The following is a 56,699-nucleotide window of genomic DNA, read 5'->3' as shown; positions in this document are numbered from 1 at the left end:
TCGTCGGCGAGAATCCGTCCCGTGCGCTGCACAAGTTCAGCGAGATCTACGACCGGATCGGCTTCGCGGCCGCCGGCAAGTACAACGAGTACGAGAATCTGCGGATCGGCGGTGTGCGGTACGCCGACCTTCGTGGATATACCTATGACCGCGATGACGTGACGGCCCGTGGGCTCGCCAACGTCTACGCGCAGACGCTCGGCACGATCTTCTCCAGCAACGCGGAGAAGCCGTACGAGGTGGAGCTGGTCGTCGCCGAGGTGGGTGCCACGCCGGACGGTGACCAGATCTACCGGCTGCCGCATGACGGTTCGATCGTGGACGAGCACGGTTCGGTCGCGGTCGGTGGCAATGCCGAACAGATCAGCACGTATCTCGATCAGCGTCACCAGGACGGGATGACGCTGGCCGAGGCGCTCAAGCTCGCGGTGCAGGCGCTGTCCCGCGACACCAACGGCAGCGAGCGGGAGATCCCCGCGGAGCGGCTCGAGGTGGCGATCCTCGACCGGACGCGGCCGCAGCAGCGCAAGTTCAAGCGGATCGTGGGCCGTCAGCTGTCGCGTCTGCTCGACGAGGGCGGCGCGACGGACGCGGCCACCGACACGGACGAGGACACCGAGGACGCCGGGGACGCCGGGCCCGCGCCGCGGTCCGGCGGCGACGTCGAGTAGTTCGTTTCCGTTTCCTGTTCCGGGTGCGCCCCGTGTTCCGGCCCTGCGGCCGGGAGGCGGGGCGCTTCTGTGTGTGCGTCAGTGGGCGGGGCCGGTGGAGCCGCGGACGACCAGTTCGACGGGGAGCGGGGTGGCATCGGGTCTCCGGCCCTCCAGTACGGCGACCAGGGACTCCATGCCCCGCTCCCCGAACCGCTCGGCGGGCAGCCGGACCGTCGTCAGCTCCGGTTCGACGGCGGTCGCCAGGGTCAGGTCGTCGAAGCCGGTGACGGAGACGTCCTCGGGGACGCGCAGGCCGAGCCGCCGTGCCGCTTTGCAGGCGCCGGCGGAGAGGAAGTCGTCGTCGCAGACGACCGCGGTGGGCCGGGGTCCTGGGGCGGACAGGGCCGCTTCCGCGACGACACGGGCGCCCTCGACGTTCAGGGGGGCGGCGACCCGGCGCACGGCGGTGTCGGTGCCCCGCAGTGTCCGGGCGAGGGCCTCCGCGCGTACGTCGAAGGTCCAGGAGTCGACGTCCGCTCCGAGGTGGAGGAAGTCGCGGTGGCCGAGGGCGAGCAGATGCTCCGTCACCTGGCGCATGCCGTCGGCGAGGTCGAGGTTGACGGTGGTGGCGCCCAGGCTGCCGGCGGGGTCGCTGTCGAGCATGACCAGGGGCAGGTCGTCGCCGCGGATGGTGGCCAGGACGTCGGAGGCCATGGAGGAGGCCAGGACGCCGTCCAGGGAGGCGCGTGCCGAGGCGAAGGGGTCGCGGGCCGGGCCGATGCCGTCGGGGGAGGGGTAGAGGAGCACGCCGAAGCCGTGCCGGGCGGCGATGCGGGCGACGCCGGTGTAGACGTGCGCGAAGAATTCGTTGGTGAGCTCGGGGACGACGAGCAGCGCTGTCCTTGTGCGGCCGAGGCGGAGGTTGCGAGCCGCCAGGTTGGGGCGGTAGCCCAGTTCGCGTGCGGCGGACCGGACCCGTTCCGCGGTGGGTTCTGCGACGCGGCCGCGCCATTTGTCGCCGAGCACCAGGGAGACGGTGGCCTGGGAGACCCCGGCCGCGCGTGCGACGTCGCGGCTCGTGGGGCGGGAACCCCCGGCTTCCTGTAGCGGCCCGGCCACTGACACCTCCCAGCTCGTGCCCGCGCCACGGAGAGGTCCGTGCCGTGGGGAGTCGCGGTGGACCCGCGGACAGCGCTCATGGTACGTATGACGCCGGTCGTTATACGTAACACCCCGGCTCGACGTGCGGGGGAAGGGCGGGAGAGCATGGCTGCGGGATACGCGGAGATCCTCAGAAGGCGCTACGCGACCCGGCTGCTCGCCGGGACGCTCGTCGGCAGGCTGCCGAACGCCACTGCGCCGATCGCCATCGTGCTGTTCATCCGGGCCGAGGGCGGCACCTACAGCCTGGCCGGCGCGCTCGCCGCGGTGTACGGCGTGGCCAACGCGGTGGGCCAGCCGCTGCTCGGGCGCCTCGTCGACCTGTACGGCCAGCCGCGGGTCCAGTTGCCCGCCGCGCTGCTCTCCGGGCTCGGCATGGCGGCCTTCGCCTTCACGGGGCCCGACCGGCTGGTCCTCGCGTATGTCGCGGTCGGGGCCGCCGGACTGTTCACTCCGCCCTTGGAGGGCGGCCTGCGCGCCCTGTGGCCGAGCGTCCTCGGCAAGGAGGAGCAGGTCCACACCGCGTACGCCATGGACGCCATCGCCCAGGAAGTCATGTTCACCGTCGGGCCGTTGCTCATTACCGGCTGTGTGGCCCTGTGGTCGGAGCAGGTGGCACTGCTGGTCGTCAACGTGGTCGGGGTGCTGGGCGCCCTCTCCGTAGTGGTGTCCCGGCCCTCGCGCGCGTGGCGCTCGGCGCCGCGGGAGGCGCACTGGCTCGGGGCCCTGCGCTCGCCCGGACTCCTCGCGCTCCTCGGCGCGTTCCTCTTCATCGGCATGGCGCTCGGCTCCATCACCGTCGCCGGTGTCTCGTACGCGGACGCGCACGGCGGCGACGCGGTGTACGGCTGGATGATGGCGGCGATCGGGCTCGGCGCGCTCTTCGGCGGGTCCGTGTACGGGGCGCGGCAGTGGAGTGGTGCGCCGGAGCGCAGGCTGAGCGTTCTGGTGGCGCTGCTGGCCCTTTGCTACTGGCCGTTGGTGTTCACGCCCGGCGCGGTCGCCATGACGGCGCTCATGGTGCTCGCCGGTGTGTTCCTCGCGCCGGCGCTCGCGTGTGCCTTCGTCATCGTGGACCGGCACGCTCCGCGCGGGACGGTCACCGAGGCGTTCTCCTGGCTCGTGACGACGTTCGGGGTCGGCGCGTCGCTGGGAACCGCCGTGGCGGGGCCCGTCGTCGAGCGGGGTGGTTCCGCGTGGGGGTTCGCCGTGCCGGGGTTCGCCGGGGTGGCCGCGCTGATGGTTCTGCTGGCCACGGCGCGGGTACTGGTACCGGTCACGGAATCCGGGGTCGTTGCGGGTTCATCGGAAAATGATCGAAACGGTACCGTCGAACCCGGTTTCAGTGCCGGGCATCAGGCGTAATGTTCAGTCATGGACCGCCGCATTTTCGGGCTGGAGAACGAGTACGGCGTCACATGCACGTTCAGGGGACAGCGCCGTCTGTCGCCTGACGAGGTGGCGCGCTACCTCTTCCGCCGTGTCGTGTCATGGGGCCGCAGCAGCAACGTCTTTCTGCGGAACGGCGCCCGCCTGTATCTCGACGTGGGATCACATCCGGAATACGCGACACCCGAATGTGACAATGTGACCGAGCTGGTCACCCACGACAAAGCAGGCGAGCGCATTCTGGAAGGCCTGCTCGTCGACGCCGAACGCCGCCTGCACGAGGAGGGAATCGCGGGCGACGTCTATCTATTCAAGAACAACACCGATTCGGCGGGAAACTCCTACGGCTGCCACGAGAACTATCTGGTGGCCCGTCACGGGGAGTTCTCCCGGCTCGCGGACATCCTCATTCCGTTCCTCGTCACCCGGCAGCTGCTCTGCGGCGCGGGCAAGGTGCTGCAGACTCCGCGCGGCGCCGTGTACTGCGTCAGCCAGCGCGCCGAGCACATCTGGGAAGGGGTGTCCTCCGCGACCACCCGTTCCCGGCCGATCATCAACACCCGCGACGAACCGCACGCGGACGCCGAGCGCTACCGCAGGCTCCACGTCATCGTCGGCGACTCGAACATGTCCGAGACGACCATGCTCCTCAAGGTGGGCGCCACCGACCTCGTGCTGCGCATGATCGAGGCGGGCACCGTGATGCGGGACCTCACTCTGGAGAACCCGATCAGGGCCATCCGTGAGGTCAGCCACGACATCACCGGCCGCCGCAAGGTGCGTCTGGCCAGCGGACGTGAGGCCTCGGCCCTCGAAGTGCAGCGCGAGTACTACGAGAAGGCGGTGGACTTCGTCGACCGCCGCGGCATCCGCACCGGCACCGTCGAGCAGGTCCTGGAGCTGTGGGGCCGCACGCTGGACGCGATCGAGAGCGAGGACCTCGACCGCATCGGCACCGAGATCGACTGGGTCATGAAGTACAAGCTCATCGAGCGGTACCGCGCCAAGAACAACATGACCATGTCGCACCCGCGAGTCGCGCAGATAGACCTCGCGTACCACGACATCCACCGCCGTCGAGGGCTCTACTACCTCCTGGAGAAGAAGGGGCAAGCCGCCCGGATCTGCAACGACTTGAAGATCTTCGAGGGCAAGTCGGTGCCGCCGCAGACCACCCGCGCGCGGCTGCGCGGCGACTTCATCCGGCGGGCCCAGGAGCAGCGCCGTGACTTCACGGTCGACTGGGTCCACCTCAAGCTCAACGACCAGGCACAGCGCACCGTGTTGTGCAAGGACCCCTTCCGGTCCGTGGACGACCGGGTGGAGAAACTCATCGCCGGCATGTGAACCCCGGATTCCGGGGGACGCGTGGGAATCGAGTGATGTTGCGGGAACGCAACACGGGCGCCGTACGTTCCTCGTACGGCGCCCTTCTCACGCCGTAGAGTTGCGCGCACGCCAACCCACAAGATCGACCGATACGAGGCCCCCACCGTGCGCCGACGCTCACTCCTCCTTGCCGTTCCGGCCGGCCTGCTGACGCTGGCAGGCTGTGGTGACGACAAGGCCGACAAGGCCAAGACGAAGCCCAGCGACAGCCCGACGAACGCCACGTCGGCCCCGCCGACCGCGAAGATCGTCGACGGACCGCTGCCCGAGATCACGAAGGGTGACAAGTTCGGTCAGAAGCCGACCGTCGCCAAGGGATCGGGCAAGCCGTCCTCCGACCTCGCGGTCAAGACCCTGATCGAGGGCAAGGGCAAGGAGGTCGTCAAGGGCGACTATCTGCAGGCCAACTACCTCGGCCAGATCTGGGCGACGGCCAAGGTCTTCGACAACTCCTACGACCGCGGCAACCCCACGGTCTTCCCGATCGGTGTCGGCCAGGTCATCCCGGGCTGGGACCAGGCCCTGGTCGGCAAGAAGCTCGACAGCCGTGTGGAGATCGCCATCCCCCCGAAGATGGGTTATGGCGAAGAGGGCAACAAGCAGGCGGGCATCAAGGGCTCGGACACGCTCGTGTTCGTCGTCGACCTCGTGGACACCTTCAACGCCAAGAGCTCGGCGAAGGGCAAGGAGGTGGCGCAGTCCAACAAGGACCTGCCCAAGGTCGGCACGGCCACGGACGGCAAGGCTCCCTCCATCGACATCCCGAAGACCGAGGCCCCCAAGAAGCTCGTCGCCTCGTACATCCTCGAGGGCGACGGCGACGAGGTGAAGGAGACGGACAGCCTCCTGTGCCAGTACAAGGGGGTGCTCTGGGCCGACGGCAAGGAGTTCGACTCCTCGTACAAGCGCAAGCAGCTCGCCTCGTTCCAGCTCGCGCAGGTCGTCAAGGGCTGGGCGCAGGGTCTGACGGGCAAGAAGGTCGGCAGCCGCGTCCTCATCGTCATCCCGCCGGAGCTGGGGTACGGCGACAAGCCCCCGCAGGGCAGCACCATCAAGAAGGACTCCACGCTGGTCTTCGCCGTGGACATCCTCGCGAAGATGTGACCGCTCGGAGATGCAAGACTGTCCGAGCTGACCTTTCGTATCAAGCAGGAGCATTTTCGTGAGCATTGACAAGCCCGAGGTCGACTTCCCTGTCGGCGAGCCGCCGGCCGATCTTCAGATCAAGGACATCTGGGAGGGTGACGGGGCGGTCGCCAAGGCGGGCGACTTCGTCAAGGTCCACTACGTGGGCGTCGCCTTCAGCACGGGCGAGGAGTTCGACGCGAGCTGGAACCGCGGCAACCCGCTGGAGTTCCAGCTGGGCGCCGGCCAGGTCATCTCCGGCTGGGACCAGGGTGTGCAGGGCATGAAGGTCGGTGGCCGGCGCGAGCTGACCATCCCGGCCCACCTGGCGTACGGCGACCGCGGCGCCGGCGGCGGCCGCATCGCCCCGGGCGAGACGCTGATCTTCGTCTGCGATCTGGTCTCCGTCTGAGGACGTCTGTGACCTGATCCTTTCGCCGAGGGTCCATGCCTGTCCGGCATGGACCCTCGGCTTTTGCGCAGACACCCCCGGGCGGTACGGTCATCGGTCGGAAGCACAATCTGAACAGCCGAGAAAGGGCGTCGATGGCCATTGCCAAGGCCGAGCGGCTGATGAACCTTGCGCTGTGCCTGCTCGGGACCCGGCGGCCGCTCAGCAAGCGCGAGCTCCGGGACTCCATCGAGGCCTACGTCGAGGCCTTCGGGCCGGGGGGCCGGTCGGCCGGATCCGACGACTCCTTCAACCGGATGTTCGAGCGCGACAAGGACGATCTGCGCGAGCTGGGCCTGGTCATCGAGACCGTCGAGAACCTCGACGGGGAGGTCGGCTACCTCGCCCGCCGCGACAGCAACCGGCTGCCGCCCATCACCCTCGACGCCGAGGAGGCCGCCGCCCTCGGCCTGGCCGCGAAGGTCTGGCAGCAGGCCCGTCTCGCCGGTGCCGCCAGCGGCGCCCTGCAGAAGCTGCGCGCCGCCGGCCTGCCCGAGGACGTGGACCCGTACGGCGGGCACAGCGCCCTGGAGCCGCGGATTCCGGCGCACGAGGCGTCCTTCGAGCCGCTGATGCTCGCCTGCCGTGACCGCCGCCCCGTCGTCTTCGACTACCGCAAGGCCACCGCCGCCCGCCCCGAGCAGCGCCACGTCGAGCCCTGGGCGCTGGAGTGCTGGCGCGGCCACTGGTACCTCGCGGGCTGGGACCGCGACCGCGGCGCCGAGCGCGTCTTCCGGCTCTCCCGGATCACCGGCAAGGTGCGCGCCCGGGCGGGGAAGTACACCGCCGACGTCCCGGACGTCGTCACGGTCCGTGAGACCGTCGCGAGCTGGGCGGGGGAGACCGCCGACCGCACCGCCCTGATCCGGCTGCGCACGGACGCCGGCTACCCGTTGCGGGCCAAGGCCGTCGCCGTGCGGGAACTGGGCGACGGATGGGAAGAGTTGGAGATTCCGTACGGGCACGGGCTCGATGCCTGGCTGGTGGAGTTCGGACCCGATGTGGTGGTCCTGGAACCCGCCGAGCTGCGGGCCGACGTCGTGGACCGGCTGCGCGCCGTGGCCAAGGGCTGAGGGGAAGGGAAGACCAATGGCCTCGAACGCCATCGACCAGACGCGGCGGATGCTGTCCCTGGTGACCTATCTGCGTGAGCGCCCCGGCGCCCACGTCGGCGACGTCGCCCGCGCCTTCGGCATCACCACGGACGAGCTGATCTCCGACCTCGACGTGCTGCCGATGTGCGGGACCAGCTTCCGCGGCGGCGACCTCCTGGACATCGACACCGACGGCGACCGCATCTGGTGGCACAACCCGGACGACGTGGCGGCCCCGCTGCGGCTCGCCGCCGACGAGGCGACCGCCCTCCTCGTCGCCGCCCGCGCCGTGTCCACACTGCCCGGCCTGCGCGAGAGCGACCGTCTCGCCCTGCTGCGCGCCACCGCGAAGCTGGAGACCGCGGCAGGCGAGGCGGCGGGCGCCAGCTCCCGCCTCTCGGTGACCTTCGAGTCCGAGGGCGGCGTCTTCGCCGACGTCGACCGGGCCATCTCCGAGCGGCGCAGGCTCTGGATCCGCTACTACTCACCCGCACGCGACGAGGTCACCGAGCGCGAGATCGACCCGATCCGCCTGGTGAGCGTCGGCCACACCTATGTGGAGGCGTGGTGCCGCCGCTCCGAGGCGCGGCGCACCTTCCGCCTGGACCGCGTCGCCGAGATCAAGATCCTGGACGAGCCGTCCGCGCCGCCCGAGGTGGAGCTGCGTGACCTCTCCGAAGGGCTCGTGCAGCCCGCCGCCGAGGACCCCGAGGTCGTCGTCGAGGTCGGCCCCGGCGGCCGGTGGGTCGCCGAGTACTACCCCCACGACAGCGCCGAGGAGCTGCCCGACGGCGGCCTGCGGATCACGCTGCGCACCCCCGAGCCCGCCTCGCTGCGCCGGCTCGCGCTGCGGCTCGGCGGGGACGGCCGGATCGTCTCCCCGGCACAGCTCGCCGACAGCGCGCGGCACGCGGCACGCGAGGCCCTGGCGGCGTACGAAAAGGACATAGAGGCGTACGGCACGGGTGCCGGGGCGTACGAGAGGGACTACGACAGTCAGGAGCAGGGGCGTTGAGCACACCGACCATGTCCGGGCTTCCAGGAGTCCCGTCGCAGCTGAGGCCCGCCTCCGTCCTCTTCACGGCCGCCTGCCCCGACTGCCGCGCCCGCTTCGAGCTGTCCGCGGGAGCCATCCGGCTCGCGATCGGCGCCAGCCGCCGCACCACCTTCTACTCCTTCACCTGCCCCGAGTGCGGGGCCGCGGTGCGCAAGCCCGCGGGCGAGCGCATCGTCGAACTCCTCACCGGCGGCGGGGTGCGGACGCTGCGACTGCACTCGACCGTCTAGGCTCGGCGCATGTTCTGGGCGATGTTCGCGATCGCGGCGGGCTTCTTGGGCCTCGCCGTCCTCGGCGTACTGGCGATCAAGGTTTTCGTGGAGGCGCAGCGTCTCGCGCGTCAAGTGACCGAGACCACACGGCAGATCAACCGGGCGGCGGAGGACCTGGAGAAGGCAGCGGCCGCTGTGGCCGGTGCGGGAAGAGGTGCTCTTTAGCGTCCGCGACCTGTCAACTCCCCAAGGGGGGCGGGTACGCTGCGGGCACGGCCCGGGATCGAGGCGGGGGCCGCACTCGGAGTATGCGCGGGGATTGCCGAGCGTTTACCCCGGGGGGTTACGATCGCTGTCAGCGCGGGAGATCGGATGTATGTCCGGTCTGCCGGGCAACCAGACTCCTGTCGCCTCGGTGAAGAAGGTAAACAGCTATGGGTAGGCTCGGCCCCACCGAGATCATTCTCATCCTCGTCATCGTCGTCCTGCTGTTCGGAGCGAAGAAGCTGCCCGACATGGCGCGCTCCCTCGGCAAGTCGGCCCGCATCCTCAAGAGCGAGGCCAAGGCCATGAAGTCGGAGGGCAAGGACGACGCCGCCGCCCCGGCCGACCCGCCGAGCGACCCGGCCCTCCAGAAGCGCACGATCCAGGCTGCCCCCGGCGACGTGACCAGCTCGCGCCCGGTCACCGAGCCGACCGACCGTACGACGCAGCGCTGATCCAAGGCCGGCGACGGCCGGCCTGCCGCACGAGATGAGGACGTGGGTTGCTCAAGTCTGCCCGCAAGAAGGAGAAGGACCCCGAGGGGCGGATGTCCCTCGCGGAGCACCTTCGCGAGCTCCGCAACCGGCTCGCGAAGGGGCTCCTCGCCATCACGGTCGTGTCGATCGTGGCGGCTTTCTACAGCCAGCAGCTGATGGAGTTCCTGGCTGATCCGGTGCCGCGCTGCGAGCCGGGGATGGACCCTACGGGCGGCCACTGCGCGAAGGTGACGTTCAACGACCTGCTGTCGCCCTTCACCACCACGGTGAAGGTCAGCCTCATGGTCGGCATAATCGTGTCCAGCCCGGTGTGGCTGTACCAGCTCTGGGCGTTCGTCGCGCCGGGCCTGCACAAGCACGAGCGGAAGTACACCTACTGGTTCGTCGCCGCCGCCGTGCCGCTCTTCTTCGGGGGCGCCTGGCTGGCGTACACGATCATGCCGGTCAGCATGCGGGTCCTGATCAGCATCACGCCCGACCAGGCCGAGAACCTCCTCGCGATGGACAAGATCCTCGACTTCACCGTCAGGATGGTCCTCGTCTTCGGCATCTCCTTCGAGCTGCCCCTGCTCCTGGTGATGCTCAACATGACGGGGATGGTGACCGGACGCCGCATGCTCACGTGGTGGCGCGGCGTGGTCATGGGAGTCTTCATCTTCGGCGCCGTGGCGACCCCGACCACCGACCCCGTCGGCATGATCGCGCTCGCCGGACCGATCGTCGTCCTCTACTTCATGGCCGTCGGCATCTCCTTCCTGAACGACAAGCGCCGCCGCCGCAACGACCCGGACGCCGAGCTCGACGACGACGAGGCCTCCGACCTCGATCTGACGCCCGAGGCCGTCGGTGAGGTCGAATCGGTGCGGTCGCCGCAGGCGCTGCCGGAGCAGGCGGGCACCGGTCGGGCCGATCACCGTGTGAACGGTTTCGACGACGTGACCTGATCTGGTTCCGACGACCTGACCCGACCTTGTAGGGTCCGGCCGTGACCAGCGAGATCACCCTCTTCGTCAATCCCACCGCGGGCCGCGGCCGGGGCGCTCACGCAGCGCAACCGGCCGCTTCCGCGTTGCGGGCCCGTGGCTTCTCCGTCCGCACCGTCATAGGCGAGGACGCCCCTGACGCGCTGCGGCGGGCCCGCGAGGCCGTCGACGGCGGCACGGGAGCGCTGATAGCCGTCGGCGGTGACGGCATGGTGAGCCTCGCGCTGCAGGCCGTCGCGGGGACCCGCACTCCGCTCGGCGTGATCGCCGTGGGGACCGGCAACGACTTCGCGCGGGCGCTCGGCCTCCCGGTGCGCGGGCCCGCCGCCGCGGGGGAGATCGTGGCCGAGGCCCTCAAGGGGACGCGCACCCGCGACGTCGATCTGGGCAGGGCCGGCGGGACCTGGTTCGGGACGGTGCTCGCCTCGGGCTTCGACTCGCGGGTCAACGACCGGGGCAACCGGATGCGGTGGCCCACGGGACGCTTCAAGTACGACATCGCGATGGCCGTGGAACTGGCGGCGTTCAGACCGGTCCCGTACCGCATCACGCTGGACGGCGGCGACGTCCACGAGGTCGAGGCCACGCTCGTCGCGGTCGGGAACGGCACCTCGTACGGCGGCGGCATGAGGATCTGCGCCGGGGCCGACATGAGCGACGGCCTGTTCGACGTCACCGTGGTGGGGGACTGCAGCCGTACGACGCTGCTCAAGGTCTTCCCACGGGTCTACAAGGGCACCCACCTCGACCATCCGAAGATCACCGTGCACCGCGCGGCACGGGTCGAGCTCGCCGCGCCCGGCATCACCGGGTACGCGGACGGGGAGCCGCTGGGCGCGCTGCCGCTGACCGCGGAGTGCGTGCCGGGTGCGGTGCGGGTGCTCGTGCCGTGAGCCGGAACGCGCTGCCGCGGGCCGGGTCACGATATTGATCGTCCGTTGTCAGTGGTGGCCGGTAGTCTCGAAAGCACGATGACAGAGGACCTCTCACCGGCCGAGCGGTACGCGGCGGCGCGCAAGCGCGCTGTCGAGCAGGCCACCGCACTCGCGTCCTTCCGCGAGATGTACGAATTCGGCCTCGACCCCTTCCAGATCGAGGCCTGCCAGGCGCTGGAGGCCGGCAAGGGCGTGCTCGTGGCCGCCCCCACGGGCTCGGGCAAGACGATCGTCGGCGAGTTCGCCGTGCACCTCGCGCTCCTCCAGGGCAAGAAGTGCTTCTACACCACGCCCATCAAGGCGCTCTCCAACCAGAAGTACGCCGACCTCTCCAGGAGGTACGGCGCGGACAAGGTCGGCCTCCTCACCGGGGACAACAGCGTCAACAGCGACGCCCCGGTGGTCGTGATGACCACCGAAGTCCTGCGCAACATGCTGTATTCGGGCTCGCAGTCGCTGCTGAACCTCGGCTATGTGGTCATGGACGAGGTGCACTACCTCTCCGACCGCTTCCGCGGCGCCGTCTGGGAGGAAGTGATCATCCACCTCCAGGAGTCGGTCACGCTGGTCTCCCTGTCGGCCACGGTGTCGAACGCCGAGGAGTTCGGCGACTGGCTCGACACCGTCCGCGGCGACACCGAGGTGATCGTCTCCGAGCACCGGCCCGTGCCGCTCTTCCAGCACGTGCTCGCCGGGCGCCGGATGTACGACCTCTTCGAGGAGGGCGAGGGCCACAAGAAGGCGGTCAACCCGGACCTCACGCGCATGGCCCGCATGGAGGCCAGCCGCTCGTACAACCCGCGCGACCGCCGCAAGGGCAAGATGATCCGCGAGGCCGACCGCGAGCGGGAGCGCAGGCAGCGGTCGCGGATCTGGACGCCGGGCCGCCCCGAGGTCATCGAGCGGCTCGACGCCGAGGGCCTGCTGCCCGCGATCACGTTCATCTTCAGCCGCGCGGCCTGCGAGGCCGCGGTGCAGCAGTGTCTGTACGCGGGTCTGCGGCTGAACGACGACGAGGCGCGGATGACGGTCCGCCAGATCGTCGAGGAGCGCACGTCCTCCATTCCGAACGAGGACCTCCATGTCCTTGGCTACTACGAATGGTTGGAGGGTCTGGAGCGCGGCATCGCGGCGCACCACGCGGGCATGCTGCCCACCTTCAAGGAGGTCGTCGAGGAGCTCTTCGTGCGCGGCCTCGTCAAGGCCGTCTTCGCCACCGAGACCCTCGCGCTCGGCATCAACATGCCCGCGCGCAGCGTGGTGTTGGAGAAGCTCGTCAAGTGGAACGGCGAGCAGCACGCCGACATCACCCCGGGCGAGTACACGCAGTTGACCGGTCGTGCCGGGCGCCGCGGCATCGACGTGGAGGGCCACGCGGTGGTCCTCTGGCAGCGCGCCATGAGCCCCGAGCATCTGGCCGGCCTCGCGGGCACCCGTACGTATCCGCTGCGCTCCAGCTTCAAGCCGTCGTACAACATGGCGGTGAACCTGGTCGAGCAGTTCGGGCGGCACCGTTCGCGCGAGCTCCTGGAGACGTCCTTCGCGCAGTTCCAGGCCGACAAGTCGGTCGTCGGCATCTCCCGTCAGGTGCAGAAGAACGAAGAGGGCCTGGAGGGCTACAAGGCCTCCATGACCTGCCACCTGGGCGACTTCGAGGAGTACGCGCGGCTGCGCCGCGATCTCAAGGACCGCGAGACCGAGCTGGCCAAACAGGGCGCCGCCCAGCGCAGGGTCGCTGCCGCCGCCGCCCTGGAGAAGCTGAAGCCGGGGGACGTCATCCACGTCCCGACGGGGAAGTACGCGGGCCTCGCGCTCGTTCTGGACCCGGGCCTGCCCGCCGGACGGGCCAACGGCCACCGCGGGTTCGACCACGTGGACGGTCCGCGGCCGCTGGTGCTCACCGCCGAGCGGCAGGTGAAGCGGCTCGCGTCCATGGACTTCCCGGTGCCCGTCGAGGCCCTGGAGCGGATGCGCATCCCGAAGTCGTTCAACGCCCGCTCGCCGCAGTCCCGCCGCGACCTGGCGTCCGCGCTGCGCACCAAGGCCGGGCACATCGTCCCCGACCGGCACCGCAGGGGGCGCGCGGCGGCCGCCGACGACCAGGAGATCGCACGGCTGCGCACGGAGCTGCGCGCGCACCCCTGCCACGGCTGCGACGAGCGCGAGGACCACGCGCGCTGGGCCGAGCGCTACCACCGCCTCAAGCGCGACACCTCGCAGCTGGAGCGCCGCATCGAGGGGCGTACGAACACCATCGCCCGCACCTTCGACCGCATCGTCGCGCTCCTCACCGAGCTCGACTACCTCCGCGGTGACGAGGTCACCGAGCACGGCAAGCGGCTCGCCCGGTTGTACGGGGAGCTGGACCTGCTGGCCAGTGAGTGCCTGCGCGCCCGCGTGTGGGAAGGGCTGAGCCCGGCCGAACTGGCCGCGTGTGTCTCCGCGTTGGTCTACGAGTCGCGGGTCGGCGACGACGCGATGGCTCCCAAGCTGCCGTCCGGAGCGGTGAAGGCGTCGCTCGGCGAGATGGTGCGCATCTGGGGCCGCCTGGACGCTCTGGAGGAAGAGTTCAAGATCAGTCAGGCGGAGGGCGTCGGCCAGCGCGAGCCGGACCTGGGCTTCGCCTGGGCGGCGTACATGTGGGCCAACGACAAGGGCCTGGACGAGGTGCTGCGCGAGGCGGAGATGCCGGCGGGTGACTTCGTGCGCTGGTGCAAGCAGGTCATCGACGTCCTCGGTCAGATCTCCGCGGCGGCCCCGCGCGAGGGCAGCACGGTCGCGAAGAACGCCCGCAAGGCCGTCGACCAACTGCTCCGGGGCGTCGTGGCGTACAGCTCGGTGGGCTGAGCACGGGCCGCAGCCCGAACACGGGCCGCACTCCGAACACAGGCCGCACTCCGAACACAGGCCGCACTCCGAACACGGGCGCGTTCCTCGACCGACCGGTCGTCGAACGCGCCCGTTTCGCATGCCCATCAGAGGTCACTCCATGTGTTCGAACGATCGCCAGGTGTGCAAAAGGGGAGAGTGTATGCCTCTCGGTAAGCCCTTTGCAGGGGGTTGCCGAATGTGACTCGGCGATGATTCCGGCGGACTAAGCTCGCCCGGAGCGCGGCGAGTTGAAACGAGTTGCGACGGATTCGCGCGCTTGTTCCCGAAACTCCCGATCGTTCGTTTCGTCATTCCCAAAAATATGTTCCGTCATCCCCCAAAGACGTCATATCCCCCAAGACGAGTGTTCAGAGGGCATACATGGTGAGTGTTCAATCGCCTCCCGGTGGCCGAGAAGTCCCTTACGCGCGCGTGCTGTTGCTGCCCGCCATGCTGATGGCGGCGGCGACCGGAGCCGCCGTCGCCTCGGTGGCGGCGCCGGCCCGGCCCGCCGTCGGCTGGTGCGGCGCCGTCGCGACCCTCATGGTCATCGCGGTCGGCGCCGAGGCGGTGCGCCGCGGCCGGACCATCCGGGGGCAGCGCACGCAGTACGCACAGCGGATCGCCCACCTCGAACGGCGCATCGCATCCCATGACGACGAGACCGTCCGCCTGGGCCGGGAGATCCTGCCCGACGCGCTCTGGCGGCTGCGGCAGGGCGAAGCGCCCGCGGAAGTGATCCGCAACGTCGTCGACAAGGACGAGGTCTACCGCGAACTCCCCGCATCGCAGCGCGACTTGCTTCTCTCCGTCCTCGACACCCTTGACCACGAGGAAGCGATGCGCGAGTCCGCGCAGCGCGCCTTCGTCAACATCGCACGGCGCGTCCAGTCGATCGTCCACCAGCAGTCCGCGGAACTGCGCGACATGGAGGAGTTCCACGGCCGCAACCCGGAGGTCTTCGACGACCTTCTGCGCATCGACCACGGCACCGCCCTGATCGGCCGGCTCGCCGACTCCATCGCGGTGCTCGGCGGCGCCCGTCCCGGCCGCCAGTGGCCCAAGCCCGTACCGCTGTTCAGCGTGTTGCGCGGCGCGATGTCCCGGATCCTCGACTACCCCCGCGTCGAACTGCACTCCATCGCCGACGTCGCGATCCTCGGCACGTCCGTCGAGCCGCTCATCCACGCCTGCGCCGAACTCCTCGACAACGCCACCCGCTACTCGCCCCCGCAGACGAAGGTGCACGTCACCGCCGTCGAGGTGCAGACCGGCATCGCCGTCGAGATCGAGGACGGCGGCGTCAGCCTCAGCGAGGAGGCGCGGGCGCGCGCCGAGCGCATGCTGGCCCAGGCGCAGGCCGGCATCGACCTCAACGACCTCGGTGAGACCCCCCGCCTCGGCATGGCAGTCGTCGGCCGCCTCTCGCAGATGTACAACCTCCAGGTTTCGCTGCGGCAGTCCGCGTACGGCGGGGTCCGCGCGGTGCTCATCGTGCCGCGCGAGATGATGACCACCGGGCCCGCGCCCGGCCTCGCCCACGGCATCGGCGCCTCCGCCGTGCCGCGCGTGGACAACGCGGGACGGACCATCGAGGAGCCCGCCCGCAACATCCGCCGCAAGAAGCCGCGCGTCGTCACCGCGGGCCCGCCACTGCGCTCCCCGCTCACCGCGACCGCGACCATGGCGGACGACGTCCCCGAGGTCACCGAGTGGACGTCGGGCGGCCTGCCGCAGCGCCGCAGCCGCGTCAAGATCTCTCTCAAGGAGCGGTACGCCCAGGAGGCCGAGGCCCAGCGGATCGCCGAGGCCCACGCCGCCGCCACCGCGCCGCCCCCGCCCGCCCCCAAGCGGGAAGAGCCCGAACCGGGCCTGTGGATCGAGGCGTTCATGAAGGGCGTCAAGGGCGAGGACCACCCGGACGGCTCCGATCCGGTGCCCCCGCAGAACAACCACGGCAGCGCCGACGAGAGGGACTGGCAGTGATCCAGCAACGCGCCAACTTCGACTGGATGCTGAAGGAACTCGCCGACGGCGTGCCACAGACCCGGCAGATCGTGGTGCTCTCCGCCGACGGCCTGCGCATCGCGCGCTACGGCGGCGACCCCGACGCGGCCGACCGCATCGCCGCCGCCTGCGCGGGACTCCAGAGCCTCGCCGCGGCCGTGGCCACCGAGATCCCGCACAGCGACGGCGCCATGAAGATGGTCATCATCGAGATCAACGGCGGCTACTTCTACCTGATGGCCGCGGGCGCGGGCGCCTACCTCGCCGTACTCGCCGACGAGACCGTCGACGCGGGCCTCATCGGCACCCGCATGCGCGACCTCGTCGTACGCATCGGGGCGCACCTGACGAGTCCGCCCAGGCGCGACGGGCAGGCCGTATGACTCCTCCGCAAGACTCCTCCCGCGGCTCATCAGGGCAGGGCGGCCACGACGGGCACGCTGATGGTCCGCCGCAGGACGGCACGCCCCCGCAGCGGGAGCGCCGCAGCCCCGAGAACCCGGAGCGGCTGTACATCCTCACCGGCGAGGACTCCGAGCGGGCACCGCTCGACCTCGTCACCCTGATCGTCGCTCAGGGCGAGGCGTCGCCCACGGCCCAGCCGGAACACTCCGCGGTCCTGCGGCTGTGCACGACGCCGCTGTCCGTCGCCGAACTCTCGGCCTACATGGCGCTGCCGTTCAGCGTCGTGACCGTCGTCCTGACGGAGTTACTGGCGACCGAGCTCATCCAGGCGCGCGCTCCCATCGTCCGCTCCGCGCTCCCCGACCGATCCCTCCTCGAAGCGGTGATGCATGGACTTCAGAAGCTCTGAGAACACCGACACCATCTCCGGCCCGCGCAGCGAGGACGTCCTGCCGCACACGGCGGCCGCCGCCGTGAAGGTCGTGATCGTGGGCGGGTTCGGGGTCGGCAAGACGACGATGGTCGGCTCGGTGAGCGAGATCCGCCCGCTGACGACCGAAGAGACCATGACCCAGGCGGGCATCGGGGTCGACGACAACTACGGCTCCGAGTCCAAGACGGCCACCACCGTGGCCATGGACTTCGGGCGCATCAGCATCTCCGAGGAGCTCGTCCTCTACCTCTTCGGCACCCCCGGCCAGGAACGCTTCTGGTTCCTGTGGAACGGCCTCTTCGAAGGCGCGCTCGGCGCGGTCGTGCTCATCGACACCCGCCGTCTGGAGGTCAGCTTCGACGTGATCGGTCGCCTGGAGGAGCGCGGCGTGCCGTTCGTCGTGGCCGTCAACGACTTCCCGGACGCGCCCGCGCATCCGTTCGAGACCCTGCGCAGGGCGCTCGACCTGGAGCCCGCGGTGCCGATCATGGCGTGCGACGCCCGCCGCAGGGAGTCCAGCCGGGACGTCCTGATGACCCTGATGCGCTACCTCCACTCCCTGACGGTGACCCGCGTCTGACCGCACCCGCCGTCTCCCGTATCCAGCAACCCGGACACCCTTCAGCGAAACCCGGAGCGACGACCGTGACGACTCCCTCCCCCTCCTGGCCCGGCACCGACGAGCCGGCCGCCGCGCCCCCGGGCTGCCCCGCCCACGGCCTCGGCCCCGGTGGCCTGCGCCGCCTCTACGGCCCCGAGGCGGACGCCGACCTCGCGGGCCTGTACGAGAAACTGCGCGCCGAGCACGGCGCGGTGGCGCCCGTGCTGATCCACAACGACGTGCCGATCTGGGCGGTGCTCGGCCACAGCGAGAACCTCCACATGGTCCGCACCCCCTCGCAGTTCACCCGCGACTCGCGCCGCTGGCGGGCCGTGCAGGACGGCACGGCGGGTCTCGACCATCCGCTCGCGCCCGTCTTCACCTGGCAGCCGATGTGCAGCTTCGTCGAGGGCGACGAGCACCAGCGGCTGCGCGGCGCGGTCACCGGCGCCATGTCGGGCATCGACCACCGCGGCATCCGCCGCTACATCAACCGCTACACGAACCACCTCCTCAACGACATCTGCCAGGACGGCCGCGCCGACCTCGTCAGCCGGTTCGCCGAGCATCTGCCGATGATGGTGATGTGCCACGTCCTCGGCATGCCCGAGGAGTACAACGAGCGCATGGTGCAGTCCGCCCGCGACATGATCAGGGGCACCGAGACCGCCATCGCCAGCAACGCGTACGTGATGGAGGTCCTCATGGGCCTGGTGGCGCGGCGCCGCGCCAACCCCGAGGAGGACTTCACCAGCAGCCTCATCGCGCATCCCGCGCAGCTCACCGACGACGAGGTCGGCGCGCACCTGCGCCTGGTCCTCATCGCCGCGTACGAGGCGACCGCCAACCTCATCGCGAACGTCCTGCGGATGGTCCTCACCGACCCGCGCTTCCGCGCCCAGCTCAGCGGCGGCCAGATGACGGTCCCCGAGGCGGTCGAGCAGTCCCTCTGGGACGAACCGCCGTTCAGCGCGATGATCGGCTACTTCGCCAAACAGGACACCCAGCTCGGCGGCCGGCGCATCCGGGCGGGCGACGGCCTGATCATGGGCATCGCGCCGGGCAACGTCGACCCGGTCGTACGCCCCGATCTCGCCGCCAACATGCAGGGCAACCGCTCGCACCTCGCGTTCGGCGGCGGGCCGCACGAGTGTCCCGGCCAGGACATCGGCCGCGCCATCGCGGACACCGGCGTCGACGCGCTCCTGATGCGGCTTCCTGATGTCGAACTGGACGTCGACGAGCGCGAGCTGCGGTGGACGTCGACGATCATGTCCCGGCATCTGGTGGCGCTGCCGGTCAAGTTCGCGCCGCGCCCCCCGCAGGACGTGATGGCCCGGCCCTCGGCGCAGATGCCGGCGCCGCGCAGGGACTGGCAGGTGTCGTCACCGCCGCCGCGCCGGCCGGAGACCGCCGTGCCGCCCGCGCAGCCGGCGGCCCCCGCCGCTCCGGCCGCGGCGCCCGGTGCCGCCCGGCCCAAGGGGGCCTGGCAGCGCTTCCTCGTCTGGTGGCGCGGGTACTGACGGCTACCGCGCCCAGGTGTCGTACGCCGCCCAGGCGCCCAGCGTCCGGCGGCTGACGAAGCGGTGCGCGACGCCCGTGACCGGGTCCGTGAACTCCAGGACGCGCGCCAGGAGTTGCAGCGGCCGCCGGAAGTCGTCCGGCGCCACGGGCCCGGTCACCACCGGGTAGACCGGGTCGCCGAGGATCGGCAGGCCCAACGCGTTCATGTGGACGCGGAGTTGGTGGGTGCGGCCGGTGTGCGGGGTGAGGCGGTAGCGGCCGAGGCCGTCGCGGGTCCCGACGAGTTCGATCAGGCTCTCGCTGTTCGGCTCGGCGCCCGCCACCTCGTACGCCGCGATGATTCCGCGCTCCTTCACGATGTGACTGCGTACCGTCCGCGGGAGCGGTACGTCGGGGTCGTACGGCGCCACCGCCTCGTACTCCTTCTGTACGCGGCGATCGCTGAACAGCGTCTGGTACGCGCCGCGTTCCTTTGGCCGCACGGTGAACAGCAGAAGCCCGGCGGTCAGCCGGTCCAGGCGGTGTGCGGCGCCGAGCGTCGGGATGCCGAGCTCCTTGCGCAGCCGGGCGAGCGCGGTCTGGGTGACGTGGCCGCCGCGCGGCATCGTCGCGAGGAAGTGCGGCTTGTCCACGACGACGATGTGCTCGTCGCGGTGGACGACGTCGAGGGTGAACGGCACGGTGACCTCCGGGCGGAGATCGCGGTGGAACCAGACGAAGGCGCCCGGCATGTAGGGCGCGTCGGGGGTCACCGGCGTGCCGTCCGCGCCGACGATCCTGCCGTCCCGCAGCATCGCGTCGATGACGCCAGGACCGGCCGCGAGCCGTTCCACCAGGTGGTCGCGCACGGTGGACCACGCCCCGTCGAGCGGCAGCCTGACGCGGGCGGGGTCGACGCCGTCGCGCTGGGGGAGCGGGGCGGGCGGGATGCGGGGCTTGCGTGTCATCAGGGGGTCAGCGTACGGGGCGCCGCAGGGCACGGGCTGCCGTCGGTGGTGGTGGGAGCGTTCGCGGGCCGCTGGGGTCGGACGGTGTGCGGGGCGCGCGGGCGCGGGGTGCAAGAACCCATGTGCGCCCCGGAAAACCACTGCCGCCGCCCGTGCGCCGCTGGCACGATGCGCCCATGCCCTTCAAGATCTCTGACATCGTCGCGGCCGGCACTCTCGCGCGCCGCGCGCAGCCCACGCTGTCCGCCGCGGGCGGCCTGGTCCTGCGCCCCTGGGCGGCCGCGGACGCGCCCGCCGTGTACGAGGCGTTCCAGGACCCCGTGATCCAGCGCTGGCACGCCCGCGTGGCCGACTCCGAGAGCGAGGTGCGCGGCTGGATGGAGGGCTGGCGCAAGGCATGGGCGGACGAGCGCGACGCCTACTGGGCGATCGCCGACGCCGGCACCGACCAGGTCGTCGGCCGGGTCGCGCTGCGCTACATCGTGCTCGGTGACGGCCAGGCGGAAGTCGCGTACTGGACCATGCCGTCGGCGCGCGGCCGGGGTGTCGCCCCGCGCGCCGTCACCGCGCTCACGGAGTGGGCGTTCGAGGAAGTCGGCCTGCACCGCCTGGAGTTGAGCCACTCGACGGCCAACGAACCGTCCTGCCGTGTCGCCCTGAAGACCGGCTTCGCCGTGGAGGGCACCAAACGCAGCGCGCTGCTGCACGAGGACGGCTGGCACGACATGCACCTGCACGCGCGCGTCAGGGGCGACGGGCCCGCCGCGCCGGCGTGACGCAGGGAGCGGGTGCTACGACGCCCGCTCCTGCTCCGACTCCACCTGCGCGTTCCACTCCCGCTTGGAGGCCTGCCAGCCGTCCTCGTTGTGCCCGAGGCGCCAGTAGCCGGAGATGGACAGGCGCTCGCGGGGGATCTCGCGCTCCACGCGCAGATAGCGGCGGAGCTCCTTCACGAAGCCGGCCTCGCCGTGCACGAACGCGTGCGGGACGCCCTCGGGGAACTCCAGTGAGCGGACGGTCTCGACCAGGAGCTCGCCGACCGGGCGCTCGCCGCGGTGCAGCCAGACGATCTCCGCGTCCGTCGCGATCTTCTGCTCCTCCGCCGGGCCCTCGACCTCGATGAAGACGTGGGCGACGGCGCCTTCGGGCAGCGCCTCGGCCGCGGCGGCGATGGCGGGCAGGGCGCTCTCGTCACCGGCGAGCAGATGCCAGTCGGCGTCCGCGTCCGGGGCATAGCCCCCGCCGGGGCCGAGGAAGCGCACCGTGGCGCCCGCCTCGGCGTCGCGCGCCCACGGTCCGGCGAGACCCTCGTCGCCGTGGATCACGAAGTCGAGGGCCAGCTCGCGGGCCTCGGGGTCCCACCAGCGCACCGTGTACGTCCGCGTCACCGGCCACTGCTCGCGCGGGAACTCCTCGCGGATGCGCTGCATGTCGAAGGGCTCGGGGTAGGTGACGCCCTCGGCGTCGAAGAGCAGCTTCACGTAGTGATCGGTGCACTCGCCGGCCGCGAACTCGGCGAGTCCAGCGCCGCCGACGACCACGCGCTGCATGTGCGGGGTCAGCCGCTCCGTGCGCACGACCCGCGCGACATGGGTCTTCGGTGCTTTGCGTGCCGGACGTTCTGCCATGGCGACGATCTCCCCTGATCAAAAATTGCTTAGGCTTACCTAAGCTACACCTCATGTGTGCAGGGTGGAGAGCAGCCGCTGCAGCGAACCGCCCAGGCCCCACCTGGCCGCGAGGTCGTCGAGGGCGGCGGGATCGCGCGGCTCGCGCGGCAGGGCGGTGTCGACATCCGGCAGGGGTACGTCGCCCGCGACCCGCACGACCTTCGGCGCGACCGCCACGTACGCCCTGGACTCGTCGAGCCGCCTGCGCTGCGACGGGGTGAGCTTCGACTTCGGGTCGTCGACGGCGGCCATGATCCCGGCCAGGTCCCCGAAGGCGTCCAGGAGCTTGGCCGCCGTCTTCTCGCCGATGCCGGGCACGCCGGGCAGGCCGTCGCTGGGATCGCCGCGGAGCAGGGCCAGGTCGACATAGCCGGGGCCGTCCACGCCGTACTTCTCGCGCAGCCACGCCTCGTCCGTCGTCTGGAGGGTGCCGACGCCCTTCAGGGGATAGAGGACGCGGATGCCGCGCTCGTCGTCCACCAGTTGGTAGAGGTCGCGGTCGCCGGTGACGATGTCCACCGGGCCGGTGGCGCGGGCCGCGAAGGTGCCGATCACGTCGTCCGCCTCGTACGCCTCGACGCCGACGCGGGCGATGCCGAGCGCGTCGAGGACGGCCTCGATGACCGGCACCTGCGGCGAGAGCGTGTCCGGGATCTCCTCGGCGTCCGCGCCCTGCGGGACCTCCTCGGCGACGCGATGCGCCTTGTAGGAGGGGATGAGTTCGACCCGCCAGTGCGGGCGCCAGTCCGCGTCCATGCACGCGACGAGGTCGTCAGGACGGTGGTCCTGGACGAGGCGGGTGATGAAGTCGAGCAGTCCGCGCACGGCGTTGACCGGGGTGCCGTCCGGCGCCTTCACGGAGTCGGGGACCCCGAAATAGGCCCGGAAGTAGAGGGAGGCCGTGTCGAGAAGCATGAGCCGTCGAGTTCGCTGAGTCACATCGCGCATCATGCCGCACGGCACCGACAGCGCGGCCGCGTTGCGCATCGCGCCCCACCGTGCCGAGTACGCAACGGATGTGAGCTGGGCCACTCTCGGGTTTGCTTCGGATAAGTCGGGGCAGGGGCGCACCCGGAGCGAACCCGGTCGAAGGTTCAACTTTTTCGTTCGGTAAGCGGGCAGACGCCGCGTCGCTCCACGGCCCGCCGGCGGGGGAGGCGGGCCGTCTTGGTTCAACCCGAGAGGTGTATGTGTCCAGGCTGCAGGCCGAGCACTTGTACAAAGTGTTCGGCAGACGACCCGATGACGCGGTGGAGAAAATCCGCCACGGAGCCGACCGAGAGGAGCTGCGCGCCGACGGCACCACCGCTGCCGTCATCGACGCCTCCTTCGAGGTCGAGCCGGGCCAGATCTTCGTCGTCATGGGTCTCTCCGGATCCGGCAAGTCCACGTTGCTGCGCATGCTCAACGGACTGTCGGAGCCGACGGCCGGTCACGTGCGCTTCGACGGTCAGGACCTGACCGAGCTGAGCGCCAAGGAAATGCGGGAGGTGCGCTCCAAGAAGATCAGCATGGTCTTCCAGCACTTCGCGCTCTTCCCGCACCGCAGCGTTCTGGAGAACGCCGGCTACGGCCTCGAGGTGCAGGGCATCCCGCGCGCCGAGCGCGAGAGGCGCGCCACCGAGGCGCTGGAGCTCGCGGGCCTCAAGGGCTGGGAGAAGTCCTGGCCCGACGAGCTGTCCGGCGGCATGCAGCAGCGCGTGGGCCTGGCCCGCGCGCTCGCCACCGACGCCGACCTGCTCCTCATGGACGAGTCGTTCAGCGCGCTCGACCCGCTGATCCGCCGCGACATGCAGGACCAGCTCCTGGTGCTCCAGAAGCGGCTGAAGAAGACCATCGTCTTCATCACCCACGACCTCAACGAGGCCATGCGCCTGGGCGACCAGATCGCCGTCATGCGCGACGGCCGCATCGTCCAGATCGGCAACGCCGAGGACATCCTCGTCACCCCGGCCAACGACTACGTGGCCGCGTTCACGCAGGACGTCGACCGCTCCCGCGTGCTCACGGCGGGCGCGATCATGGCCGACCCCGACAAGGACTTCGTACGGGCCGACGCCCCCGCGACGGTCACCGCGGACACCCCGATCATCGAGCTGTTCACGCCCTGCTCCACGAGCGAGGTGCCGGTCGCCGTGACCGACGGCGACGGCGAGCTCGTCGGCGTCGTGCCGCGGGCCAGGCTGCTCGCCGTGCTCGGCGAGCCGATGGACTCCGCGGATGAGCCGCAGGAGAGCAAGAAGGTGGTCAGCGGTGCCTAGGATTCCCTTCGGCGACTGGGTCAACGACTCGGTCGAATGGCTCAGAACCCATATGGACTGGCTGTTCGATTTCATCAAGACCCTGTTCCAGAACATGTGGGACGGCGTCTACGACGTCCTCTCCGGCCCCGAGCCGCTGCTGATGGCGGGCATCCTCGCCGTCATCGCGTTCTGGCTGCGCGGCCTGCTCGGCGGTGTCCTCTCCTTCGTGGGCTTCGCGTTCATCGTGTCCCTGGAGCTGTGGGACAACGCGATGATGACGCTGGCCCTGGTGCTCGTCTCGACGTTCGTGGCGCTGGTCATCGCCGTGCCCGTGGGCATCTGGGCGGCGCGCTCCAAGACGGTCAGCGGCATAGTCAGGCCCGTCCTGGACTTCATGCAGACGCTGCCCGCGATGATCTACCTCATCCCGGCGCTGCTGTTCTTCCGGATGGGCGCCCCCGCGGGCATCGTCGCCACGATCGTCTTCGCGCTCGCCCCCGGCGTGCGCATGACCGAGCTCGGCATCCGCCAGGTCGACAAGGAGCTGGTCGAGGCCGCCGACGCGTTCGGCACCACGCCCCGCAACACCCTGTTCCGCGTCCAGCTGCCGCTGGCCCTGCCGACGATCATGGCCGGTGTCAACCAGGTCATCATGCTCGGCCTCTCCATGGCGGCCCTGACCGGCATGGTCGGCACCCCGGGCCTCGGCGCGGACGTGAACGCGGCCATCGGCCAGCTCGACGTCGGGCTCGGCGCGGAGGCGGGCGTCTCCATCGTGATCCTCGCCATCTACCTGGACCGCGTCACCAGCGGCCTGGGCGGCCAGGTCTCGCCGCTCGGCCGGCGCGCGTTCGCCAAGCTGCGGGCCGCACAGGGTCTGAACATCTGGAACTACCGCCCCCGGCCCGTCGTCGCGATGGTCGGTGTCGTCGTCCTCGCGCTCGTCGCGGGCGGCATGGGCATCTTCGGCGGCACCAAGTCCGAGCCCGTGGCCGACTCCGACAATGTCGGCCAGGGCAAGGAAATCAACATCGGCTACATCAACTGGGACGAGGGCATCGCCTCCACCTTCCTCTGGAAGGAGGTCCTGGAGCAGCGCGGCTTCAAGGTGAACGCCAGCCTCCTCGACGCGGGGCCGCTCTACACCTCGCTCGCCCAGGGCGACGTCGACTTCCAGACCGACGCGTGGCTGCCGACGACGCACGCCACGTACATGAAGAAGTACGGCGACAAGCTGGAGAACCTCGGCGCCTGGTACGACCAGACGTCCCTGGAGCTGGCCGTCCCCGCGTACATGAAGGACGTGAACTCGCTCGCGGACCTCAAGGGCAAGGGCGGCACGTTCGACGGCAAGATCACCGGCATCGAGCCGAGCGCCGGTGAGATGCAGCTCCTGAAGAGCAAGATCCTCAAGGAGTACGGCCTCGACAAGGAGTACAAGGTCGTCGACGGCTCCACCACCGCGATGCTGTCCGAGCTGAAGGCGGCGTACGCGAAGAAGGAGCCGATCGTCGTTCCGCTCTGGTCGCCGCACTGGGCGTACAACGACTTCGACCTGAAGAAGCTCAAGGACCCGAAGGGCGCCTGGGGCAAGGGCGACGGTGTGCACTCGCTGGCGCGGCAGGGCTTCTCGAAGGAGAACCCGCAGGTCGCCAAGTGGCTCAAGAACTTCAAGATGGACGAGAAGCAGCTCACCAGTCTTGAAGCGGAGATCAACAAGGCCGGCAAGGGCAAGCAGCAGGACGCCGTGCGCGCCTGGCTGAAGAAGAACCCGAAGGTCGTCGACAAGATCGCTCCGCTGCCGGAGAACACCGGCGGCGAGGAGAAGAAGCGCCCGCTGAAGGCCGCGTACTTCGCCTGGGACGAGAACGTCGCCGTCACCAACCTGTGGAAGCGCGTCCTGGAGAAGCGCGGCTACAAGATGGAGCTGACCCCGGCGGACGTCGGCCCGGCCTACACCGGTCTCGCGCAGGGCGACATCGACCTGAACCTGGACGCCTGGCTGCCCACCGCGCAGAAGACGTACTGGGAGAAGAACAAGGCCGACCTCAAGGACCTCGGTTCCTGGTACAGCCCGACCTCCCTCGAAGTCGCCGTCCCGTCCTACGTCAAGGATGTGAAGTCGCTCGCCGACCTCAAGGGCAAGGGCGACAAGTTCAAGGGCAAGATCATCGGTATCGAGCCGGGCACCGGCGTGATGCAGGCCCTCAAGGACAAGGTCCTGCCGGGCTACGGCCTGGAGGACGAGTACGAGATCGCCGCGGGCTCGACCCCCGCGATGCTCTCCGAGCTGAAGACCGCGTACGCGAAGAAGGAGCCGATCGCGGTTCTGCTCTGGTCGCCGCACTGGGCGTACAGCGAGTACGACCTGACCAAGCTGAAGGACCCCAAGGGCGGCTTCGGCAAGGGCAACACGATCCGCACGCTCTCCAGCAAGGACTTCCCTGACCAGTACCCGCAGCTCACGAAGTGGCTCAAGAACTTCAAGATGAGCGAGAAGGAACTGGCCTCTCTGGAGAACGAGATCAACAAGGCGGGCAAGAACAACGAGCCCAAGGCCGTCGACGCCTGGCTGAAGAAGAACCCGGGCTTCGAGGAGAAGATGACGGCTGTGAAGTAGTCGCACGCCGCCGCACTCCTGGGGGTGGGCCTCGCCTTGTGGCGAAGCCCACCCCTTCCGGCGTTCCGGCGGGGCCGCCGACTCCTTAACCTCGACCGAGCCCATCTCGAACGCCTGAACGTGAGATCCAGCCCGTGAGACCCCGCCCGTGACCGTGACCGCGAGGCAGCCGAGGACGGCGCTCTTCCTCGCCGCCGCCACACTGGCCCTCGCCGCCGCCCTGCTCGTCGCACAGCTCGCGCGGGCCGACGCAGGACCCGCCTCCGCCGGCACCGCACGCCTCGCCGCACTCGCCGAGGACGTGACCGCGGCCGACGGACACCGCTACGACGCGCGGGACCACACCGGCCGCACCATGGACGCCGCCCAGATCGAGCAGGCCCCGGACGGCCGCTACCTCGCCGTCTACCACACGCTCCTGCCCGACGGCCGCTTCCACGCCGCCGTCGCCACCTCCACCGACCTGCGCCACTGGCAGCGCCGCCACGACTTCGGCCCCGGCACGCACCAGGCCGCGCTCGCGCACGACGGACGAGGGGGCTACGTCCTCGCGTACGAGAAGGACCCGCGCAACCACATCGCCGTCCGGGCCTACGAGAACCTCACGGCACTGCTCGACGGGCGCGCCCGACGCACCTTCGACGCGCCGCTGACCCTCTCGCGCTGCGCCGAGGGAACCCCCGGCATCACCGCGGTGCGCGGCGCCACGATCCACCTCACCGGCCACTACCGGGCGGGCTGCGACACCGACCGCCAGCTGCGCGCCACCCTCACCGGCTTCCGCCACTGGCACGCCGAACCCGACCGGCGCATGGACCGCGCCGTGCGCGCCAGGGGCAACGGCGGCAACATCGGCGACCGGGCGACCCTGGAACTCGGCGGGCAGCGCGTGGTGCTCGTCGAGGGCCAGGGACGGCGCGGCGACTTCGGCAGCTGGGGCACCTACGCGTACGACCCCCCGAGTGGCCGTGCGGACCGCCTCGACATCCGCACGCACGGCGGCAGCCGCGCCTTCGCCAACCCGTCGGCCACCCTCCTCACCGACCCGCGGGGCCGTCCCGCCCTGCTCGTCAGCCTGTTCGTACCGGCTGAGGGTTCCGCTCCCGGGGAGGCCGGACAACTGCTCTACTGGCACGAGCTGTAGCTCCATCGGCACAAGCTGTGGGGGCCGGTCCGGGCAACGGGGCGAAACCGTTTGGCGAACATGCGTAGGGTGCAGAAAACCCCTCAGGGTTGCGAGCGGCCGATGCGCTGAAGGGAGCCGAGGCGATGGACGAGCACAAGGAGACCCTCCGGGTGGGCTCTGCCGTGCGGCGGCGCCGCCGCCAGCTGGAGCTCACCCTCGCCGTCGTCGCCGAGCGCAGCGGACTCTCCGTGCCGTTCCTCAGCCAGATCGAGAACGAGCGCGCCCGCCCCAGCTCGCGGTCCCTGCAGCGGGTCGCCGACGCGCTGTGCACCACCGACGTGGAGCTCCTCGCCGCCGCCGACCCGGCCCGCACCGTCGAGGTGGTGCGCGCCGACGACGACACGGACCTGGACGGCTCCACCCCCGACGCCCGCGTACGCGAACTGGCGCGCGGCCACCACCAGCTGCACGCCCTGGAGTTCATCGGGGACCACGACGAGGGCCGCGAGTTCCAGCACCGCAACGACGAGCTGATGTACGTCGTCGAGGGCGCCGTGGAGATGGAGGCCGAGGGCCGGGCCTACCGCCTGGGACGCGGCGACACCCTGTTCCTCACGGGCGGCGTGCGCCACCGCTGGCGGGCCACCGTGCCGGACACCCGGGTCCTGGTGGTCGCCGTGGGGGACCACATCGAAGCGGTGGACGACAGGGGGCGCTGACGTGCCGCTCGCGCGCGGCCCGCTGCGGGTCGTCTCGCTCGTGCCGTCGCTGACCGAGGCGATCGCCGTCACCGTGCCGGGCGCGCTGGTCGGGGCGACCGACTGGTGCAGCCATCCGGCGGACCTCGACGTACGGCGGGTGGGCGGCACCAAGAACCCCGACGTGCCCCGCGTCGTCGCCCTCGCCCCCGACCTGGTCGTCGCCAACGAGGAGGAGAACCGCGCCCCCGACCTGGCGGCGCTGCGCGCGGCGGGCGTCGAGGTTCTTGTGACGGAGGTGCGGACGCTGGACCAGGCCTTCCGGGAGCTGACACGGGTCCTGGCGGCGTGCGGGGCGGGGCGGCCGCGGTGGCTGGAGGAGGCGGAGGAGGCGTGGGCGGCCCTGCCGTGCCCCTCGGCCCGGCTGCGGGCGGCGGTCCCGATCTGGCGGCGGCCATGGATGGTCCTCGGCAGCGACACGTTCGCGGCCGACCTGCTCGCGCGCCTGGGCGTCGACAACGCGTACGCCGGTCACGCCGAGCGGTACCCCCGCGTACCGATCGAGGAACTGCGGGCAGCGGACCTGGACGTGGTGGTCCTGCCCGACGAGCCGTACCGCTTCACGCGCGACGACGGCCCCGAGGCGTTCCCGCCGGGCACACCGACCGCGCTGGTCAGCGGCCGCCACCTCACCTGGTACGGGCCGTCGTTGGCCGAGGCACCGGCGGTGCTCAGCGCGGCGCTGCGAGCAGCCGTCCGCTGACGATGCCGCGCAGGGTGTGGGTCAGGGCCACCGCCACGGCGGTCACGAGGAAGGCGAAGAGGGCGGCCGCGAGCCAGTCGAAGACCGCGAGGCCGGTGTGCTCGCCGAGGCCCTTCGCGCCGGTCACGCAGGTGCCGACGGGGAAGGTGAACGCCCACCAGGTCATCGCGAAGCCCATGCCGCGGCGCCGGGCGCGCACCACCATGGCGCCGGCGAGTGCCAGCCACATCAGGGCGAAGCCCATCACGGGCACTCCGTAGAGCACGGCGAAGGCGAGGAAGCCGCGGTCGAGGGCGGCGGGGACGATGCCCGGTGCGAAGTCGGCGAACTTGTTGGTCGCGGTCGTCGACTGGCCCAGCGGGCCGAGGACCAGGAACAGGGTGGGCGTGAGCGCGAGGGGCAGCGGACCCGCGGTCACCAGGCGGGCGAAGATCAGCGGCAGCATCACCAGGGTGGCGAGCAGGCTCAAGCCGAACATTGCGAAGCAGGCGTACAGCATGGTCTGCTGGGCCTGGCCCGCGGGCAGGTGGGGGATGAGCAGGGGGCCGACGGCCGCCGAGACCATCGGGGCCACCACGGGCAGCAGCCACACCGGCGAGGCATGGTCGGCGGCGATGCGGTGCCGGACCACCATCAGGTACGGGATGGCGACGGCCGCCGCGAGCCCGATGGCGGTGCCCGCGGTGAACAGCACGGTGTCGATCGCGACGGCCGCGCCCGTGCCGATCCAGTCCTCGCCGACGATCAGGGTGCCGCCGCCGACGGCGAGCAGCGCCATCGACAGACAGCCGTAGAAGGGGGCCACGGTCGCGTCGAGGAGGTGGGCGCGGGCCTGGTCGCGGTGGTGGATCCAGTGCACGGCACGGGCGGTGAGCAGGACGGCGAGCATCACGGACGACAGCGCCCACACCACCGTGCAGCCCGTGCGCAGCCCCGGGAACCCGTACGGCAGTGTCGCGCCGGCGTTGGCGACGACGGCGGTGCCCATGACGGACGCGTACCAGTTCGGCCCGAGGTGACGGACGGCCAGGACGCGGGTGCCGGTGGCGGTGGGGGCGCTTGCGGAGGCGGCGGGGGAGGCGCCTGCGGGGGCGGCGGGGTGAGCGGTGGTGACCATGAGTCCACGGTCGTGCAGGGTGGAGTCCGCCACCAGAGAGCGCCCTTCTATGGGGACATAAGCTGGCTTTATGAGTATGTCCCCCGAGTATCCCGAGTCCCCCGGGTCTTCTCCCGGCCCGAGTGCCCCCGACGCGGCGCTCGCGCACCGCGTGCCCGACCTCGGCGCGCTTCAGCTGCTGCTCGCCGTGGCACGGCTCGGCAGCCTCGGGCGGGCCGCGCGGGAGCTGGGCATCACACAGCCCGCGGCGAGCAGCCGGGTGCGCGCCATGGAGCGGCAGCTCGGCGTCGCCCTCGTCGACCGGTCGCCGCGCGGTTCGCGCCTCACGGACGCGGGTGCCCTGGTCACCGACTGGGCGGGCCGGATCGTGGAGGCGGCGGAGGCGTTCGACGCGGGGGCGCAGGCGCTGCGCGTCCGGCGGGACTCACGGCTGCGGGTCGCGGCCAGCATGACGATCGCCGAGTATCTGCTGCCGGGCTGGCTGATCGCCCTGCGGACCCAGCGGCCGGACACGGCGGTGTCCCTGCTCGCGGGCAACTCCGCGGCCGTCGCGTCCCGGCTGCTGGCGGGCGAGGCGGACCTCGGCTTCGTCGAGGGGCTCACCGTGCCGGGCGGGCTCGACGAGGTGGTCATCGCGCACGACCGGCTGGTCGTCGTGACCGCGCCGGGGCACCCGTGGGCGCGGCGCAGGAAACCGCTCGCGGCGGCGGAGCTCGCGGCGACGCCGCTGATCCTGCGCGAGGAGGGTTCGGGCACCCGGCAGGTCCTCGACGCGGCGCTCGGCGGCCTCGCCCGCCCGCTGATCGAGCTGTCGTCCACGACGGCGGTGAAGGCCTCGGCGGTCAGCGGCGCGGGCCCTTCGGTCCTGAGCGAACTCGCGGTGGGTGAGGAGCTGGCGGCCCGGCGCCTGGTGGAGATCCCGCTGGCGGAGGTCCGGCTCCGCAGGGAGCTGCGGGCGGTCTGGCCGACGGGGCACCGGCCTGCGGGGCCGGCACGGGACCTGCTGGCGTTGACGCGGAGCGGAGCGGGGGCGGGGGGCCGACGGTCTTGAGCCGCAGGGGTGCAAACAGAGTGTTCACAATGAACCGTTGACTACACGGTGTGTGTCGGCCCATGCTGGACGCATGTCGCATCCTGAACAGCCCGAGACCGTCGACCCGTTCACGCCCCCGCACCCCGAACAGGCCCGCGCCCAGCGCGTGTACGCGTCGCTGATGCGGGTCGCCGAGCGGCACGCCGCCGACGACGAGCAGCGCAGGCGCCAGGTGCACCCTGCCGTCCTCGGCCCGCACGAAGCCGTGCGGCTCGTGTCGTTCCTGCTCAGCGGCGCCGCGAAGCCCGTCGACGGCGAGCCCGAGGTGGACCACGCCGACATCACGGCGGCCCTCACCCTCCTGCCGCTGGTCAGGGGCGAGCTGGACGAGCTGGAGACCGGCCTCCTCCAGATGGCGCGCGGCCGCGGCATGACCTGGCCGGAGATCGCTTTCGGCCTCGGGCTCGGCACCCCGCAGGCCGCCCGGCAGCGGTACGAGCGGCTGGCGTCGCGGACGGCGGGCGAGGCGGAGTAGCCCCCGGCGGACCGGGCGGCACCCGGTGGCATGGAAATTCCCTGGCAGCCGACCCGGGGTCCCGCCCACCATGGGTGGCATGAACCCCACCGCACCCCCGGCGACCGGCGTCCGCACCCCCTGGTGGCAACTCCCCCCGCACGTACGGGACGGGCTGGCGGACGCGCTCGGCGCACCCGTGGCCGAGGCGGTGACGCAACGCGGCGGGTTCTCGCCGGGCGCCGCCGCCCGGGTGCGGCTCGACGACGGACGGCGGGCGTTCGTGAAGGCCGTCAGCTCCGAGGCCAACCCGGGCAGCCCCGCGCTGCACCGCGCCGAGGCCAGGCACTCCGCCGCCCTGCCCGAGTCCGTGCCCGCGCCCCGGCTCCTCGCCACCTACGACGACGGGACCTGGGTCGCGCTCGCCTTCGAGGACGTCGACGGGAGGCAGCCCCATGTGCCGTGGCGCGCCGAGGAGTTCGAGCGCGTCCTGGACGCGGTGGACGCCCTCTCGCGGGACCTGACGCCCTCGCCCGTCGCCGCTCCCTCCGCCGGCGAAGCCGTGGCGGGCATGTTCCGGGGATGGGAACGGCTCGTCGAGCAGGGCGCGGAGAGCGACGACAGGCTCGACCCGTGGGCCCGGCGCCATCTGTCCGGCCTCGCCGAACTCGCCGCGCCCTCGGCCGCGTCCGTCGTGGGCGACACCCTCGCCCACGCCGACCTGCGCGCCGACAACATGCTGTTCACGTCCGACGGTGGCCGGGTCGTCTTCGTCGACTGGCCGCACGCCGTGCGCGCCGCGCCCTGGTTCGACCTGCTCGTCATGCTGCCGTGCGTGCGGGCGCAGGGCGGCCCCGACCCGGAGGAGGTGTTCACCGCCCAGCGGGTGGGCCGGGGCGCCGACCCGAAGGCGGTGACCGCGGCGCTGGCGGGCCTCGCCGGATTCTTCGTACAACACTCCCTGCTGCCCGATCCGCCCGGCCTGCCGACCCTGCGCGCCTTCCAGGCCGCCCAGGGCGCGGCCGCCCTGGACTGGCTCAGGACGCGGCTCGGACCAGCGCTGCCATGACGCGCGTGTCCTCACCCATCTCCGGATGCCACTGCACGCCGAGCGCCCAGGCGGGATGGGGGAGCTCGACGGCTTCGACGGTGCCGTCCTCCGCGTACGCCGACACCACGAGGCCCCTGCCCAGGCGGTCCACCGCCTGGTGGTGGTAGGCCGGTACGTCCGTCGACGCGTCCGGCACGATCGACGCGTAGAGCGTGCCGGGGACCGGCTTCACCGGGTGCGTGCCGAACACGCCCACCGTCTCCGCGTGCCCGTCCATGTGCTGGATCAGTGTCCCGCCGAGCGCCACGTTCATGAGCTGCATGCCCCGGCAGATGCCGAGCAACGGTGTGCCTGACGCCAACGCGGCCTCGATCAGGGCGAGTTCCCAGGCGTCACGCTCCGGGGCGGGCGGCCCGGTGCGCTCCTCGCGCACCGCCCCGTACCGTCCGGGCTCCACGTCCGGGCCGCCCGCGACGACCACGCCGTCGAGCCGGGCGACGACGGACTCCGCGTACGACGGGTCGTCGGGCGGCAGCATCGCGGCGATGCCGCCCGCCGCCTGCACGAGACGCGGATATCCGGCGGGCAGCAGGGCCGCGGGCAGCTGCCACACGCCCCAGCTCACCTTGGGTTCCAGGTAGGTGCTGACCCCGATCAGCGGCCTGCCGCTCACTGCGCTCTCGCTCTCCGTCACTGTTCTCCTCACGATCGTGATCAGTCGCGTTCCAACTCTGCCTCGGCCGCCGCGAGCGCCGCGAACTCCTCCTCCGGTGCGCGCGCCACCAGGTGCTTGCGGCTGTACATCCCGAAGTAGGCGATGGCGACCACGTACACCGAGAGCGCGATGAGCGCCGCCGTCACGTCCACAAGGAACGTCGCGACGAGCGCCGCACAGGCGAGGACCAGCGCCACCGACGACGTCAGGATGCCGCCCGGCGTGCGGTAGGGCCGCTCCAGGGCGGGCTCGCGGCGGCGCAGCACGATGTGCGAGAGCGACATCAGGGCGTACGAGATGGTCGCGCCGAAGACCGCGACGTTCAGCATGCGGGCGCCGTCCCCGGTGGCCGCGGCGAGCCCGAACCCGATCGCGCCCGGCACGAGCAGACCCAGGTAGGGGGCCTTGCGGCTGCTGGTGAGCGAGAGGAAGCGGGGGAGGTAGCCGGCGCGGGAGAGCGCGAAGAGCTGGCGCGAGCCCGCGTAGATGAGGGAGAAGAAGGAGGCGATCAGACCCGCGAGGCCCGCGTAGTTGATGACGCGGCTCAGGCCGGTCGCGTCACCGTCCGGTTGCAGCGCCTCGACCAGGGGGTTGCCCGCGTCCTGGATGGCGTTCGCGCCGCGTGCGCCCGCCGACGCGAAGAAGGTGAGCAGCGCGAGGGCGACGAGAATGGCCATCGACCAGCGGATCGCGCGCGGCAGCGTGCGCGCCGGGTCCTTCGTCTCCTCGGCGGCCAGCGGGACACCCTCGACCCCGAGGAAGAACCACATGCCGAACGGGAATGCCGCCCAGATGCCCAACAGGCCCATCGGCAGCCAGGAGTTGGCGCCGAAGGCGTCCTTGTCGACGGCGATGTCGTTCAGCTTCGAGGCGTCGAAGCCCATGAACGCGCCGACCGCGAAGACCAGCAGCGCCACCACCGCGACGCCGGTGACGACGAAGCTGAAGCGCAGCGCCTCGCCGACGCCCCACAGATGGATGCCGATGAAGATCACGAAGCAGGCCAGATAGACCGGCCAGCCCGAGGTGAGCCCGAAGAGGCCGAGCGACTCGACGTAGTCGCCGATGAAGATGGAGATCGCGGCGGGCGCCAGTATGTACTCGATCAGGATCGCCGTGCCGGTCAGGAAGCCGCCCCAGGGGCCGAGCGCCCGGCGCGCGAAGCCGTAGCCGCCGCCCGCCGTGGGCAGCACGGACGACAGCTCCGCCAGCGAGAAGACCATGCACGCGTACATCACGCCCATCAGCGCCATCGCGATCGCGAGGCCGCCGAAGCCGCCCTCCGCGAGGCCGAAGTTCCAGCCGGAGAAGTCGCCGGACACGACGTAGGCGACGCCGAGGCCGGTGAGCAGCAGCCAGCCCGCGCTGCCCCTGCGGAGCGTTCTGCGTTCCAGGTAGTCGTCCGCCGGTTCGGCGGGGTTCGGCTTGCTCGACTCCACGGTCATGGCACGGCTCCCATGCGACGGCACTGCGGCGGGGTGACTCAGACGGGCGACCCGATGTACGGGCGACTCGATGTACGGGTGACCCGATGTACGGGTGACCCGATGTACGGGCGGCTCAATGGAACGAAGCCATACCTTTGCCGTGCGAGGCGCGAGAAAGCAAGCCCCTTGCGTTACGCGATGGTTAACCGCTCCTCACGTCAGGAAGCCCCGCAGCAGCGCCGCCGTGCCCGCGCAGTGCTCCCGCATCATCTCCCGCGCGCCGTCCGCGTCCCCGTCGAGCACCGCCTCGACGAGCGCGGTGTGCTGACGCTGCGAATGCTCCAGGTTCCGCACCAGCAGCGGGATGCAGTCCAGGAGGTCGTTGACGGTCGCGCGGACCGCGGCGTACTGCGCGGTGAGCGTCGGCGACCCGCACAGCTCGGCGAGCGTGAGGTGCAGCAGCGTGTCCAGTCTGCGGTACTCCGTGAGGGGCGCGTCATGGGTGCGGTCGAGCGCCGCGCGCAGCCGGTCCGCCTGCTCGTCGGTGAGCCCGTGCGCCGCGCAGAGCCCGGCCGCGCCGACCTCCAGGACCTCGCGGAAGCGCAGCGCGTCCTCGACGTCGACGTCCTTGATGCGGCGGCGCAGCTCGTCCTCGCCCGCCGCCTCGGGGCGCGGCCGCACGAACGTGCCTCCGTACCGCCCGCGCCGCGACTCGACGAGCCCCTGGTCCTGCAGCACCTTCAGGACCTCGCGCAGCGTCACCCGGCTGATGCCGAGCCGGTCGGCCAGCTCCCGTTCCGACGGCAGGCGTTCGCCGCCGGGCACCAGGCCCAGGCGGACGACCTGGAGGATCTGTTCCAGGGCCTCCTCGAAGCCGTTGCCGGCCCGCACCGGACGCAGCACCGCCGTCAGGCGCTCGTCGTCCGGCGCGGACGCCGCCGTGCCCTCTTCCGGGTGCGACATGTCCGTACCCCCTTCCCAAGCAAAGGTTCTCCGCAATACCTTATGGCTCCCGGCTGACCCAAGGAGGCTTTTCCCGTGGCAGACCGCACACCCCCGCTCGGTATCGAGGAGCTGCGTGCCCTCGTCACGAGCGGCGAGATCGACACTGTCGTCCTGGCCTTCCCCGATATGCAGGGGCGGCTCCAGGGCAAGCGGTTCGCCGCCCGCTTCTTCCTCGACGAGGTCCTCGAACACGGCACGGAGGGCTGCAACTACCTCCTGGCCGTAGACGCGGACATGAACACCGTCGACGGCTACGCGATGTCCTCCTGGGACCGCGGCTACGGCGACTTCGCCATGCACCCCGACCTCTCCACCCTGCGCCGCGTCCCCTGGAACGAGGGCACCGCGATGCTCATCGCGGACCTCGCGTGGAACGACTCCTCACCCGTCGTGGCCGCACCCCGCCAGATCCTGCGCCGCCAGCTGGAGCGCCTCGCGGAGCTCGGCTACACCGCGCACGTCGGCACGGAGCTCGAATTCATCGTCTTCAAGGACACCTACGAGCAGGCCTGGGACGCCGGATACAAGGACCTCACCCCGGCCAACCAGTACAACATCGACTACTCCGTCCTCGGCACCGGCCGCATCGAGCCGCTGCTGCGCCGCATCCGCAACGACATGGCGGCCGCCGGGCTCGTCGTCGAGTCGGCCAAGGGCGAGTGCAACCCCGGCCAGCACGAGATCGTGTTCAAGTACGACGAAGCCCTCGTCACCTGCGACCAGCACGCCATCTACAAGACCGGCGCCAAGGAGATCGCGGCCCAGGAAGGCGTCTCGCTCACCTTCATGGCCAAGTTCAACGAGCGCGAGGGCAACTCCTGCCACATCCACCTCTCGCTCCAGGACGCCGACGGCACCAACGTCATGGCGGGCTCCGAGGGCGACCCCGGCGGCATGTCGCCCGTCATGCGGCACTTCCTCGCGGGCCAGCTCGCCGCCCTCCGCGACTTCTCCCTCCTCTACGCCCCCAACATCAACTCCTACAAGCGGTTCCAGCCCGGCACGTTCGCGCCGACCGCCGCCGCCTGGGGACACGACAACCGCACCTGCGCGCTGCGCGTGGTCGGCCACGGCCGCTCGATGCGCTTCGAGAACCGGCTGCCGGGCGGTGACGTCAACCCGCACCTCGCCGTCGCCGGACTGATCGCAGCCGGTCTGTACGGGATAGAGCAGAAGCTCGAACTGCCAGAGGAGTGCACCGGGAACGCCTACACCGGCGAGTACGAGCATGTCCCCACCACCCTGCGCGAGGCCGCCGAGCTCTGGGAGAACAGCCCCGTCGCCAAGGCCGCCTTCGGTGACGAGGTGGTCGCGCACTACCGCAACATGGCCCGGGTCGAGCTGCAGGCCTTCGACTCCGCGGTGACCGACTGGGAGCTCCGCCGCTCCTTCGAACGCATGTGAGGAACGACTTGCTGCAGGTACTCAACCCGGCGACCGAAGAGGTCGTCGCGTCCGTCCCGGCCGCCACCGCGGCGGACGTCGACGCCGCCGTCGTACGGGCCGCAAAGGCCCAGGAGAAGTGGGCGGCCACCGCCCCCGCCGACCGCGCACGCATCCTGCGCCGCTTCGCCACCACCGTCGACGAACACATCGAGGAACTCGCCCGGTCGGAGGTCCGCGAGGCGGGCCACCTCATCGGCAACGCCCGCTGGGAAGCGGGCAACGTCCGCGACCTGCTCGACTACGCCGCAGGGGGAGTGGAACGCCTCAACGGCCGGCAGATCCCCGTCGCGGGCGGCCTGAACGTCACCGTCCTCGAACCCCTCGGGGTCGTCGGCGTCATCGCCCCCTGGAACTTCCCGATGCCGATCGCCGCGTGGGGCACGGCGCCCGCCCTCGCGGCAGGCAACGCGGTGATCCTCAAACCGGCCGAGACGACACCGCTCACCGCGCTCCGCCTCGCCGAACTCGCCCTGGCGGCGGGCCTCCCGGAAGGGCTCTTCCAGGTTCTGCCCGGCGAGGGCGGTGTCGCGGGCAACGCGCTCGTCGAGCACCCCGGCGTCGCCAAGATCGTGTTCACCGGCTCCACCCGCGTCGGCAAGCAGATCATGGCCACGTGCGCCGACCGGGTGAAGCGGCTGACCCTGGAACTCGGCGGCAAGAGCCCGAACATCGTCTTCGCCGACGCGGACGTGGAGGCGGCGGCCCTCGCCACCCCCATGTCCTACCTGGACAACTCGGGCCAGGACTGCTGCGCCCGCACCCGCGTCCTCGTCCAGCGCTCGGTGTACGACCGCTTCCTGGAAGTCGTGACCCCCGCGATCGAGTCCATCGTCGTCGGCGACCCGTCCGACGAGAAGACCCAGATGGGCCCGCTGATCTCCAGGACCCAGCTGGACCGGGTCCGCTCCTACGTCACGCCGGGCGACGGCATCCACGGGACGGCCCCCGAGGGACCCGGCTTCTGGTTCCCGCCGACGCTGCTCACCGACGTCGACCCGGACGCGCCGGTGGCCATGGAGGAGGTCTTCGGCCCCGTCGCCGTCGTCATCCCCTTCGAGGACGAGGCCGACGCGATCCGGCTCGCCAACGCCACCGACCACGGCCTGTCCGGCTCCATCTGGACGCGCGACGTCGGCCGCGCCCTGCGCGTCTCCGCGGGAGTCCGGGCGGGCAACCTGTCCGTCAACTCGCACTCCAGCGTGCGCTATTGGACCCCCTTCGGCGGCTACAAGCAGTCCGGGCTCGGCCGCGAACTCGGCCCGGACGCCCTCACCGCCTTCACGGAAACCAAGAACGTCTTCATCAGCACGGAGGCCTGAATCCCTATGTCAGAGAACATCTGCCGCCGCCTCGTCGGCCGCACCGCCGTCATCACCGGCGCCGGCAGCGGCATCGGCCTCGCCACCGCGCGCCGCCTCGCCTCCGAGGGCGCCCACGTCGTCTGCGGCGACATCGACGAGAGCGCGGGCAAAGCCGCCGCCGAAGAGGTCGGCGGGACCTTCGTGAAGGTCGACGTCACCGACGCCGAGCAGGTCGAAGCGCTCTTCAAGACGGCCTTCGACACCTACGGCTCCGTCGACATCGCCTTCAACAACGCGGGCATCTCGCCGCCCGACGACGACTCCATCCTGGACACCGGCCTGGAGGCATGGAAGCGCGTCCAGGACGTCAACCTCACCTCCGTCTACCTGTGCTGCAAGGCCGCCATCCCCTACATGCGGCGCCAGGGCAAGGGCTCGATCATCAACACCGCGTCGTTCGTGGCGCGGATGGGCGCCGCGACCTCGCAGATCTCCTACACCGCGTCCAAGGGCGGCGTCCTCGCCATGTCCCGCGAGCTCGGCGTGCAGTTCGCCCGCGAGGGCATCCGCGTCAACGCGCTCTGCCCGGGCCCGGTGAACACCCCGCTCCTCCAGGAACTGTTCGCCAAGGACCCCGAGCGCGCCGCCCGCCGTCTCGTCCACATCCCCGTGGGCCGCTTCGCCGAGGCCGAGGAGATGGCGGCCGCGGTGGCGTTCCTCGCCAGCGACGACTCCTCGTTCGTGAACGCCACGGACTTCCTCGTCGACGGCGGTCTCACCGGGGCGTACGTGACCCCGCTGTAGGCGCACCGCGCCGTTCACCCAGCAGTCACCCACCCGTCAGCCGGGCGTCGCACGACGCCCGGCTGACCTGCGTAGACACGGGAGTGTGTTCGTGAACTTCAAGCGCCGCGCCACCGCGGCCGCAGCCGTACTCGCCGTCGCCGGAGCCGGTCTCGCCACCGTCCAGGCCACCGCGGAAGCCACCCAGCCCGAGGCCGCAGCCCACAGCGGGCCGAAGGCCTGCCCCGACCTCACCGTCACGAAGGGCTGGTACGGCGAGAACAGAGCACGCCTCCAGCGGATGATCGACGCTTACGGCCACTGCGGCCCCCGGCGGCACCAGGGCGGTGCCAAGCCCGTCGCCACCTTCGACTGGGACAACACCGTCATCAAGAACGACATCGGCGACGCCACCATGTTCTGGCTGCTGCGCCACGGAAAGATACGCACGCCGAAGAGCGGCGACTGGCACACCACCAGCCGCTATCTGACCGACCCGGCGGCCACGGCCCTGGCGAAGGCCTGCCCCGCCACCCGCACCACCCTGCCCACCCACCGGAACACCGCCTGCGCCGACGAGATCCTCTCCGTCTACAGCGAGGGCACCACGGCCTCGGGCAAGGCGGCCTTCGCCGGCTTCGACCACCGCCGCATGGAACCGCAGTACGCCTGGCTCGCCCAGCTGACCCGCGGCTGGACCACCCGCCAGGTCGAGCAGTTCGCGGCCGCCGCCCGCGAGGCGAACCTGGCCGCGCCCGTCGGCACCGAACAGCGCGTCGGCACCCACAAGGTGACCGGCTGGGTCCGCTACTACGACCAGCAGCGCGACCTGATCCGTACACTCAAGAAGGCCGGGTTCGACGTGTACGTCGTGTCCGCGTCGCCCGAGCCGGTGGCCGAGGTGTGGGGGAGGAGCGTGGGCATCGACGCCCGGCACACCCTCGGCATCCGCAACGTCACCGCGCACGGCAAGCACACCGCCCACCTCAAGGGCTGCGGCACCGTCAGGGACGGCGACGACTCGATGATCACGTACATCGACGGGAAGCGCTGCTGGATCAACAAGGAGATCTTCGGCGTGCGCGGCGCGGCCGCCGAGAAGGCCCAACCCGCCGCGAAGCGCCAGGTGTTCGCCGCGGGCGACTCCGACACCGACGTCTCCTTCCTGCGCGACGCCACCGGCCTCAGGCTCGTCCTGAACCGCAACAAGAACGAACTGATGTGCCGCGCCTACGAGAACGGCGACGGCCGCTGGCTGGTCAACCCCATGTTCATCGAGCCCAAGGGCAAGAAGACCGACCCCTACCCCTGCGCCTCCACCGGTTACACCGAACGGGACGGCGGACAGGGGCCGGTGCGCCGCGCGGACGGCTCCGTCATCCCCGATCAGAAGGACACGGTCCACGGCCCGGCGACACCGTCGCCGGCCTCGTAGGACTGATGTACGGTCCACTCACATGCGTAACAGAAACATTTTGGCGCTGACTCTGGCCGCGGCCGCCACCCTGGCGGCCGTGCCCGCAGCTCTCCCCGCGGCCGCCGCCACGGCCGCACACCCCACGAATTCCCGCACGGCCCCCCGGGATTGCCCCCAGCTGTCGAAGAAGCTGACCTGGTACGGCAACAACCGCGCCAAGCTCCAGCGGACCATCGACGAACGCGGCACCTGCGCCAACCCGGACCTGGGCCACGGCAGGAGCGAGCGCCCGGTCGCCGCGTTCGACTGGGACAACACCATCACCAAGAACGACGTCACCGACGCGACCATCGCCTGGTCGCTGCGGCACGACAAGATCCTGCGCCCGAAGAGCTGGAAGTCCACCAGCAAGTGGATGACCGACGAGGCGGACCGTGCGCTCACCGAGGCGTGCGGCACGAAGGTGCCCGTCGGCAAGCCGCTGCCCACCTCCACCGACACCGCCTGCGCCGACGAGATCTTCGAGGTCCGCGAGGACGGGAAGACGATGAGCGGCGCCGCCGCCTTCGCCGGCGACTGGGACCACCGCCACACCGTCCCGCAGTACGCCTGGGTGCCGCAGCTCTTCGCCGGGCACACCGTCCGCGAACTGGAGTCGTACGCCGCGAAGGCCCGCAAGGAGGCCCTCGCCGCCCCCGTCGGCGCCACCCAGACCGTCGGCACGCACAAGATCCCCGGCTACGTCCGCTACTACGACCAGCAGCGCGACCTGATCCGTACGCTCAAGAAGGCCGGGTTCGACGTCTACATCGTCTCGGCGGGCTCGGAGCCGGTCACCGAGGTCTGGTCGAAGAGCGTCGGCATCGACCGCGACCACACCGTCGCGATCCGTTCCGTCCTCGACCGCAAGGGCCGCATCACCACCTGGAACCAGGGCTGCGGCGGCGTCCCCGTCAACAAGGGCGAGGCCATCCCCTACATCGACGGCAAGCGCTGCTGGATCAACCAGGAGATCTTCGGCATCAAGGGCAAGAAGGCCTGGGACAAGCAGGACTTCAGGCACCGCATCGCGCTCGGCGGCGGCGACGCCGACACGGACGTGACCTTCGTCGGCGACGCGACCGGCGCGCACCTCGTGCTGAACCGCAACAAGAGCGAGTTCATGTGCCGCGCGTACGACAACGCGGACGGCCGCTGGGTCGTGAACCCCATGTTCATCGAGCCGATGCCGCAGAAGAGCGGCACCTACCCGTGCGCGACCGGCGCGTACAACGAGCACGACGGGCGCAAGGGCCCCGTCCTGCGCGAGGACGGCACCGTCGTCCCCGACCAGCGGGACTCGGTGTACTGATCTTCCCGGCACGTCCTAGAGTGCCGGGATGAGCATGACGACCCCACCCGGCTGGTACCCGGACCCGCACCAGCCCTCCGTCGAGCGCTGGTGGGACGGGTCGGCCTGGACCGAGCACCGGCGGCCGCCCGAGCACGCCCGAGCGGCCCCGGCACAGCAGGGGTTCGGGCCGCCGCAGGACGGGACGACCGTCATGCCGGTGACGTCCCGGGGCAGCGGCCGGGCGAAGGTCGTCGCACTGGCCGTCGCCGGGACCGTCCTCGTCGCGGCGATCGTCACGGGCGCCGTCGTCCTCACCAAGGACGACGGCGACCCGCAGGGCGGCACACCGGCGCCGAGCGCCCCCGTCGACAGCAGCCCGTCGCCGACCGGGTCGAAGGAGTCGGCCTCCCCGACCGCCGACGCCGACCCGGACACCCTCGTCGACGACCTCAACGGCATCACGCTCCCCGTCCCCGAGGGCTGGGAGAAGGACGACGACTCCTTCGGCGACGCCGCGGCCATCCAGACCCCGGACATCGTCGACTGCCCGGGCGACTCCGGCCTCTGCCGCGAGGGCACCGTCACGTCGAGCACCGTGACGGGCACGGACGAGACGGACCCGAAGGCCCTCGCCCTTGGCGACATCGAGGACGCGGCCGACGCCGCCTACGACACCGACAAGCTGGACAACAAGCCCTACGGCGGCATCACCCGCCACGAGAAGGTCAAGGAAGGCCAGGTGGCGGTCGCGGGCCGCAGCGGCTACTTCGTGCGCTGGCGCGTCCACACGGCGAAGGGCGACGGCGGATACGTCCAGTCGCTCGCCTTCGCGTCGAGCGTCGGCTCGGAGTCGATGGTCATCGTCCGCTTCAACGTCGGCGCGGGCGAGGGCGCCCCGCCCGTCTCCGACATGGACGAGATCACCGACGGCATCCGCTCGGTCGACGACAGCGCGACGGGCGGCGGCGTGGGAGAGGACGTCGGGGCGACGCCCTGAGGGGCGCCCGGGCTCACAGGAAGGTGTGGCCCTCGCCGCGGTACGTGGGGACGCTCCCCGTCACCCTGTCGCCCTCGACCAGGTGCAAGGTCTCGAACCGCTCGCACAGCTCTCCGGCCTTGGCGTGCCGGAACCACACCTTGTCGCCGATCAGCAGATCGTCCGCCGGGGGGCCGTGCAGCGGCGTCTGCACCTCGCCCGCGCCCTCCTGCGGGTCGTACCGCAACCCCTCCGGGAGGTACGGCACCGGCGAACGGTCCGCGCCCGCGACGCCCGACGCCGGATAGCCGCCGCCGAGCACCGTCACGGTCCCCACGCCGGGACGCCGCACCACGGGCTGCGCGAACAGGGCGGCCGGACGCCCGCTGAACGACGTGTAGTTGTCGAAGAGCCGCGGCACGAAGAGCCCCGAGCCCGCGGCGATCTCGGTGACCGCCCGCTCGGCCGCGGTGTGCTGCACGCTGCCCGTACCGCCGCCGTTCACGAACTCCAGGCCCGGCGCGACCGCCCGGACGGCGGCGATGGCCTGCCCACGGCGCGCGGCCAGTTCCCTGCGGGCCGTGGCCTGCATGGTCCGGATCGCCCGCGACCGCGCCGGATGCCCTTCCACCGCGTCACCCACACCCGCCACATGCCCCTCGTACGCCATGACGCCCACGAGCCGGAACCCGGGCCGCCGCTCGATGGCGCGGGCCAGGGCGGCGACCTGCGCGGGGGAGTGCAGCGGTGACCGCAGCGCTCCGATCCGCACCCGCCCGCCGAGCACCTTCAGGGAGGTGTCCAACTCCAGACAGACCCGCACCTCTTCGCCCCCGTCGCCCCTCGCCTCGTCGATCAGCCGCAGCTGGGCCGGGTCGTCGACCATCACGGTCACCGAGGCGGCGAGCTTCGGGTCGGCGGTCAGCTCGGCGAACCCCGCACGGTCTGCCGAGGGGTAGGCGAGCAGCACGTCGTCGAAGCCGGAGCGGGCCAGCCACAGCGACTCCGCGAGCGTGAACGACATGATCCCGGCGAATCCGTCGCGGGCGAGGACCCGTTCGAGCAGGGCGCGACAGCGCACGGACTTGCTGGCGACCCGGATCGGCTTGCCTCCGGCCCGGCGAACGAGATCGTCGGCGTTGGCGTCGAAGGCGCGCAGGTCGACGATGGCCACGGGGGCGTCGAGGTGTGCGGTGGCCCGGTCGTAGCGGGCCCGGTCGGCGGCACGGTCTGCGGCACGGGCGGTCATGGCCGAAGCCTGCCAGACACGATTACCAGAGGGTAGGGGGATGATCCGGGCAGATCGCCCGGGGGCGTGGACTGAGTTCCCGTACGCCGTGTGTCTGCCCGTAGAGTGACGCGCACGGAGCCTGGCCGAGCGGTGCGCACGGAGCCTCGCCGACCGAGCGCTCCGGCCGGCCGAGCGCGAGGAAACGGGGGAGCATGAGCACGGAGGCGCCTCACAGCCCCATCCCCCCACGCCCCACCGCGCCGCCCCGCCCTTCGGCCCCGCCGGCCCCCGTGGGCCCCGAGTCCCCGGCCGGCGAGTCGGCCGAGCCGCCGCCCGTGCCGTCCGCCCGCTTCCCCGACGTGCGGCCGCCGGTCGACCAGGACTGGGTCCTCGACAGCCCTCGTCCCGCCGCCGCGCGCAACGCCGAGGACCCCGACCGGGCGGCCCGTGTCCAATCCCTCCTGGCCCCCTTCGACGAGGCCCGCCCCCCACGCACCCCCTCCACCGAGCCCCCGCCCCCCTCCTCACCCCCGGACAAGGCACACACGAACACCCCCACCCAGACATTCCCCCCACCCCCGCCCTCGGCCCGGCTGCCCGACGCCCCGCCGGTGGTCGTAGGGGAGACGCCCACGGACGCCCCCAGCGAGACCGTGCCCCCGCAGCCGTCCTGGGCTCCTCTGCCCGAGGCTCTGCCAGTGGTCGCGAGCGAGACGCCCACGGACGCCCCCAGCGAGACCGTGCCTCCGCAGCCGTCCTGGGCTCCTCTGCCCGAGGCTTTGCCAGTGGTCGCGAGCGAGACGCCCACGGACGCCCCCGGCGAGACCGTGCCCCCGCAGCCGTCCTGGGCTCCCCTGCCCGAGGCTCTGCCAGTGGTCGCGAGCGAGACGCCCACGGACGCCCCCAGCGAGACCGTGCCCCCACCCCCGTCCTCGGCCCGGCTGCCCGACGCCCCGCCGGTGGTCGTGGCGCGGGCGCGGGCGTGCGCGGATGTCGACGGTGACGGTGACGGTGACGGGGAGCCGGGGGCCGGTGAGGGCGAGGCGGCGGCCCGGTCGGGCGGGGAGCCGGGCTGCGCGGGTGGTGGTGGTGGGTCGCGTTCCGCCGCCGCTCGTCGTGCCGTCGGGGCCGTCGACCTGACGCCGGGGCCCGGTGCCGGGCGGCCCTTCGTGTTCTTCGCGCGGCCCGCGATGTACGAGGACACCACCACCCGGCTGCGCCCCGTCGGCGCCTGGGCGCGCCCCCGTGCGGCGGCCGCCGCGGCCTGTGTCGTGCTCGGGCTCGGGCTCATCGGCGGGGCGGTGACCGGGAGTTGGCTGACCGGGGAGTCCGCCGCGGGCGGCACCACCCGCAGCGCGTACACGGTCACCGGCGCCCTCTGGCACAGCGTCCCCGTCGACCGGCTCTTCCCGCCCCTGCTGAAGGGGGAGGGCGCGGGGCCCGGCGGCGCCGACCGCTCCTGGACCCGCATAGCCGTCGCCCCGGACAGCGGCTGCCGGGGCGCGTTCGACCCGCTCCTGAAGAAGGCGCTCGACCCGGTCGGCTGTCTGCGGCTGCTGCGCGCCACGTACACGGACGCCACCCGCAGCCACGTCACCACCGTGGGCCTGCTGTTCACCAAGGCGGACGCCGACGCGATGCAGAGGCTGCGGAACCGTTTCACGGAGGAGGGGCTCGACCGGCGCCCCGACCTCATGCCGCGGCCGTACGCCGCCAAGGGCACCGCCGCCGCAGGCTTCGGGGACGCGCAGCGGGCGGCCTGGACCGTCTCCGTGCTCCCGGACGCGCCCGTCGTCGCGTACTCCGTCTCCGGATTCGCCGACGGCCGCGCCGTCACCGACCCCGAGCCCGCCACCGAGGCCATGGGCGGCACCACCACGTCGGCGCCCGCCCAGGCGGGCCTCGGCCACGAGGCGAAGGGCATCGCCGACCGCGTCGAGCGGGGCCTGCGCAAGACCATCGCGGCCGCGGAGAAGCGGTCATGAGGGCCCACCGGCCGATCGCCGCCACCGTGGCGGCCGCCGCCCTCGCACTCGCCCCCGCCGCCACCGCCCACGCCGACGACGGCATCCGCGCCCAGCAGTGGGCCCTCGACGCCATGCGCACCGGCCAGGCCTGGCAGACCACCAAGGGCGAGGGCATCACCGTCGCCGTCCTGGACACCGGCATAGACGACGAGCACCCGGACCTCGCGGGCAGCGTCCTCGAAGGAAAGGACATGGTCGGTTTCGGCGCCCGCCGGGGCGACCGCCCCTGGGCCCGGCACGGCACCGCCATGGCCGGGATCATCGCGGGCCACGGACACGGCACGGGCCGCGGCGACGGCGTACTGGGCATCGCGCCCGGGGCGAAGATCCTGCCGGTCCGCGTGATCCTGGAGGACGGCGACCCCGCCCGCAAGAAGGCCAGGAACACCCGCGGCAACGCCCTCGCCGAAGGCATCCGCTGGGCCGCCGACCACGGCGCGGACGTCATCAACCTCTCCCTCGGCGACGACTCCAAGTCCGCCCACCCCGAGCCCGCCGAGGACGCCGCCGTGCAGTACGCCTTGAAGAAGGGCGTCGCCGTCGTCGCCTCCGCGGGCAACGGCGGCGAGCGGGGCGACCACGTCTCCTACCCCGCCGCCTACCCCGGAGTGATCGCCGCGACGGCCGTCGACGAGAACGGCGAGCGCGCCTCCTTCTCCACCCGCCGCTGGTACGCCACCGTCGCCGCACCCGGCGACGACATCGTCATCGCCGACCCCGACCGCAAGTACTACGAGGGCTGGGGCACCAGCGCGGCCTCCGCCTTCGTCTCGGGCGCCGTCGCCCTGATCCGCGCGGAGTACCCCGGCCTGAAGCCCGCGCAGATCAAGCAGCTCCTGGAGGACACGGCCAGGGACGCCCCGTCCGGCGGCCGTGACGACTCCCGCGGCTTCGGCCTGATCGACCCCGCGGCCGCGCTCTCCCGCGCCGGCAGGCTCAGGCCCGAGGAGCCTCGCGTGGCGGCCTACGACACCGCGTACTTCGGCCACGGCCCGGATACGACACAGGGCGGCGACGGCCCCGCGGCCTGGGTCGGCCCGCTCGCCGGCGGCCTCGGCGTCGCCCTGCTCGCGGCGGCCGTCCACCTGTGGCGGACCAGGTCAGGGGCGTCGCGGCGCGACTGAGGCCACTCTGTAGGGTCGACACCGTGGCGAACATGGCGAACAAGAACATTCCCGACCCCGGCTTCTCCGACGACGACGGGACGGCCGACCCCCGGCTCGCCGCCGCCCTCGCCGCCTGGTCGGCGGACCGCACGGCCCACGGCCCCGTCCTCGCGGCCCTGGCCGGAGCCCGCCTCCTCGTCCCCGTCGTCGCCGTGCTCGGCGAAGTGGAAGAGGACGAGAACGGGCTTCGCCGCGAGAAGACCAGCGACATGGCGGTCCCCACCCTCAAGGCCGGCGACCGCAAGGCGCTGCCCGCGTTCACCTCCATCGAGGCCCTCGCCCTGTGGGACCCGGCGGCCCGCCCCGTCGCCGTCCCGCTGCACCAGGCGCTCCAGGCCGCCGCCCACGAGCAGGCCGACACCATCGTCCTGGACCTCGCGGGCCCCGTCCCCTACGAACTGGGCCGCTCCGCCCTGCTCGCCCTCGCCGAGGGACGCGCCAGCACCGACCCGCTCGCCGACCCGGCCGTCACCGGAGCGGTCCGCGCCGCCGTCGCCGCCGAGCCCGCCGTGCTCCGCGCCCACCTCGGCCCCGGCCGCGCGGACGGCACCCTCGCCCTGGTCATGGACCCGGCCGCGGACCCGGCCGACGCCGCCCAGCGCGTGGCTCGGCGCATCGCCGCCGACGAAACACTGAGGGCCCGCCTGGTGCACGGCCTCGACCTGGCACTTCTGCCGGCCGAGGCGACGCCTCCGGGCGAGCCCCTCTACGTACGTACGGTGTGAAAGCCCGGTCGTACGGTGTGACGGGTCAGCCGTAGATCGGGCCCGTGTACTTCTCGCCCGGCCCCTGACCCGGCTCGTCCTTCACCAGCGACGCCTCGCGGAACGCCAGCTGCAGCGACTTCAGCCCGTCGCGCAGCGGCCCCGCGTGGAACGAGCTGATCTCCGTGGCGCTCGCGTCGAGGAGACCGGCCAGCGAGTGGATGAGCTTGCGGGCCTCGTCCAGGTCCTGGTGACCCTCGCCACCCTCGGCGAGGCCGAGGTTCACGGCGGCGGCGCTCATCAGGTGGACCGCCACGGTGGTGATCACCTCGACCGCGGGGACGTCCGCGATGTCACGGGTCAGGGCGTCGAAGTCGGGGGAGCCACCGGCGGGGGACTCGGGGGCGGGGGTCGCGTCGCTCATGCTCACATCTTCCTGAGGGCCGAAACGGTCTCAGCGTAGTTGACGGCGGAATCCCGGCATCGCGCGGCGCCACCCGCCGCCGCACGGCGCGCACTCCCCCGAAGTGCTGGTATTCTGGGTACAGACCGGTTGGCTCCGCAGTGAGTCAACCCGCAAGTGGAGGCTCCGAATCTCCCACCTGGCCGCCCTGAGGGCGGCGGGTCACCGGTCAGACGGTTTCCATCGTTCCGTACGGACGATGGAATTGTCAGACGCGCCCCGCGGTACACCGTGGTGGTGCTCCGGTTTGTGAGGAGCCCCGCCTGTGTTCCGGCCGGGGCATTTTTTGTGCGCCGAATCGGTTAGGTCCATCGAAAACAGACGTTACGTGGCTGTCCGCCAGACGGTCGCGTGGTGCTACCGAGGAGGATCCATCAGCGCCGAGCCCCGCATCAACGACCGGATTCGCGTTCCCGAGGTGCGACTTGTCGGGCCCAGCGGCGAGCAGGTCGGGATTGTTCCGCTTGCCAAGGCCCTGGAGCTTGCGCAGGAGTACGACCTTGACCTGGTCGAGGTCGCGGCGACCGCCCGTCCGCCCGTGTGCAAGCTCATGGACTACGGAAAGTTCAAGTACGAGTCGGCCATGAAGGCCCGTGAGGCGCGCAAGAACCAGGCGCACACGGTCATCAAGGAGATGAAGCTCCGGCCGAAGATCGACCCGCACGACTATGACACCAAGAAGGGTCACGTCGTCCGGTTCCTCAAGCAGGGCGACAAGGTCAAGATCACGATCATGTTCCGTGGTCGTGAGCAGTCCCGCCCCGAGCTGGGTTTCCGACTGCTGCAGCGCCTCGCTTCGGACGTCGAGGACCTTGGGTTCATCGAGTCGAACCCGAAGCAGGACGGCCGAAACATGATCATGGTTCTCGGTCCGCACAAGAAGAAGACCGAGGCGATGGCCGAGGCCCGTGAGGCCCAGGCGGCTCGCAAGGCGGACGCGAAGGCCAACCCGGGCCGTTCGCAGAACTCCGCCGAGGAGGGGGAGCTCGACGAGGCTCCCGCCGAGGCCCCGGCCGAGGCCAACGCCGAGGCCTGATCCCCCGGACGCGAGTCCAGGGGATGCCAACCGATACATATGGCTCCCGGATGCCCGGTTTCACGACCGGGCATCGGAGTGCCACTGACGAGGAGAGAACGGCGCTATGCCGAAGAACAAGACTCACAGCGGTGCCAAGAAGCGTTTCCGGGTCACCGGCTCGGGCAAGGTGCTCCGGCAGCGTGCCAACCGCCGCCACTACCTCGAGCACAAGTCCTCGACCCTGACCCGCCGCCTCGCCGGCACCGTCGAGCTGTCGTCGGCGGACACCGCCAAGGTCAAGAAGCTCCTCGGTATGTGACGGCGCGCCCCGCGTTCACGGGGCGCAGCCGACCGACCATCGGGACCAAGCCGTTCTCGGATCACTCACGTGATCCAGCTACAAGGAGTTAACAAGTGGCACGCGTCAAGCGGGCAGTCAACGCCCACAAGAAGCGTCGGGCGATCCTCGAGCAGGCCAGCGGTTACCGCGGCCAGCGGTCGCGCCTGTACCGCAAGGCCAAGGAGCAGGTCACCCACTCCCTGGTCTACAACTACAACGACCGCAAGAAGCGCAAGGGCGACTTCCGTCGGCTGTGGATCCAGCGCATCAACGCCGCTGCCCGCGCCAACGGCATCACCTACAACCGCTTCATCCAGGGTCTGAACGCCGCCAACATCGAGGTGGACCGCAAGATCCTCGCGGAGCTGGCCGTCAACGACGAGAACGCGTTCGCCGCGCTCGTCGAGGTCGCGCAGAAGGCGCTGCCGTCGGACGTCAACGCGCCCAAGGCGGCGTGACGCTTCGCTGAGCTGAGCGTGATCTCGGACCCGTAAGCCGAACGGCTTGCGGGTCCGAGTGCGTCCGGGTACTCGTCTGTCCTCGTCTGTCGTCGGCCGTCCGCGGGCCTCTTGTGGCTGGTCGCGCAGTTCCCCGCGCCCTGACGGGACGCCCCTCACGGGGCGCCCGCATCTTTCCCTGAAGGTGAGTTCATGACCGCCGCCCCCGAATTGATCTCCCCCAAGTCGCCTCGCGTCAGTGCCGCGCGGCGGCTCGCCAAGCGGAACTTCCGGGGGAAGGAGCGGCTGTTCCTCGCCGAGGGGCCGCAGGCCGTGCGGGAGGCCGCCGGGCACGAGCGGACCCTCGTCGAGCTGTTCGCCACCGTCGACGCCGCCGAGCGATACGCCGACATCGTGGGGGAGGCTCGCGCCGCGGGCGCACGGGTGCACCTCGCCGACGAGGACGTCATCGCCGACATCTCGACGACCGTCACCCCGCAGGGCCTCGTCGGGGTCTGCCGCTTCCTGGACGTGCCCTTCGAGGAGATCCTCGCCGCCCGCCCCCGCCTCGTCGCCGTCCTCGCGCACGTCCGTGACCCGGGGAACGCCGGGACCGTACTGCGCTGCGCGGACGCCGCGGGCGCCGACGCCGTGATCCTCACGGACGCCTCCGTGGACCTCTACAACCCCAAGTCGGTGCGCGCGTCGGTCGGTTCGCACTTCCATCTGCCCGTCGCCGTCGGCGTACCCGTCGAAGAGGCCGTACGCGGGCTCAAGGACGCGGGCGTGCGCGTCCTCGCCGCCGACGGGGCGGGCGAGGACGACCTCGACGCGGAGCTCGACAAGGGCACCATGGGCACCCCCACCGCCTGGATCTTCGGCAACGAGGCATGGGGGCTGCCGGAGGAGACCCGCGCACTCGCCGACGCGGTGGTGCGTGTTCCGATCCACGGCAGAGCCGAAAGCCTCAACCTCGCGACGGCCGCGGCCGTGTGCCTCTATGCGTCCGCCCGTGCACAGCGTGCCGCCGGAGGGTGCCGCTCCGTCACATCGAGCTAGTAGTGTGACGGGCTCGGGGGCCCCGACAGGTCCGAGAGGTGGGGTACGGGGAATGAGTGTGGGCACGAGCAGAGCACCGGGGGTGGAGGACCTCGTCGGTGCTCGCGCGGACCACGGCGGTCCCGGTGATCCCGGTGGCCTCGGACTCGACCCCGACGAGCTGCCCGACGGGCTCGTCGTCGCGGACGAGACGGGCCACGTCATCTGCTTCAACGCCGCGGCGGTGCGGATCACCGCGGTCCCCGCGGCCGACGCCCTCGGCGCGCCCCTGGAGCACGCGCTCCCCTTAGAAGACCTCGAAGGCCGCCGCTGGTGGCAGCTGACCGATCCCTACGGCGGCCTCGCCATCCGCGTCGCCCAGCCCGAGCGCAACCTGCTGCTGCCCGGCGGCCGCGAGATCCTCGTCTCCGCCCGCTACGTCCGTACCACCCGCACCGGCCCCGTGCGCCGCGTCGTCGTCTCCCTCCGCGACACCGAGGCCCGCCGCCGCACCGAGCGCAGCCACGCCGAGCTGATCGCCACGGTCGCCCACGAGCTCCGCTCGCCCCTCACCTCCGTCAAGGGCTTCACCGCGACGCTGCTCGCCAAGTGGGAGCGGTTCACCGACGACCAGAAGAAGCTGATGCTGGAGACCGTCGACGCCGACGCCGACCGCGTCACCCGGCTGATCGCCGAACTCCTCGACATCTCCCGCATCGACTCCGGACGCCTGGAGCTGCGCCGCCAGCCCGTCGACATCGGCGTGGCCGTCGGCCGGCACATCCAGGCGCACGTCGCCGCGGGCCAGGACGCCGACCGCTTCCTCGTCCGGGTCCAGCAGCCGCTGCCCGACTGCTGGGCGGACCCCGACAAGGTCGACCAGGTGCTCAGCAACCTGCTGGAAAATGCGGTGCGGCACGGCGAGGGAACCGTCACCATCGAGGTGGCGCCCTCCGCATCGCCGCGCGAGCGGGGCGGCGCCGAGACCGCCGTGACCGTGAGCGACGAGGGTCCCGGCATTCCTGAGGAGTCGATGGGCCGCGTCTTCACCCGCTTCTGGCGGGGCAGCAAACGCGGCGGGACGGGACTGGGGTTGTACATCGTGAAGGGCATCGTGGAGGCGCACGGCGGAACGATCACCGTCGGCCGCGCGACCGGCGGCGGCGCCCAGTTCCGATTTACGTTGCCCGTGGGGGCCCCGGCGTACCTCCAGTGACTCACGTGAGTCAGTGAGGGAGCCCTGAGCAGCCCGCGGGCGCATTCGTTCACCGCACCCCCGTTAGACTCGGTCGTTGGCACTTTGCGTCCCCAACCCTGGGACACTCCGTCTCCGATTCGTCGACGGGGACCATCCGCCAGCCAACCGGAAGCACGGGAAGAGATGTCGGCACCGAACAAGTCGTACGACCCTGTCGAGGTCGAGGCACTGAAACCTGAAGAGATCGAGCGCATGCGGGACGAGGCGCTCGCCGCCTTCGCGGCCGCGGACTCGCTCGACGCGCTCCAGGAGGCCAAGGTCGCGCACACCGGCGGCACCTCGCCGCTGGCGCTCGCCAACCGCGAGATCGGCGCGCTGCCCCCGCAGGCCAAGGCCGAGGCGGGCAAGCGCGTCGGCATGGCGCGCGGCGCCGTCAGCAAGGCCCTGGCCGCCCGCCAGGCCGAGCTGGAGGCCGAGCGCGACGCCCGCGTCCTGGTCGAGGAGGCGGTGGACGTCACGCTGCCGTACGACCGGACCCCCGCAGGCGCCCGGCACCCGCTGACCACGATGATGGAGCGCGTCGCCGACGTCTTCGTCTCGATGGGCTACGAGGTCGCCGAGGGCCCCGAGGTCGAGGCGGAGTGGTTCAACTTCGACGCCCTGAACTTCACGCCCGACCACCCGGCCCGGCAGATGCAGGACACCTTCTTCGTCCAGGGGCCCGAGGGCGCCCAAGGCGACGAGTCCGGTGTCGTGCTGCGGACGCACACCTCGCCCGTGCAGGCCCGCGCGCTCCTCGAACGCCGTGAGCCGCCGGTCTACATCGTCTGCCCCGGCCGCGTTTACCGCACGGACGAGCTCGACGCCACGCACACCCCGGTCTTCCACCAGATCGAGCTGCTCGCCGTCGACGAGGGCCTCACCATGGCCGACCTCAAGGGCACCCTCGACCACATGGTCCAGTCGCTCTTCGGCCCGGACATGAAGACCCGCCTGCGGCCGAACTACTTCCCGTTCACCGAGCCGTCCGCCGAGATGGACATGGTCTGCTACGTGTGCCGCGGCGAGTCCGTCGGCAACCCCGACCGCCCCTGCCGCACCTGCGGCAGCGAGGGCTGGATCGAGCTCGGCGGCTGCGGCATGGTCAACCCGAAGGTGCTCACGGCCTGCGGCGTCGACCCCAAGAAGTACAGCGGATTCGCCTTCGGGTTCGGCATCGAACGGATGCTGATGTTCCGCCACAACGTCGAAGACATGCGAGACATGGTCGAGGGTGACATCCGGTTCACCCGGCCGTTCGGGATGGAGATCTGATGCGGGTCCCGCTTTCCTGGCTGCGGGAGTACGTCGACCTCCCCGCCACCGAGACCGGCCGTGACGTGCAGGCCAAGCTGATCGAGGTCGGCCTCGAGGTCGAGACCGTCGAGCAGCTCGGCGCCGGCCTCAAGGGCCCGCTCGTCGTGGGCAAGGTCCTCACCATCGAGGAGCTGGAGGGCTTCAAGAAGCCCATCCGCTTCTGCACCGTCGACGTCGGCACCGCCAACGGCACCGGCGAGCCGCAGGAGATCGTCTGCGGCGCCCGGAACTTCCAGGTCGGCGACAAGGTTGTCGTGGTCCTGCCCGGCGCCGTCCTGCCCGGCGACTTCGCGATCGCCCCCCGCAAGACGTACGGCAAGACCTCGCACGGCATGATCTGCTCCGGCGACGAGCTGGGCATGGGCGACGACGGCAGCGGCGGCATCATCGTGCTGCCCCCCGAGCACGAGGCAGGCACCGACGCCATCGAGCTCCTGGAGCTCGTCGACGAGGTCCTGGACATCGCCGTCACGCCCGACCGCGGCTACGCCCTGTCGATGCGCGGCGTCGCCCGCGAGACCGCCATCGCGTACGGCCTGCCGCTGCGCGACCCGGCGCTCCTGGACGTGCCCGCGCCGAACTCCTTCGGCTACCCCGTCAAGATCAGCGACCCGCTCGGCTGCGACCGCTTCACCGCGCGCACCGTCACCGGTCTGCAGCCCGAGGCCCGCTCCCCGATCTGGCTGCAGCGCCGTCTGCAGAAGGTCGGCATGCGCCCGATCTCGCTCGCCGTCGACGTCACCAACTACGTGATGATGGAGCTCGGCCAGCCCCTGCACGCGTACGACCGCTCCCGTGTCCAGGGCACGATCGGCGTGCGCAGGGCCGAGCAGGGCGAGAAGCTCACGACGCTCGACGGAGCCAAGCGCGTCCTCGACGCCGAGGACCTGGTCATCACCGACGACCGCGGCCCCATCGGCCTCGCGGGTGTCATGGGCGGCGCCAACACCGAGATCGCGGATCACGAAGAGGCGGCCGGTACCACCGACGTCGTCATCGAGGCCGCGCACTTCGACGCGATCTCCGTCGCCCGCACCGCGCGCCGCCACAAGCTGGCCTCCGAGGCGTCCAAGCGCTTCGAGCGCGGCGTCGACCCGCAGGCCGCGGCCGCCGCCGCGCAGCGCACCGTCGACCTGCTCGTGCTCCTCGCGGGCGGCAGCGCCGAGGCCGGCGTCACCGAGGTCATCGCGCCCACCGGGCCGCGCACGATCGTCATGCCCGCCGACCACCCGGACAAGGTCGCCGGTGTCACCTACGGCCGCGAGACCGTCGTACGCCGCCTCCAGGAGGTCGGCTGCGACGTCTACGGCCAGGACGACCTGACCGTCTCCGTGCCGTCGTGGCGCCCCGACCTCGCCGAGCCGAACGACCTCGCCGAAGAGGTCATCCGCCTCGAGGGGTACGAGAACCTGCCCTCGACCCTGCCGAAGCCCCCCGCGGGCCGCGGCCTGACCGAGCGGCAGCGGCTGCACCGCCGTGTCGGCCGCGCGCTGGCCGGCGCCGGCTACGTCGAGTCGCTGAGCTACCCCTTCATCGGGGAGGGCGTCTTCGACCAGCTGTCCCTCGACGCGGACGACCCGAACCGCCGCGTGGTCAAGCTCGTCAACCCGCTCTCCGACGAGGAGCCCGCGCTCCGCACGACGCTGCTGCCCGGCCTGCTCGCCGCGCTGCGCCGCAACGACGGACGCGGCAGCCACGACCTGGCCCTCTTCGAGACCGGCCTCGTCTTCCACCCGCGTCAGGAGCTCAAGGTCGCGGTGCGCCTGCCCGTCGACCGGCGGCCCACCGACGAGGAGATCGCGTCCCTCACCGACGCACTGCCCGTCCAGCCCCGGCACGCCGCCGTCGTCCTCGCGGGCGCCCGCGAGCAGGCCGGCTGGTGGGGCAAGGGCCGCCCGGCCGACTGGGCGGACGCCGTCGAGGCGGCGCGGACCATCGCCCGCGAGGCCGGCGTCGAGCTCATCGTCGACAAGGGGCAGTACGGGCCGTGGCACCCGGGCCGCTGCGCCGAACTGAAGGTCGTCGTCGACGGCGACATCGTCTCCGTCGGACACGCCGGTGAGCTGCACCCGCGCGTCGTCAAGGCGCTCGGCGTGCCCGCGCGCACCTGCGCGATGGAGCTCGACCTGGACCGCCTGGAGCAGGCCCGTGAAGGGGCGCTGCGCGCGCCGCGGATCTCCACCTTCCCGGTGGCCACGCAGGACGTCGCGCTCGTCGTCGACAAGGAGGTGCCGGCCGCCGTGGTCGAGTACTTCCTGCGCGGCGGCGCGGGCGAACTCCTGGAGTCCATCCGGCTGTTCGACGTGTTCGAGGGCGAGCAGATCGGCGAGGGCAAGAAGTCCCTGGCGTACGCGCTGCGGTTCCGCGCGGCCGACCGCACGCTGACCGTCGACGAGGCCTCCGCGGCCCGTGACGCGGCTGTCGCGCTGGCGGCCGAGCGGACGGGCGCGGTGCTGCGCGGAGCGTAGTCACCGCCTGTAGCCGA

Annotated in this window: 53 protein-coding genes (1 of these 53 running past the window's edge); 43 read left to right on the top strand and 10 right to left on the bottom strand. The window is 71.4% G+C overall.

What is annotated here, in order from left to right:
- Positions 1-671 carry the 3' portion of a proteasome subunit alpha gene (prcA, locus tag AB0N81_RS14820; protein WP_365358202.1) on the top strand. Its footprint begins 121 nt before the window's first position, so only the last 671 of its 792 coding nucleotides appear in the window; the start codon falls outside the window, past its left edge; its stop codon occupies positions 669-671.
- A gap of 78 nt (positions 672-749) precedes the next feature.
- Here prcA and AB0N81_RS14815 read toward each other — a convergent pair whose 3' ends face one another.
- Positions 750-1,772 (bottom strand): LacI family DNA-binding transcriptional regulator, encoded by a 1,023-nt coding sequence (locus AB0N81_RS14815; RefSeq protein ID WP_365358201.1) that lies wholly within the window; start codon positions 1,770-1,772, stop codon positions 750-752.
- Positions 1,773-1,919: 147 nt separating this feature from the next.
- Between AB0N81_RS14815 and AB0N81_RS14810 the strand changes: the two genes are divergently transcribed.
- The 17 genes from AB0N81_RS14810 to AB0N81_RS14730 all read left to right on the top strand — a co-directional run bounded on the left by AB0N81_RS14810 (position 1,920) and on the right by AB0N81_RS14730 (position 19,050).
- Entirely contained in the window at positions 1,920-3,179 is a 1,260-nt protein-coding gene (locus tag AB0N81_RS14810) for an MFS transporter (protein WP_365358200.1), read from the top strand.
- Between the two features lie 9 nt (positions 3,180-3,188).
- A complete protein-coding gene (gene pafA, locus AB0N81_RS14805; protein WP_055567245.1) occupies positions 3,189-4,550 on the top strand; it encodes a Pup--protein ligase in 1,362 nt (453 codons plus the stop codon).
- Between the two features lie 147 nt (positions 4,551-4,697).
- Positions 4,698-5,696, top strand: coding sequence for an FKBP-type peptidyl-prolyl cis-trans isomerase (locus AB0N81_RS14800; RefSeq protein WP_365358199.1), 999 nt, complete (start codon positions 4,698-4,700; stop codon positions 5,694-5,696).
- A gap of 58 nt (positions 5,697-5,754) precedes the next feature.
- Positions 5,755-6,129, top strand: a complete 375-nt coding sequence (locus AB0N81_RS14795; protein ID WP_055567247.1) for an FKBP-type peptidyl-prolyl cis-trans isomerase — start codon at positions 5,755-5,757, stop codon at positions 6,127-6,129.
- Positions 6,130-6,263: 134 nt separating this feature from the next.
- On the top strand, positions 6,264-7,241 hold the full coding sequence (locus AB0N81_RS14790) for a WYL domain-containing protein (RefSeq protein ID WP_365358198.1): 978 nt from the start codon (positions 6,264-6,266) through the stop codon (positions 7,239-7,241).
- A 16-nt stretch (positions 7,242-7,257) separates the two neighbouring features.
- Entirely contained in the window at positions 7,258-8,277 is a 1,020-nt protein-coding gene (locus tag AB0N81_RS14785; RefSeq protein WP_365358197.1) for a WYL domain-containing protein, read from the top strand.
- A gap of 11 nt (positions 8,278-8,288) precedes the next feature.
- Entirely contained in the window at positions 8,289-8,549 is a 261-nt protein-coding gene (locus tag AB0N81_RS14780) for a hypothetical protein (RefSeq protein ID WP_365358432.1), read from the top strand.
- A 9-nt stretch (positions 8,550-8,558) separates the two neighbouring features.
- Entirely contained in the window at positions 8,559-8,756 is a 198-nt protein-coding gene (locus AB0N81_RS14775; RefSeq protein WP_365358196.1) for a hypothetical protein, read from the top strand.
- A gap of 209 nt (positions 8,757-8,965) precedes the next feature.
- A complete protein-coding gene (gene tatA / locus AB0N81_RS14770) occupies positions 8,966-9,250 on the top strand; it encodes a Sec-independent protein translocase subunit TatA (RefSeq protein ID WP_362993669.1) in 285 nt (94 codons plus the stop codon).
- 92 nt (positions 9,251-9,342) lie between these two features.
- Complete coding sequence (tatC, locus tag AB0N81_RS14765) at positions 9,343-10,236, top strand: twin-arginine translocase subunit TatC (protein WP_365358430.1); 894 nt, start codon at positions 9,343-9,345, stop codon at positions 10,234-10,236.
- A 41-nt stretch (positions 10,237-10,277) separates the two neighbouring features.
- Entirely contained in the window at positions 10,278-11,168 is an 891-nt protein-coding gene (locus tag AB0N81_RS14760) for a diacylglycerol kinase (protein ID WP_365358195.1), read from the top strand.
- 78 nt (positions 11,169-11,246) lie between these two features.
- Positions 11,247-14,057 (top strand): DEAD/DEAH box helicase, encoded by a 2,811-nt coding sequence (locus AB0N81_RS14755; protein WP_365358194.1) that lies wholly within the window; start codon positions 11,247-11,249, stop codon positions 14,055-14,057.
- Between the two features lie 405 nt (positions 14,058-14,462).
- Positions 14,463-16,067: an ATP-binding protein gene (locus tag AB0N81_RS14750; RefSeq protein WP_365358193.1), complete on the top strand. Its 1,605-nt coding sequence runs from the start codon at positions 14,463-14,465 to the stop codon at positions 16,065-16,067.
- Complete coding sequence (locus AB0N81_RS14745; protein ID WP_365358192.1) at positions 16,064-16,471, top strand: roadblock/LC7 domain-containing protein; 408 nt, start codon at positions 16,064-16,066, stop codon at positions 16,469-16,471. Before AB0N81_RS14750 ends, AB0N81_RS14745 begins: the two co-directional genes overlap by 4 nt.
- Positions 16,468-16,902: a DUF742 domain-containing protein gene (locus AB0N81_RS14740; RefSeq protein WP_365358191.1), complete on the top strand. Its 435-nt coding sequence runs from the start codon at positions 16,468-16,470 to the stop codon at positions 16,900-16,902. Before AB0N81_RS14745 ends, AB0N81_RS14740 begins: the two co-directional genes overlap by 4 nt.
- Entirely contained in the window at positions 16,883-17,506 is a 624-nt protein-coding gene (locus tag AB0N81_RS14735) for an ATP/GTP-binding protein (RefSeq protein WP_365358190.1), read from the top strand. Before AB0N81_RS14740 ends, AB0N81_RS14735 begins: the two co-directional genes overlap by 20 nt.
- 65 nt (positions 17,507-17,571) lie before the next feature.
- Complete coding sequence (locus AB0N81_RS14730; RefSeq protein WP_365358189.1) at positions 17,572-19,050, top strand: cytochrome P450; 1,479 nt, start codon at positions 17,572-17,574, stop codon at positions 19,048-19,050.
- A gap of 3 nt (positions 19,051-19,053) precedes the next feature.
- On the opposite strand, the gene AB0N81_RS14725 is transcribed toward AB0N81_RS14730, so the two are convergent.
- On the bottom strand, positions 19,054-19,998 hold the full coding sequence (locus AB0N81_RS14725; protein WP_365358188.1) for an RluA family pseudouridine synthase: 945 nt from the start codon (positions 19,996-19,998) through the stop codon (positions 19,054-19,056).
- Between the two features lie 176 nt (positions 19,999-20,174).
- Between AB0N81_RS14725 and AB0N81_RS14720 the strand changes: the two genes are divergently transcribed.
- Entirely contained in the window at positions 20,175-20,774 is a 600-nt protein-coding gene (locus AB0N81_RS14720; protein WP_365358187.1) for a GNAT family N-acetyltransferase, read from the top strand.
- Positions 20,775-20,789: 15 nt separating this feature from the next.
- On the opposite strand, the gene AB0N81_RS14715 is transcribed toward AB0N81_RS14720, so the two are convergent.
- Together AB0N81_RS14715 and AB0N81_RS14710 are read right to left on the bottom strand one after the other, a co-directional pair.
- A complete protein-coding gene (locus AB0N81_RS14715; protein ID WP_365358186.1) occupies positions 20,790-21,626 on the bottom strand; it encodes a siderophore-interacting protein in 837 nt (278 codons plus the stop codon).
- A gap of 51 nt (positions 21,627-21,677) precedes the next feature.
- A complete protein-coding gene (locus tag AB0N81_RS14710; RefSeq protein WP_365358185.1) occupies positions 21,678-22,655 on the bottom strand; it encodes a 5'-3' exonuclease in 978 nt (325 codons plus the stop codon).
- A gap of 203 nt (positions 22,656-22,858) precedes the next feature.
- On the opposite strand from AB0N81_RS14710, the gene AB0N81_RS14705 reads away from it, so the two are divergent.
- The 5 genes from AB0N81_RS14705 to AB0N81_RS14685 all read left to right on the top strand — a co-directional run bounded on the left by AB0N81_RS14705 (position 22,859) and on the right by AB0N81_RS14685 (position 29,118).
- Entirely contained in the window at positions 22,859-23,929 is a 1,071-nt protein-coding gene (locus tag AB0N81_RS14705; protein ID WP_365358184.1) for a glycine betaine/L-proline ABC transporter ATP-binding protein, read from the top strand.
- Positions 23,922-26,531 carry an ABC transporter permease/substrate binding protein gene (locus tag AB0N81_RS14700; protein ID WP_365358183.1) on the top strand — a complete coding sequence of 870 codons (2,610 nt, stop codon included), beginning with the start codon at positions 23,922-23,924 and terminating at the stop codon, positions 26,529-26,531. The genes AB0N81_RS14705 and AB0N81_RS14700 overlap by 8 nt, the downstream gene beginning before the upstream one ends.
- Positions 26,532-26,679: 148 nt before the next feature.
- Complete coding sequence (locus AB0N81_RS14695) at positions 26,680-27,675, top strand: hypothetical protein (RefSeq protein WP_365358182.1); 996 nt, start codon at positions 26,680-26,682, stop codon at positions 27,673-27,675.
- Positions 27,676-27,800: 125 nt separating this feature from the next.
- A complete protein-coding gene (locus tag AB0N81_RS14690) occupies positions 27,801-28,376 on the top strand; it encodes a cupin domain-containing protein (RefSeq protein ID WP_365358181.1) in 576 nt (191 codons plus the stop codon).
- 22 nt (positions 28,377-28,398) lie between these two features.
- Positions 28,399-29,118 (top strand): helical backbone metal receptor, encoded by a 720-nt coding sequence (locus AB0N81_RS14685; protein ID WP_365358428.1) that lies wholly within the window; start codon positions 28,399-28,401, stop codon positions 29,116-29,118.
- On the opposite strand, the gene AB0N81_RS14680 is transcribed toward AB0N81_RS14685, so the two are convergent.
- Entirely contained in the window at positions 29,087-30,235 is a 1,149-nt protein-coding gene (locus AB0N81_RS14680) for a TDT family transporter (RefSeq protein WP_365358180.1), read from the bottom strand. The two genes, AB0N81_RS14685 and AB0N81_RS14680, sit on opposite strands and share 32 nt — an antisense overlap.
- Before the next feature lie 76 nt (positions 30,236-30,311).
- Here AB0N81_RS14680 and AB0N81_RS14675 point away from each other — a divergent pair, with 76 nt between their 5' ends.
- The 3 genes from AB0N81_RS14675 (at position 30,312) to AB0N81_RS14665 (ending at position 32,851) form a co-directional block, all read left to right on the top strand.
- Positions 30,312-31,286 (top strand): LysR family transcriptional regulator, encoded by a 975-nt coding sequence (locus AB0N81_RS14675; protein ID WP_365358426.1) that lies wholly within the window; start codon positions 30,312-30,314, stop codon positions 31,284-31,286.
- A 73-nt stretch (positions 31,287-31,359) separates the two neighbouring features.
- Positions 31,360-31,803 (top strand): DNA-binding protein, encoded by a 444-nt coding sequence (locus AB0N81_RS14670; protein WP_365358179.1) that lies wholly within the window; start codon positions 31,360-31,362, stop codon positions 31,801-31,803.
- Between the two features lie 79 nt (positions 31,804-31,882).
- On the top strand, positions 31,883-32,851 hold the full coding sequence (locus AB0N81_RS14665; RefSeq protein WP_365358178.1) for an aminoglycoside phosphotransferase family protein: 969 nt from the start codon (positions 31,883-31,885) through the stop codon (positions 32,849-32,851).
- On the opposite strand, the gene AB0N81_RS14660 is transcribed toward AB0N81_RS14665, so the two are convergent.
- The 3 genes from AB0N81_RS14660 to AB0N81_RS14650 all read right to left on the bottom strand — a co-directional run bounded on the left by AB0N81_RS14660 (position 32,820) and on the right by AB0N81_RS14650 (position 35,938).
- Positions 32,820-33,506 carry a gamma-glutamyl-gamma-aminobutyrate hydrolase family protein gene (locus AB0N81_RS14660; RefSeq protein ID WP_365358424.1) on the bottom strand — a complete coding sequence of 229 codons (687 nt, stop codon included), beginning with the start codon at positions 33,504-33,506 and terminating at the stop codon, positions 32,820-32,822. The two genes, AB0N81_RS14665 and AB0N81_RS14660, sit on opposite strands and share 32 nt — an antisense overlap.
- A 41-nt stretch (positions 33,507-33,547) precedes the next feature.
- Complete coding sequence (gene eat, locus AB0N81_RS14655; RefSeq protein ID WP_365358177.1) at positions 33,548-34,993, bottom strand: ethanolamine permease; 1,446 nt, start codon at positions 34,991-34,993, stop codon at positions 33,548-33,550.
- Positions 34,994-35,188: 195 nt separating this feature from the next.
- On the bottom strand, positions 35,189-35,938 hold the full coding sequence (locus AB0N81_RS14650) for an FCD domain-containing protein (RefSeq protein ID WP_365358176.1): 750 nt from the start codon (positions 35,936-35,938) through the stop codon (positions 35,189-35,191).
- A 75-nt stretch (positions 35,939-36,013) separates the two neighbouring features.
- On the opposite strand from AB0N81_RS14650, the gene AB0N81_RS14645 reads away from it, so the two are divergent.
- The 6 genes from AB0N81_RS14645 (at position 36,014) to AB0N81_RS14620 (ending at position 43,257) form a co-directional block, all read left to right on the top strand.
- Complete coding sequence (locus AB0N81_RS14645; protein ID WP_365358175.1) at positions 36,014-37,384, top strand: glutamine synthetase family protein; 1,371 nt, start codon at positions 36,014-36,016, stop codon at positions 37,382-37,384.
- Between the two features lie 8 nt (positions 37,385-37,392).
- Positions 37,393-38,745, top strand: a complete 1,353-nt coding sequence (locus AB0N81_RS14640) for an aldehyde dehydrogenase family protein (protein ID WP_365358174.1) — start codon at positions 37,393-37,395, stop codon at positions 38,743-38,745.
- A gap of 6 nt (positions 38,746-38,751) precedes the next feature.
- Positions 38,752-39,531, top strand: coding sequence for a 3-oxoacyl-ACP reductase (locus AB0N81_RS14635; protein ID WP_365358173.1), 780 nt, complete (start codon positions 38,752-38,754; stop codon positions 39,529-39,531).
- A gap of 91 nt (positions 39,532-39,622) precedes the next feature.
- Entirely contained in the window at positions 39,623-40,945 is a 1,323-nt protein-coding gene (locus tag AB0N81_RS14630) for a haloacid dehalogenase-like hydrolase (RefSeq protein WP_365358172.1), read from the top strand.
- Positions 40,946-40,967: 22 nt separating this feature from the next.
- Positions 40,968-42,278: a haloacid dehalogenase-like hydrolase gene (locus AB0N81_RS14625; protein ID WP_365358171.1), complete on the top strand. Its 1,311-nt coding sequence runs from the start codon at positions 40,968-40,970 to the stop codon at positions 42,276-42,278.
- A gap of 28 nt (positions 42,279-42,306) precedes the next feature.
- The gene (locus tag AB0N81_RS14620; RefSeq protein ID WP_365358170.1) at positions 42,307-43,257 is read left to right on the top strand and encodes a DUF2510 domain-containing protein; all 951 of its coding nucleotides are present in this window, start codon (positions 42,307-42,309) and stop codon (positions 43,255-43,257) included.
- Positions 43,258-43,270: 13 nt separating this feature from the next.
- Here AB0N81_RS14620 and AB0N81_RS14615 read toward each other — a convergent pair whose 3' ends face one another.
- On the bottom strand, positions 43,271-44,485 hold the full coding sequence (locus AB0N81_RS14615; protein WP_365358169.1) for an amino acid deaminase/aldolase: 1,215 nt from the start codon (positions 44,483-44,485) through the stop codon (positions 43,271-43,273).
- Between the two features lie 194 nt (positions 44,486-44,679).
- Between AB0N81_RS14615 and AB0N81_RS14610 the strand changes: the two genes are divergently transcribed.
- The 3 genes from AB0N81_RS14610 to AB0N81_RS14600 are packed head-to-tail and all read left to right on the top strand — an operon-like array spanning position 44,680 to position 48,385.
- A complete protein-coding gene (locus tag AB0N81_RS14610; protein ID WP_365358168.1) occupies positions 44,680-46,452 on the top strand; it encodes a hypothetical protein in 1,773 nt (590 codons plus the stop codon).
- Positions 46,449-47,618 (top strand): type VII secretion-associated serine protease mycosin, encoded by a 1,170-nt coding sequence (mycP, locus tag AB0N81_RS14605; RefSeq protein ID WP_365358167.1) that lies wholly within the window; start codon positions 46,449-46,451, stop codon positions 47,616-47,618. Before AB0N81_RS14610 ends, mycP begins: the two co-directional genes overlap by 4 nt.
- Positions 47,619-47,650: 32 nt before the next feature.
- Positions 47,651-48,385 carry an SseB family protein gene (locus tag AB0N81_RS14600; RefSeq protein WP_365358166.1) on the top strand — a complete coding sequence of 245 codons (735 nt, stop codon included), beginning with the start codon at positions 47,651-47,653 and terminating at the stop codon, positions 48,383-48,385.
- Positions 48,386-48,410: 25 nt separating this feature from the next.
- On the opposite strand, the gene AB0N81_RS14595 is transcribed toward AB0N81_RS14600, so the two are convergent.
- The gene (locus tag AB0N81_RS14595; protein ID WP_365358165.1) at positions 48,411-48,788 is read right to left on the bottom strand and encodes a DUF1844 domain-containing protein; all 378 of its coding nucleotides are present in this window, start codon (positions 48,786-48,788) and stop codon (positions 48,411-48,413) included.
- A gap of 367 nt (positions 48,789-49,155) precedes the next feature.
- Here AB0N81_RS14595 and infC point away from each other — a divergent pair, with 367 nt between their 5' ends.
- The 7 genes from infC (at position 49,156) to pheT (ending at position 56,682) form a co-directional block, all read left to right on the top strand.
- Entirely contained in the window at positions 49,156-49,863 is a 708-nt protein-coding gene (gene infC, locus AB0N81_RS14590; protein WP_365358164.1) for a translation initiation factor IF-3, read from the top strand.
- 106 nt (positions 49,864-49,969) lie between these two features.
- Positions 49,970-50,164, top strand: a complete 195-nt coding sequence (rpmI, locus tag AB0N81_RS14585) for a 50S ribosomal protein L35 (RefSeq protein ID WP_365358163.1) — start codon at positions 49,970-49,972, stop codon at positions 50,162-50,164.
- A 95-nt stretch (positions 50,165-50,259) separates the two neighbouring features.
- On the top strand, positions 50,260-50,643 hold the full coding sequence (gene rplT / locus AB0N81_RS14580; RefSeq protein WP_362993569.1) for a 50S ribosomal protein L20: 384 nt from the start codon (positions 50,260-50,262) through the stop codon (positions 50,641-50,643).
- A 192-nt stretch (positions 50,644-50,835) separates the two neighbouring features.
- Complete coding sequence (locus AB0N81_RS14575) at positions 50,836-51,681, top strand: RNA methyltransferase (protein ID WP_365358162.1); 846 nt, start codon at positions 50,836-50,838, stop codon at positions 51,679-51,681.
- A gap of 52 nt (positions 51,682-51,733) precedes the next feature.
- Entirely contained in the window at positions 51,734-52,876 is a 1,143-nt protein-coding gene (locus AB0N81_RS14570; protein ID WP_365358161.1) for an ATP-binding protein, read from the top strand.
- 165 nt (positions 52,877-53,041) lie between these two features.
- On the top strand, positions 53,042-54,172 hold the full coding sequence (gene pheS, locus AB0N81_RS14565) for a phenylalanine--tRNA ligase subunit alpha (RefSeq protein WP_365358160.1): 1,131 nt from the start codon (positions 53,042-53,044) through the stop codon (positions 54,170-54,172).
- On the top strand, positions 54,172-56,682 hold the full coding sequence (gene pheT / locus AB0N81_RS14560) for a phenylalanine--tRNA ligase subunit beta (protein ID WP_365358159.1): 2,511 nt from the start codon (positions 54,172-54,174) through the stop codon (positions 56,680-56,682). Before pheS ends, pheT begins: the two co-directional genes overlap by 1 nt.
- The last annotated feature ends 17 nt before the right edge of the window (positions 56,683-56,699 follow it).

It is taken from the genome of Streptomyces sp. NPDC093510 (genome assembly GCF_040683555.1).
Lineage (GTDB): Bacteria > Actinomycetota > Actinomycetes > Streptomycetales > Streptomycetaceae > Streptomyces.
Note: the sequence above shows the minus strand (reverse complement) of the source record. Positions and strands in the feature narration are given on the sequence as shown.

What these genes read in the sequence shown, in the direction of transcription:
- AB0N81_RS14810 (WP_365358200.1), top strand. Translation starts at nt 1,920, where the DNA reads ATGGCTGCGGGATACGCGGAGATCCTCAGAAGGCGCTACGCGACCCGG.
- pafA (WP_055567245.1), top strand. Translation starts at nt 3,189, where the DNA reads ATGGACCGCCGCATTTTCGGGCTGGAGAACGAGTACGGCGTCACATGC.
- AB0N81_RS14790 (WP_365358198.1), top strand. Translation starts at nt 6,264, where the DNA reads ATGGCCATTGCCAAGGCCGAGCGGCTGATGAACCTTGCGCTGTGCCTG.
- AB0N81_RS14785 (WP_365358197.1), top strand. Translation starts at nt 7,258, where the DNA reads ATGGCCTCGAACGCCATCGACCAGACGCGGCGGATGCTGTCCCTGGTG.
- AB0N81_RS14780 (WP_365358432.1), top strand. Translation starts at nt 8,289, where the DNA reads ATGTCCGGGCTTCCAGGAGTCCCGTCGCAGCTGAGGCCCGCCTCCGTC.
- AB0N81_RS14775 (WP_365358196.1), top strand. Translation starts at nt 8,559, where the DNA reads ATGTTCTGGGCGATGTTCGCGATCGCGGCGGGCTTCTTGGGCCTCGCC.
- tatA (WP_362993669.1), top strand. Translation starts at nt 8,966, where the DNA reads ATGGGTAGGCTCGGCCCCACCGAGATCATTCTCATCCTCGTCATCGTC.
- tatC (WP_365358430.1), top strand. Translation starts at nt 9,343, where the DNA reads ATGTCCCTCGCGGAGCACCTTCGCGAGCTCCGCAACCGGCTCGCGAAG.
- AB0N81_RS14755 (WP_365358194.1), top strand. Translation starts at nt 11,247, where the DNA reads ATGACAGAGGACCTCTCACCGGCCGAGCGGTACGCGGCGGCGCGCAAG.
- AB0N81_RS14750 (WP_365358193.1), top strand. Translation starts at nt 14,463, where the DNA reads ATGGTGAGTGTTCAATCGCCTCCCGGTGGCCGAGAAGTCCCTTACGCG.
- AB0N81_RS14740 (WP_365358191.1), top strand. Translation starts at nt 16,468, where the DNA reads ATGACTCCTCCGCAAGACTCCTCCCGCGGCTCATCAGGGCAGGGCGGC.
- AB0N81_RS14735 (WP_365358190.1), top strand. Translation starts at nt 16,883, where the DNA reads ATGGACTTCAGAAGCTCTGAGAACACCGACACCATCTCCGGCCCGCGC.
- AB0N81_RS14725 (WP_365358188.1), bottom strand. Translation starts at nt 19,998, where the DNA reads ATGACACGCAAGCCCCGCATCCCGCCCGCCCCGCTCCCCCAGCGCGAC.
- AB0N81_RS14720 (WP_365358187.1), top strand. Translation starts at nt 20,175, where the DNA reads ATGCCCTTCAAGATCTCTGACATCGTCGCGGCCGGCACTCTCGCGCGC.
- AB0N81_RS14715 (WP_365358186.1), bottom strand. Translation starts at nt 21,626, where the DNA reads ATGGCAGAACGTCCGGCACGCAAAGCACCGAAGACCCATGTCGCGCGG.
- AB0N81_RS14710 (WP_365358185.1), bottom strand. Translation starts at nt 22,655, where the DNA reads ATGCGCAACGCGGCCGCGCTGTCGGTGCCGTGCGGCATGATGCGCGAT.
- AB0N81_RS14690 (WP_365358181.1), top strand. Translation starts at nt 27,801, where the DNA reads ATGGACGAGCACAAGGAGACCCTCCGGGTGGGCTCTGCCGTGCGGCGG.
- AB0N81_RS14680 (WP_365358180.1), bottom strand. Translation starts at nt 30,235, where the DNA reads ATGGTCACCACCGCTCACCCCGCCGCCCCCGCAGGCGCCTCCCCCGCC.
- AB0N81_RS14675 (WP_365358426.1), top strand. Translation starts at nt 30,312, where the DNA reads ATGTCCCCCGAGTATCCCGAGTCCCCCGGGTCTTCTCCCGGCCCGAGT.
- AB0N81_RS14670 (WP_365358179.1), top strand. Translation starts at nt 31,360, where the DNA reads ATGTCGCATCCTGAACAGCCCGAGACCGTCGACCCGTTCACGCCCCCG.
- AB0N81_RS14665 (WP_365358178.1), top strand. Translation starts at nt 31,883, where the DNA reads ATGAACCCCACCGCACCCCCGGCGACCGGCGTCCGCACCCCCTGGTGG.
- eat (WP_365358177.1), bottom strand. Translation starts at nt 34,993, where the DNA reads ATGACCGTGGAGTCGAGCAAGCCGAACCCCGCCGAACCGGCGGACGAC.
- AB0N81_RS14650 (WP_365358176.1), bottom strand. Translation starts at nt 35,938, where the DNA reads ATGTCGCACCCGGAAGAGGGCACGGCGGCGTCCGCGCCGGACGACGAG.
- AB0N81_RS14635 (WP_365358173.1), top strand. Translation starts at nt 38,752, where the DNA reads ATGTCAGAGAACATCTGCCGCCGCCTCGTCGGCCGCACCGCCGTCATC.
- AB0N81_RS14625 (WP_365358171.1), top strand. Translation starts at nt 40,968, where the DNA reads ATGCGTAACAGAAACATTTTGGCGCTGACTCTGGCCGCGGCCGCCACC.
- AB0N81_RS14620 (WP_365358170.1), top strand. Translation starts at nt 42,307, where the DNA reads ATGAGCATGACGACCCCACCCGGCTGGTACCCGGACCCGCACCAGCCC.
- AB0N81_RS14615 (WP_365358169.1), bottom strand. Translation starts at nt 44,485, where the DNA reads ATGACCGCCCGTGCCGCAGACCGTGCCGCCGACCGGGCCCGCTACGAC.
- AB0N81_RS14610 (WP_365358168.1), top strand. Translation starts at nt 44,680, where the DNA reads ATGAGCACGGAGGCGCCTCACAGCCCCATCCCCCCACGCCCCACCGCG.
- mycP (WP_365358167.1), top strand. Translation starts at nt 46,449, where the DNA reads ATGAGGGCCCACCGGCCGATCGCCGCCACCGTGGCGGCCGCCGCCCTC.
- AB0N81_RS14600 (WP_365358166.1), top strand. Translation starts at nt 47,651, where the DNA reads ATGGCGAACAAGAACATTCCCGACCCCGGCTTCTCCGACGACGACGGG.
- AB0N81_RS14595 (WP_365358165.1), bottom strand. Translation starts at nt 48,788, where the DNA reads ATGAGCGACGCGACCCCCGCCCCCGAGTCCCCCGCCGGTGGCTCCCCC.
- rpmI (WP_365358163.1), top strand. Translation starts at nt 49,970, where the DNA reads ATGCCGAAGAACAAGACTCACAGCGGTGCCAAGAAGCGTTTCCGGGTC.
- AB0N81_RS14575 (WP_365358162.1), top strand. Translation starts at nt 50,836, where the DNA reads ATGACCGCCGCCCCCGAATTGATCTCCCCCAAGTCGCCTCGCGTCAGT.
- AB0N81_RS14570 (WP_365358161.1), top strand. Translation starts at nt 51,734, where the DNA reads ATGAGTGTGGGCACGAGCAGAGCACCGGGGGTGGAGGACCTCGTCGGT.
- pheS (WP_365358160.1), top strand. Translation starts at nt 53,042, where the DNA reads ATGTCGGCACCGAACAAGTCGTACGACCCTGTCGAGGTCGAGGCACTG.
- pheT (WP_365358159.1), top strand. Translation starts at nt 54,172, where the DNA reads ATGCGGGTCCCGCTTTCCTGGCTGCGGGAGTACGTCGACCTCCCCGCC.